Raw genomic sequence first — 57671 nt, 5'->3', positions numbered from 1 at the left:
CGCCTTGGCCGACATGGCCTTCGACGCCACGGGAGACGATCCCCAGCAACTGTTTGAGGCCGCCACGCAGGCGCTCATCGAAAGCCTTGCCGATCCCTGTACAGTCCTCCCGCTCTGGCACGAATCCGTCACGTTGGAAGCAGCGGACCTCGCCGACCTCCTGTTTGACTGGCTCAATCAACTGGTGTACCTGAAGGATGCGCGCGCGGTCGTCTTCCGTGAGATACGCCTGTCCCTGGAACGACCGGAAACCGCTCACGTCTGGCGGCTACAGGCTCAGATTTCCGGCGCGCCGGTCGACGCGACGACGCAGGAGCTCCGCTCGGATGTGAAGGGCGTGACGAAACATCTCTACGCGGTCGTGCAGGAAGGCGGGGCCTGGAGAGCCCGCGTGGTGTTGGACGTATGAAACTCAATACCGGCATGAAGGTCGTCAAGATCGACGACCAGATTTGGGAAATCCCGCCGAGTGAAAAGGCCGGCATGCTCGTGCCGGCCCGGATCTATGCGACCGAGGGCATCCTGACCGCGATGGACAGCGGCGTGTTCGACCAGGTCACGAATGTCGCCTGTCTGCCCGGCATCAGGCGCTACGCGCTCTGCATGCCGGACGGCCATTGGGGCTATGGGTTTCCCATCGGCGGCGTCGCCGCGTTCGATCTCGAGGCCGGCGTGATCTCGCCGGGCGGGGTCGGGTATGACGTGAACTGCGGTATGCGGCTCATCCGCACGGATCTGACACTGCAGGACGTGCAGCCCAAGATCGAACCGCTGATGACGGAACTCTTCCACCGAGTCCCTGCGGGAGTGGGCTCGCGCGGCTTCGTCAACCTGTCGCGGCAAGAATTTCCCGAGGTGATGCGGCAGGGCGCCCGTTGGTGCGTCGCCAAGGGCTACGGGTGGCACGAAGACCTCGAACGCATCGAGCAGGGCGGTTGCTTGGAGGGTGCCGATCCGGCGTGCGTCAGCGACCACGCGATCGAGCGCGGCATCAATCAGCTGGGCACATTGGGATCGGGCAACCACTATCTGGAAGTGCAGGTCGTCTCGGATGATCGGATTTTCGATCGCGACACCGCCGCCGCCTTGGGGCTGTTCGGTCGCAACCAAATCGTGGTGATGGTCCATTGCGGATCGCGGGGGTTCGGGCATCAGGTGGCAAGCGACTACTTGAAGGTATTCGAGAAAGCCATGCGCCGGTACGGCATCACCGTGCCGGATCAACAGCTGGCCTGCGCGCCGTTTCGTTCTCCCGAAGGACGTGACTACTTCGCCGGCATGAATTGCGCGGCCAACACTGCCTTTGCCAATCGCCAGGTGATCACGCACCAGATTCGCGCGGCCTTCAGCGCCGTCTTCGGGCAATCGGCCGAAGCGCTCGGGATGCAGCTCGTCTACGACGTCGCGCATAACATCGCCAAGGTCGAGCGCTACCGGGACGGTGAGTTACTGGTGCATCGCAAAGGTTCGACGCGAGCCTTCGGTCCCGGCAGCCCGGAGTTGCCGGAACTCTACCGCCGTACCGGGCAACCTGTGATTTGCGGCGGCTCGATGGAGACAGGATCCTATCTGCTGGTGGGCACCGATCGGGCGATGCGCGACACATTCGGCTCCACCATGCACGGATCGGGACGCACGATGTCGCGCGCGCAGGCGAAGCGTGCCGTTCGCGGCGACCAACTCCTGAAAGATATGAAATCGCGCGGGATTCTCGTCAAGGCCGTCTCTATGTCGGGCCTCGCCGAAGAAGCGGGATTTGCCTACAAGAACATTTCCGAAGTGGTGGAAACCGTCGACCGCGCCGGAATCACAAAAAAAGTGGCGGAATTGCGACCGATCGGCAATATAAAGGGCTGACACAGACCCTGAATTGTTCCGGACGGTCATGGATCATCGCCGGCACCCTCGATTCGCTGTCCAATTCCGCAGTTCGTTCAGCTCAGCCAACCTGGTCGGCGGGGAGGGGAGTCTCCTCGACCTGTCCCTCCGTGGCTGCCGCATCTTCAGCACCACCGCGGTCCTGCCTGGAACCACGCTCCAACTTCAGGTGCACCTGTCTGAGAACGCGCCTCCGCTCACGATCGACCAAGGCATCGTCCGCTGGTGCCGGGACAAACACTTCGGTCTCGAATTCTCCACGCTCAAACCGGATGAATGGGCCCGGCTCCAGCAGACTGTGAAGGTGCTCGAGCAGCAACCCTATGAGCAGGGCGAGGAGACCTGACCCCGGTCGGAGCGCCGCGTTCTCCGTCGATCCAACACCCCCGAACAAAATCTCGAATCTGCTGTTGGGATCGGCATTTTCTGATACGCTGAACCGGTGACCTAGTACCGGCGAGGCTCGGTTTTCTAAGGAGGCATGGATATGGTGCGTGCCCGCAATCCGGCATCGAAATTCCCTCAGACATTTTTGCCGGCGCTCCTGATCAGCGTCGCGCTGTCCGTGTTGTGCTCCGGAGCCCTCTACTATCTGTTGGCTCGGCAAGACCTGGCCATTGTGACGACGCACAACGAGGCGCTGGATCGCGCCGCCGACGAGAAGGCCCGCGCCGTCACCCGCACCTTTGCCTGGTTCACCGAAATGCTCCTGGGCGAGAACCTGACCGATGTGCAACGCGCGATCGACATCCACTTGCGGGAAGTCGGCGTGCTCGATGCCGCCGTGATTGCCGAAAACAACGTCATTGTCGCCGCCAAATCTCCCGACGCAGTAGGACGGCGGCTTCAGGACAGCGCCTGGATGTCGGCCAGGACGACGCAAAGTGAAGTGGTCTCACGGGGAATCGAAGTGGGGCGTCCGGCCGTCGTCGTCGTCGAGCCCCTCCGTGACCGGGACCATGTCGTAGCCTGGGTGCGTGTGGTCTATGCGTTGCCGCAGGATTATGCCACGGTGCGTTCCGCAGACGACCTTGCGGCACAGGTGGCCATATACACGCTTCCGCTGTTGCTGCTCAGCACGCTGCTGCTCGTGTTGGCCATGCGGGGAATGCTCTCGCAGGTGCGGATGGCTATCGCGAAGGTCATCATGGAGGCCTTCGAATCCCACAAAATCGACAAGGCCGCCGATTCGCGCATGCCCCGCCTGGGATAGTGTGTGACGCTCGGGAATCCGCCACCTGATCACCCTGCCAGGGCATCTTCAGACCGCTGCCGGAAGCCGTTATTTTCTGGTCATTCCGCCGAACTTTGCTAGTCTAGTCGTGCAGACTCCCTCCAAGCCGCGGATCGCGCGTTCGCTCCGCGCCGGGGTGGGCACGAACTGAACGAAATCAACGACTACCAACACAGCATCAGAGACGGTTTTCGAATAACATGACCTTCACTCGACCTTCGATTCTCGTCGTCGACGACGATCCTACAGCTCGACTCTTCGTCCGGTCCGCACTGGAGCCGGCCGGGATGCATGTCACCGAAGCGGACAACGGGCGAGAGGCGATCAAGATCTTCGAGAAGTCTCCGCCGGACCTCATCGTGCTGGATCTGGTCATGCCCGAGATGGACGGCTTCATGACTTGCACCAAGATCCGGTCCCTTCCCGGCGGGAAACGCATTCCGATCCTGATCATGACGGGGCTGGAGGATGCCGCCTCGATCGCGCAAGCCTACGAACACGGTGCAACGGACTTCGTCAACAAACCCATCAATTCGATGATCCTCTGCCACCATATCCGGTACATGCTCAGGACCAGCAACGTGCTTCAGGCCCTCGTGAAGAGCGAGGCCCGGCTCGAGCTGGCCCAGCGCATCGCGCGCATCGGCAACTGGGACTGGACACCCGCCACCGGGCGCTTCAGCATGTCCAATGAACTGTGCCGGATCGTGGGCATCAGACCGCAGGATTTTGCCGGGACGTTGGAAGCGTTTCTCATGCTTGTGCATCCGGATGATCGGAGCGCCGTCAGAGACGCGCTGCAAAAAATCGTCAGCCACCATGCCCCCTGCGACATCGACCATCGGATCATCCTGCCGAACGGGGCGGACTTTTCGATTCATCTCCAGGCGGAAGGCGTGCGCGACGAGCAGACGCACGAGCTCACCGTCATCGGCACGGCCCAGGACATCACCGAGCGGAAGCAGGCCGAACGGGCCATTCATCGGTTGGCGTATTTCGACAGCCTGACGGGCCTGGCGAATCGCGTGCTTTTCAAGGATCGCCTCTCGACCGCCATTTCGAATGCCGAACGGTACGGGCAACATCTCGCCACGCTGTTCATCGACCTGGACCGTTTCAAGATGATCAATGATACGCTCGGCCACACGATCGGCGACCTGCTGCTCACGCAGGTGGCGGAACGGCTCAGCGAATCCGTCCGCCACAGCGACTCGGTCGGCCGGCATGGCGAGAATGAGCCGACCCACGCGCTTGCGCGTCTGGGCGGAGACGAATTCACGATTCTCATCACGAATCTCTCGCAACCGCAGGATGCCGGCAAAGTCGCGCGCCGGATCCTCGAGTCGCTGACCCAGCCCTTCAACATTGAAGGCCATGAAGTCTTCATCTCCGCCAGCATCGGCATCTCGATCTTCCCCAACGACGGCCGCACGGTCGACTCGCTCTTGAAGAACGCCGACACGGCCATGTACCACGCCAAGGAGCAGGGCCGGAACAACTGTCAGTACTATTCGTCCGGCTTGAACGCCGCCGCGGCGGAACGCCTCGATCTGGAAAGTGACTTGCGTCGCGCGCTGGAGCGCGAAGAATTCGTGGTCTACTATCAACCCAAGCTGAACATCCATACCCGAACGATTCTCGGGGCCGAAGCCCTGGTCCGCTGGCGCCATCCGAAACGAGGAATCCTCGCACCCGGCGTCTTCATGAGCGCCGCGGTGGACACGGGGCTGGTTCGCCCGATGGATGAGTGGGTCCTGCGCGAAGCCTGCCGGCAGGTGCGGGCCTGGGAACAATCGGGACTCTCGGCCATCACCGTATCGGTGAACGTGTCGAACTCCCTGTTTCACGGGCGCACGCTCATTTCCACGGCGTCCGATGCGCTCCAGAAGACCGGGATCTCTCCAGATCAACTCGAGCTGGAATTGACCGAATCCATCGCCATGCGCGATGTGGACGCCACAGTGACGATGCTCGAAGAACTGCGCTCGATGGGGCTGCGGCTGTCGATCGACGACTTCGGAACCGGCTATTCCTCGCTGAGCTATCTGCAGCGATTCCCGCTCAGCCGGCTGAAAATCGATCAATCGTTCGTGCGGGATCTCTTGACGAACGAGAACAACGTCAAGATCACCAAGGCCATCATCGCGATGGCGCACAGCATGAATCTGTCGGTGCTGGCTGAGGGAGTCGAGACGGAAGGGCAGCTGGAGAAGTTACGGGAAGAGGGCTGCGATGAGGTACAAGGCTATCTGTTCAGCCGGCCTGTTCCTGCGGCGGACTTCGAGAAGATGCTCAGGCACGGTGTCGATGCCCATAAAGCAGCGTGATATTGATCCGACGGTTGGTCAGTCCCTCCCTGAAGGCAATCTCGTCCGTTTCGTGAAACAGATCTGAATTGAACAACACGGCCCGGTTGGCCCGGTACGTGATCTTCACTTCCTGCGCCCCCTCCGACTTCAGCCACTCGTAGATCTTGCCTCTGTTCTGATCGCTGTTGTAGGCCCGGAAATTCCAGTCTCGTGGCGCTTCCTTGTCCCACACCACCAGCCCGCCGCTGTCTGGGTTCAGGTTCGCCTCGTCCGGCGTAATCCAGAAATTGACATTCACGGCCGCCGCGTCGGCGTGGATGTTCAACCCGCGTCTGGCGCTGTCATGCTTGAAGGCCCAGGCCTGTGTGAGCCGATGATTGCCGAAAATGCCTGGCAGACGTGCGCGCAACTCCTCGGCGATCTGGAGGAGGAGCGGGGAAGCGAACCCATCGCCCAAGAAGGCGCCGATGTAGCCGTTCTCATAGTCCTTCTTCCAAATCGTGGAATGCCAACAAAAGTCTCGAAGCCGATTCAAGGCTTCTTCGGTCAGGAGGCCGTCGATGAAGGTGACCTCCGGCTGGCGGGCATGGTACCGCGCTTCAATGGCGGCACAGTCCAGCGCGGGATTCAGTGCGCCATCGGGCAACTCGGGACAGGGCCCCACGTAGAGCAGGCGGTTGAAGGACGGCGCAATGGTCTGCAGATCCGCGGTGGCAATAGGCATCCGGTTGGCGGTCGAGGTGCCGACCGCCGCCTCGGCCCGATTGCGCAGGTCGGTCAAGGCGTTTAGGTAGGGACGCCATCCTTCCACGATACGGCCTTGCTCGAGTAATAACTGAACCTGCTCCGCATCGTGTTTGAGACGCGAGCGGTAGACGAACGGTTCCTTCGGCGGGCGACCGTGATTGTGCTTCGCATCCGCGGTCCGGGCAAAACATTCGAGAGCTGCGGGAATGTTTCCATCCCAAATGTGGGCAATGCCGAGGTTGTAGAGCGCCGTGAGGTACTCGGGCTGAATGCGCAACGCGCTCTGAAACGACTCGATCGCTTGCGTAGTCCGTCCTGCCTCGAGCAACGCCAGCCCGAGATTGTTGTGGGCCTCGGCATGTGCCGGCTTGATGGCGATCGCGCGGCGGTACGCGTCCTCAGCTCGCTCCAGGAAGCCTTGCTCCTTCAGCGCGACGCCGAGATTGTTGAACCCATCGGCCGAGTCAGGCCGCAGCGCCAAGGCCTGTTCGTAGGCCGCCACCGCTTCAGCCAGCCGGCCGGATTCCTTGAAGGCATTCCCCAGATTGGACTGGGCTTCGACATAGCGAGGGTTCTCGCGAAGCGCCTGCTGATACGCCATGATGGCCTCGTCTAGCCGACCGGCCCGCTGCAGCACCACACCATGATTGAAGTGGAACATCGGATTGTGGGAGTTGCGCGCGCAGGCTTGAGAGAGGAATTGCGCCGCCTGGGCCACATCGCCGCGGCGGTAGGCAAGCAGGCCGAGTCCATGGAGCGCATCCGGTTGCCCCGGCATCGCATCCAACACAAGCAGGTAGGCCCGCTCCGCCTTGTCCAATCGCCCGGCCTGGTGATGGGCGGCGCCCTCGCCGAGCAATGCGCGAGTGGTCATGGCGTCGGCGTGGCCGCCACCGCGCGATGCCAACTTCTCCTGACGCCGGCGTTCCTCCCGATTCATCGTACAGTCCCCCGCCTTGAGGATACGATCAGGACAGCAGGGTACCGTAGACCGGGGGTACGGGTCAAAAAGAACTATAGCGAGGGGAGGGGAAAGGAGAAGCGCGGGCTACGCGGCGTCGGACAGGTCTTGCTGCTTTCGGCGTTGCCCGAGGATATCGAGCGCCGCCACGCGGTAGCATTCGGCAAAGGTCGGAAAGTTGAAAATGGTGTCGATGAAGCGATCGATGGTGGCGCCGGATTGCAGGGCCATCTGGCCGAGGTGGATCAGTTCGGTGGCATCCTCACCGACGATTTGGACACCCAACAACCGTTCGCCCGCGGGATCGGCGACGAGCTTGAGCAAACCGTTGCAGGCCCCGGTAATCTGCCCTTTGGCAATTTCATCGAACCGAGCGCGACCGATCAAGGGGCCACGGAAGCGGGCTTGCGCTTGGGCCTCATCGAGCCCGATCGAGGCGATTTCGGGGATCGTATAGATGCCCAGCGGCATCTGATTCGCAGACTCGCCGACCACCAACCCCAGGGCGTGACTCACCGCACGGCGCCCTTCCTCCATCGCCCGCGAGGCGAGCGCGCCTTGTCCCGCCATATCGCCGGCCGCATAAATGTGGGGCACCATGGTCTGACCGTATTCGTTGATCGTCAGCCGGCCCTTTTCATTCAATTGCAACCCTACCGCAGGCAGGTTCAGCTCTTCGACGTTGGGCTGTCGCCCGATCGCCACGAGCATCTTTTCGCTCTTCACAGCCATACCGTTTTCCAGCGTCGCCACTACGGAGGAGACGCCGTCCCACGCCACATCCATGACCGTATGGCGAGAATAGAAACGGCCTCCGTTGCGCTCGAAGTTGCGCTGGAAGATTTCGACGATCTCCGCATCCAGGAACTCCAGCGGACGGTCGGCCTTGTCGATTATCGTGACTTCGACGCCAAGAAGCGAAAACATCGAGGCATATTCGCAGGCGATCACGCCGCCGCCCACCACCGTCAAGGAGCGAGGGAGATAGATCATCGACAGGATGGAGTCGCTGTCCAGCACATACTCATGATCGATTTCGATATTGGGCGAGGACTTCGGCCGCGATCCGGCCGCGAGCACGAACAGGTCGGCCGTCAGGACCTGCCGCATGCCGTCGACCGACTCCAGCTCGATCGCATGGTCCGTCACGAAGCGCGCACAGCCGTGCAGATAGATCACGTTGTTGCGCTGCAATTGATTGGTCATGAAGGTTTCGTGGGCCTTGATGACCTCCTGCAACCGATGCAACAACGAAGGCACCGAGACGTCAGTACGCAGCCGCCCTTCGAACGCTTCGCTCGAGCGTTTCAGCCGTTCATGCTGAAGGGCGCTTTCGCGCAGCGTCTTGCTGGGAATTGTCCCACGGTACACACAGTTGCCGCCGATTCCCTGTTCCTTTTCGATCAGGGCCACGCGCTTGCCAGCCTTGGCGGCCTGGATGGCGGCTTTCTGCCCGGCCGGCCCGCTGCCGACCACGATGATGTCGTAGTGCATCGCGTTGCTCACAAGGGCATCGCCTCCACAGCCTTCGAGACCTTTTCCTTCATGCCCAGGAGGGCGTCGACGTCCTTCGCATAGAGATTCAAATCGGCCAACACCGGCAGTTCTCGCAGGGTAGGCTCGTCCAAGGATTCGGGATCCAGGTGGTGCTGCGCGAGCCGATCGGCCAGATGGGTGATCATGCACTCTTGTTTGGCGTTCGTCGATTGATCGTAATGCTCAAAGAAGGCAATCACCTCTGCGACCTGTTTCGGAAGTCCCCACTTCTCGGCAACCAACTGACCGACCTGCGTCTGATACCCGCCGAGGAGTTGCTTCAGGAGCGTGCGCTCGAGCGTGACCTTGAGTTCCTTGGCCAAGGTGGCGACCGTCTGCAAGACCACAGGCTGGCCGATGCCGTGCAGCAGCCCGCAGAGATAGGCGCTTTCCACGTTGCACCGTCGGAGTCTGGCGATTTCCTTTGCGTAGGCCCCGCTGGCCAACGACTGTTGCCACAGCCGCTTCACATCGTCCTCGAATCCGGGGACTTTGAACACGCTGCTCTTCAAGGACGCCGTAAACGCGATTTCAGACATCAAATTCATGCCCAGCATGGTCACGGCATGTTGCAGCGAAACCACGGGATTTCTGGTCATATAGGCTGGCGAATTGGCGATTCGGATCACGTGGGCGGCCAAGGCCTGGTCTTGATGGATGAGGGCGGCAAGTTTGGCGGATTCGGCGTTGGGGTCATAGACCATCCCCAGAATCTGGGCTGCCACCTGCGGCAGCAACGGCAACTCGATCGCACCCTTTTGGATGCGACTCAGGAGGAGCTGTTCCAAGGGTTCCGTCGGGGTCGCTTTGGTGGATTGGCTGACGTCAACGCTCATAGGGTGCTCTCAGGTGTGTGGGGTGCCCAAATGGTGTTGTTGTAGAGTCTTGTCGGCTAATTCCGCATGAAACCTTAACCAGATGTCCGTCCGTGCTGATTGGTGCAGCCTGGCCGGGGATGGTATACTGCGCGATCCGCTCTGCGCCGCACCTGGAGAACCTATAACTATGCCAATCTTCAAGAATTGCATCGCTTGCCTCTTCCTGCTTATCCTGGTTGGCTTTTCGGCCTTGCCCGGCCATGGAGGCGAGGCACCACCCCCAGGCCCGGATGCGCAGGATGTCCTGCGGGAGACGAAAGAAGCGGTGGAGACCACCAAGCAATACACCATTCAACAAAAAGAGGCCTTCAGCAAGAAAGTTCAACAAGAACTCAAAGAAATGCAGAGCAAGATTTCAGAGTTGCAGCGCAAGGCAGAAGCGGCCTCAGCGGAGGCCAGGGTAGAGTTCGATCGGACAATCAAAGATTTGGAGAAAAAGAAGGAAGAGGCTCGGAAGAAGCTCGATGAGGTCAATGAGACGACCAGTTCGACGTTCACCAAGCTGCGGGACGGGGTGGCATCAGCCATCGATGACTTAAAGAAAAGCTATAACGATGCGGTTTCCAAGCTCCCCTGATCGATCGCCGTGAGACCTCTGCTGTTCATGATGCGCTGACGGCACCCTTCGAGCCCCAGGCCGGAAGGTTAGAGCCGAACAGGGCTGTCAATTGCCCCGCCGCATCAGGTATCTTACCTTCCATAGTTCATAGCCCAGACCTTCCATGCCGCTACGCTTTGCCCTCTATACAGGCTGCGCCGCCAAGGGCGCAACACCGGAACTCTACCAGTCGACGATGGCGATTATCGGTCGTCTGGGCATCGAGGTCGTCGAACTCGGCGCAGCTTCTTGTTGCGGCGCCGGGGTCGTGGCCGAAGCAGACCCCGACGTAGCCTTGGCCCTGAACGCGCGGACCTTTGCCCAAGCCGAGCGGCTTGGCCTCGACATCATGACTATCTGCGGCACCTGCCAAGGTGTCATGAGCGCCGCGAACCGCCGCTTCAAACAAGAGCCGGGGACGCTGGAACGGATCAATACGCTATTGGCCCAGGACGGCATCGCCTACCAGGGACGAGTACAGGTCAAACATCTGCTGTGGATCGCCGTGCGGGACATCGGTCTCACGCGCCTGGCGGACACCGTGCGCAATCCGCTTGCGAACCTCCGCGTTGCTCCGTTTTACGGCTGCTACATGCTGAGGCCGTCGTGGGATTTGGGCTTCGACGATCCCGAGAATCCCTCGTCGTTGGAACGGGTCATTCGCGCGGTCGGCGGTGAGCCGGTCAGCTACGCGGGGCGGACCAAATGTTGCGGTTTTCCGATCATCCTCGAGAAGGAAGCCATCGCGGTCGCCATGTCGGGAACCAACATGAAAGACGCCCGCGACCATGGGGCGGAGGTGATGGTCACGCCATGCCCGCTTTGCCACATGAGCTTGGACATCTACCAGGAACGGGCCGGTCGCGCCGTCGGATCGACGCTGAACCTGCCGATTCTCCATCTGCCGCAGTTGCTCGGACTGGCCATGGGGATTCCGGCGAAGGAACTGGGCCTGTCGCGCCACCTGATTTCCCTCGACAGCATCGTGAAACGTATTGAGTCAACCGAGAACTTGTCATCACCGTCACCGGAGCCTATGAGATGAACGTCATCACCCTGTCCGATCACCAGCAGTTCAGTGCCGAGAAGATGAAGAAGAATAATCTCTTTCAGACGGAGCGCTTCTTTTGCGATGTTTATTGTTTCGAGCCCGGCCAGGAACAGAAGGGTCATATCCACGGCGAGCAGGACAAGGTGTACATCGTCCTGGAAGGGCAGGGCACGTTTCAGGTCGGCGCGAGCAAGCAGGTGCTGAAGGCCGGGCAGGGGACCATGGCGCCGGCCGGAGAAGAGCACGGCGTGAGAAACGATAGCGACCACCGCCTCAAGGTACTCGTCTTCGTGGCCCCCAATCCCTGACGGGGAACCGTGATCCGGTAACACGCCGACGTCGTGACTTGGGAGGTCGGCTGCCTGCCGGCGTCACCGTCCGGTTAAGGGCGCGGTCACGGTGATCGCGCCGGCCAAATCGCCTTCTCGGTGCCCTTCTTTCGGATAGCCCGAGATGTCGAGTTCGCCCTTCGGCTCGCCGTGGCAAGCCAGACAGGGTTTCGCGTAGTAGATCGGCATGACCACGCGAAGCATTTTCCCTTCTTCCGTCAATTCACTCACATAAGCTTCGGCTCTGGGCCTGCCAGACAGCCACTTGAGGACAGATGCTTCATATTCGTCCGGCTCGTTCTTGGGATTTCTCGGCGTCAACGTCGTCTGCTTCAGCCGCACCTGCGAGGTCTTGGAAAAGCGAGCCGAGGCCTGACTCCCATAGGTGGCGGGAATGAAGTTCTTGTACGCAATCCCACGCTGGTTGATCACGACCTGAGCCGCGGCAACCACGTCCTTGCTGGCCACGACCAGCGCCGGCAACAATTCTTTCGCCAGGGCAGGCAAGAGCGGCGACGGAGGCTGCTTCGCTAGGGTCGCCAGATCGATCCCGGTTCTCCCGCGAAACTCCGTGACCAGTTGCTGCTCGAACGACTCCGGGGTGAACCCCTTGTCGCCCTTGTGCGGGTCGTCGATCAAGGTCTGATTGCGCTCGATGACCGCTCGTCCCGACTCGAGGAGCTTCGCCAGAAGCCGAGCCGTTTCTTCCGCCTCTGGACGTTCAGCCGCTACGCCTAAGAGGGGACAGCACAGGCAGCCCAGCACTCCCATCGCGAGGCCCAATCGAAACCGATTCCGCATCACTCCACCTCCGTTGTCCCGTCTCAGGGAGGAGACTCCTCCCGACAGGTCCCTTGCATATAGTGGGTCACCATTTTCTCGACATCGAAGGTCAGCCCCTCCGTCGAGGCGCGACGGGGAAAGGCATAGTCCTCCTCGAGCCAGCGCCGCCGCATCTGTGCGAGACGGCCGGCTTCATCCAACTGGAAGAGCACGTCGTTGACCAGCCACCGGAGATGATAGCTTTCCTCCGCCATGGCCACGGCATACTGGTCCCTGGTCAACCGCCATACGCGTCCGTCCTCCGAGGCCAGCAGACTCCAATCTTTCCGCACATGCGAAACAATATGGTCAAGTACGGGCTGGGCACCCAGGATGACGTCGATCGGCCGGTCTGCCGCCGCATCGGCATATTCGAACGCCGCCGGCAACGAATCACAGACGATGAGCCGATTCGCCGTCAGATTCGCCACCGCATAGTGGTGCGCGGCCGTGTCGTTTTGCACGGCGATGGTCAGGTCGTGGAGCGCCGACACCGCCGAGGCAAACGGGAGTGTCGACGAAGCAGCCCGCATGGCCTGACTGACCTGCTGACGAACCTCTCCGCGCTTGGTGATGCCACTGATGCCGCCGTCATAGAAATAGGGGACGGAGTACGCGACTCCGGCCCGCGCGGGCGCGGGGGTATTGGCGACGACCGCTGAGACGAAGAGATCCAGCTGCGACTCGTTGAGCAACCGGAAGAGTTCCCGGAAACGGACGAGGTGCAAGACCGGGGTCACGGGGCGGCCGCAGCGTTGAGACAGTCCCTCGCTGAGCGCTTGGACAAGCTCCACGTCCAGCCCCGTCACCCGTGCGCCTTCGTCGGTCCAGATCGCGGGAAAGACGAAGGGGCGAAAGGGCTCGACCGCCAAACCCACCTGCACCCGTCCTCGCTCGCAGATCGTTTCGACTTCGTTCGCTGCAACGGGGATGACCCGCTCGACCGCATCGATGAGCAAGCCGCAGCCCGTTAGGGCCACGCAGAGAGCCCATAGGACCACTCCCTGCGACATCCGCCGGATCAGAATCGCACGCCGGTCAAGAATACCCATTGTTGTGCCTGTCCTGCTTCGCCCCGAAAATCCACGCCATACTGGGTGTACTGCATGCCCACGTCGACAGACAGACCCCGGGCAACCGGGAAGCGAACGCCCAATTGTCCGCCTATCAAATGTCCTGGCCCATTGTTGCCCGGCCCCGGCAAGACGCCTCCGGCCAACAATCCGATATACGGCACCGCCCGATCCTCGAGAGGGCCGAACAAGAGATGCCGTATCGTGCGGTTCAAGGGTTTGTGCTTGGGAAAATCCAAAATGTCGATGAAGTTGTTCCAGCGGGGATTGAGGAACAGCGAATGTTGGTCGGTCTGAAACTCTCGCGTGTGAATGCTGAAATATTGGTAGGTGGTGCGCACCTCGATCTGGCCGTAACGAAATGCGGTGACCCCGACCTGCACGCCGATTTCTCGATCATCCGGCGCAAACGTTTGCTGGCGGATTGCGATATCGACGTTGAAAGGACGCAGGGGAAAGATCTCCGGAATGGATTCCTGTGCCCACAAGGTTCCATTGGAGAGCAGGAATGCGAAGAAGAGCGCGACCCTATAGCCTACCGACCGCAGGAGACGGCGAGCGGCCGTCGCGCGACAATCGGACTGAAACGGCCAACGCGTGGGAGGACCGCGATCTCCGTCGCTGGGCCTGGGCGGAGGCCCGTCCGTCAACGGGTGAGGAACGCCGGGCTTGCGGTGATGCATGATGTCATGACCTCGACCTGACAGCCCTTCGTCTCTCCTAAACTCCGGAGGACGGCTTGTCGCAGCGACTCCGGCGCCACGCTCCCGGACTCGACATCGACCAGCACATGGTCGGGCACCGTGTCGAATTCGACGTGTCGCACTGACGGGAACTCCGACAGAACTGCGGCCATCCTGGCTCGCTGCACCGGACATCCGGCGCCTGTGAGCATCAGGGCGACCCGTTCCCTCGAGTGATCCGTTTCAGCACCGGTCGCCACCGAAGCGGCGCACCAGATCACCGGCGTCAGAATCACGCAGCGCATCCATCGCCCTCTCGCCCCAAAGCTATCGCTCAGATGCCGCATAGAATCTCCTGGGGGAGCCGGCCGATCCGTTGGGACCGGCCGGCTGCAAGACCCGCCATTCTTCTTACTTCGCGGGCAACTCCCACGGCACCATCGGCATCAAGGGCGCCGCTTTCGCATCAGGACCGGCCAACAGCACGGCGATCGCACCCCGCAACGCGCCGGTGAGAGAGTGCGTCACAAGCGGATAGGCACCGGCGGACTCCACGACCACGTCGAATGTGGCCGCACTGCCTGGCCCGACCACATAGGTCTGCACGCCCTTCAGGTTGTTGGCCGGGTTGCCGCTCTCATAGACATTGTCCCAAATCTCGCCGATCGGGTGGAATGCGGAAAATTCGTTCGGTCCGGCATTGACGAAGTAGATCCGGACCCGCTCTCCCGGCTTGGCATCGAGCTTGCCGCCGCCGGTGACGAACGGGTGGTACTTAAAGATGCCGCCGTTGAACATCATGCCGTCGAACTTCCGATCGAACATGGCCTGCACGTCATCCGGGTTCTTGTAGTACTCGGACTGGATGAGGACATACTCACGATCGGCTTTCGGCCAGGCTTTGGGATTCTTGGGATCGACGATGACGGCGCCGAACATGCCTCGGGCGACATGCTGAATCATCGGGGGCGCGCCGCAGTGGTAGAAGAAGATGCCGGGCTTCTTGGCGACGAACGTGTAGGTGATCGTTTCGCCCGCGTTGATGGCCTTGTAGTTTTTCAGGAAGTCGATTTCCGCCGCATGGAAATCCATCGCGTGCGGATGTTTGTTCGTGGCCGGATTCGTCAGGGTGAACTTGATCGTGTCGCCTTCAGTGACCCGCACCACCGGTCCGGGGAACTGGCCGTTGAAGGTCCAGGCCGCGTATTTCTCCCCTCCGCCGTCGATGACGATATCCGTCTCGACCGCGGTCATGTTGATCTCGTGAGTTTTGGCCTCAGCGACGCCGGCGACCAAGCCGAGCGCCAAGCCCATTGCGGCGCCGACCCGACCCCATCGACTCGCTGCATCCAGTCCTGTACGTATCCGATTCATTGCGACCTCCTGTGGTGAAAGCACGGTGGACTGCGGTCTGTCTTGCCGATCCCGGTCCTGCAGACCAGGGATCAGGCACGCGCAGACTCTACGACAGGGAGTGCATGCGACAATATGACTATTGTCATATTTTGAAGATATTTCGGAAAGAACCTAAGAAACTAGGCTGAGGCGAGAATTTTGAGCTTCTGCAGGTCGCGTATGACTAACCGGGCTGCTGTCCCGGAAACCAGGCGATCCTTCTTGAACTTGGCCATGATGCGGATCGCGGTTTCCGTCGTCACCCCAACCATATTGGCCATGTCCTGGCGTGTCAGGCGCACCGCCAACCGAAGGCCGCTTGGTTCTTGAATTCCGCCACGTTCCGCCAGGTTCACGAGCAGGGAGGCGAGACGCTGATCGGCCCGGTCCAAGGCCAACACCTTGGCTTTCTCCTGGGCCTCGTTCAATCGGTTGCCGAGGTACTTGATGACCTCGAGGGCCGCGTCGGGACTCCGTCGCAGCATCTCGAAGTAGGCCTTCTTGCTCATACGAAGGACACTGACCTCGCCGATCGGCTTGGCCGTGCCGGGATGGTAGGCTCCGTCGAAGGCCGCCGCGTCACAACAAAAGAGGTCGCCCGGCATGAGGACCTTCAACGTGCATTCCTTGCCGTCCGGCGAAGACTTGACGCACTTGACCGATCCCTCTTTCACGATGTGGAAATACTCGGTGGGATCGCCCTCGCGAAAGATAAATTGGTCTTTGCCGAACCGTGTTTCGGTGAGTTCGCGCAGGACCTGTTCTCGATCCTGCGCGCTCAAAATGTTCAGGAGAGGAATCTGCTTGAGCGGACCGGGGATTTCCGCATCGGTCCGCTTATCCGACGATGTCTTTGGCCGCTTCGACAATGGAGCGTACTCCGATTCCAAAATGGTCCACGAGCTCGTCCGGCTTTCCGCTATGAGGGACGGCCCGGACGGCCAATTTACGCACCCGCACCCCTTCGGATGCAAGGGCGTCGAGGACCGTATCCCCGAGGCCGCCGTGCGCATAGTGATCCTCAACCGTCAGGAACCGCCCGCCCGTCGCCCGGGCGCACTCGACCAGCGTCGCCCGATCCACCGGAACGATGCTGTACAAGTCCACGACTCGCGTCGCAATGCCCGCCGCCTTCAGTTGGTCGTGGGCCTTTAAGGCCTCGAACAAGGTGACGCCCGCCGCCACGATCGTCAGTTTGTCCGCAGCGCTCTGGCGCACCACCTTCGAGCCGCCGATGCGGAAGGTCTCTTCCGGTCCATAGATGACGGGGTTCTTCGGTCGCCCGGCTCTCAGATACACCATGCCCTTGTGGGCCGCGGCCGTTTCGACCAGCTTGTACATCGCGGTCGCGTCGGATGGGTAGAGGACCGTGACACCCGGCTGCACCGCCATCATCGCAAGATCCTCGAGGCCCATTTGCGAGGGGCCGTCTTCTCCGATGCTCACCCCGACGTGCGTCCCCACCAGCTTGATGTTCGAACCGCTGATCGCCGCCATACGAATGAAATCATAGGCGCGTGTGAGGAAGCAGGCGAAGGTCGCGGCAAAAGGAATCTTTCCGCAGGCGGCAAGGCCCGCTGCCGCGCCGACCATGTTTTGCTCGGCGATGAAGTTCTCAAGGAATCGGTGCGGAAAGCGCTTGCCGAACTTGTCCGTATAGGTTGAATTCTTCACGTCGGCATCCAAAGCGACGACGTGGGGATTCGCTTCTCCCAAGGCCAAGAGTGCCGTACCGAACGCTTCGCGCGTCGCAGCCGAGTCTCCCACTTTGAAGGGAGAAGGAGCCATCGGAGAAGCGCCGGGGGCAGCCGCAGGCGCGGCATTCGGTTTCTTCACCTGCACGGGTGCGATTTGGCCCTTCATCTGCTTCGCCAACTCATCGAGAGCCTTTTGGCTTTCCTCGCCCTTCTTGAGCGGTTTTCCATGCCAGTCCGGAGAGTTTTCGACGAACGAAATCCCACGGCCTTTGAAAGTCTTGGCGAGGAGGACGGTTGGGCGCCCTTTCGTGCGAGCGGCTTCATCGAACGCCGCCAACAAAGCGGGAATATCATGGCCGTCGACGACGATGGCATGCCAGCCGAACCCGGCCCAACGGGAGCGGTAGGCTTCCATGTCATGCTGCAACATAGTTGGGTCGCTTTGCCCCAGGCGATTGATGTCGACGATGGCGCACAGGTTATCGAGGCCGGCCTGCCGCGCGACTTCCACCGCTTCCCACACCGATCCTTCGACGGACTCGCCGTCACCCATGAGCACGTATGTCCGGTAGTCGCCTTTGTCGAGCGACTTGGCATTGACCGCCAGGCCCACACCGGCCGACAAGCCCTGGCCGAGCGAGCCGGTCGCCATGTCCACGAAGGGCAACCGCGGCGTGGGGTGACCTTCCAGATCCGAAGTCAGGGTGCGGAGCTTGAGCAGTTCGGAAGCGGGAAACAATCCGGCTTCGGCCCAGGCGGCATAGAGCAGCGGAGCCGCGTGCCCCTTGGAAAGCACGAATCGGTCGCTGTTCGGGAGCTTCGGATTCTTCGGGTCGTAGCGCATGACGGAGAAAAACAACACGGACACGATATCCGCGGCGGAACAGCAACTCGACGGATGGCCGCTGCCGGCCTCGGTCGTGGATTTGACGCTGTCGATGCGGAGCTGCGTCGCTTTATTGTGCAGAGCGGTAACAAGATCTGGCGTTGCGGCAATCGATGCACTCATGACGGATCCTTTCACGATCGTAGCTTGAGTTCTGATTCGGCACGGGGTGGCGGACACACGAATGCGGCACGAGGCTAACAAATGGCATTCGGGGAGTCAATGAAGGCAACTGCGTACAGTGAAAGGCGGACTAGGTCCGAATGGGCCCCTTGCGAGGCCGTTTCGCCTTCTGTTACAGAACAACATTGTCAATCCAGTATACGTACTCGCGCTGGACGGACTCATTTATTTCACTTAATCATCATTGAGGGGGTGCCGATGAAGCGTTCCTATCTGGGCCACAGAATCGTACTGATCGTATGTCTTGCGCTTGCGCCGCTTGCCTGGTCGACCGCGCGGGCGGAGGAGCCTCGCGGTGATGACGGCTCCAAAATCGTCATCACGAGCCCGGCGGAAGGGGCGGTCGTGAACGGCGAGAGTGTGGATCTCAAGTACGAATTGACCAAAGGCGGGAAGGCTCACCACGCGCACGTGTACTTGGACGGGCAATACCAGAAGGGCTTCAAGGGGACCTTTACGAATTTGCCGGCCGGCAGACACGAGATCAAGGTGGTGGCCGCCACCGATGACCACAAGGGCTTGGCGGCCGAATCCGCGGTCACCATCGAAGTGAAGTATTAGCGCCGTCGCAGGGTCTGCATGGCATCCGTCTCTCCGGATCGCCGGCTCTACGGAGTCAGCGGTCCGGAGCTTGGCGCACCGGGCGCGGTGGATGGCAACGCCGGCATCCCTTCCTGCGGGAGGAACCGGAAGTGCGTCACGGCGAACGACACGGTGCGACCCTCCTCGAAGCGGTGCCGCCGAAATTCTTCCTTATTCATCCGTGACCGAAGAATCAGCCCGTCGGACGTTTCAATTTCCAACCGGTAGGCGACTCCCAAGAAATAGATGTGGCGCAGCTTCGCTTGCAGGCGATAGTGCGCCGGGTCCTCCGCAACCTTGACATAGTACGGCCGGAATCCCACCCGCAGCGCGAGGCCGTCGGTGAAGCCGGGAGCGGGAAACTCCATGGCACCGACCTGCACCTGTTCTTTGCGGACGGTCCCTTCCAGAATATTCATTGAACCGATGAACCGCGCCACGAACTCCGTCGCGGGTTCCTCGTAGACCTCGGCGGGCGTACCGGCCTGTTCCAAATGCCCCTTCGAGAACACGATGATTCGCCCGGACACTTCCATCGCTTCTTCCTGATCATGGGTCACGAACAGGCTCGTCACGTTGAGGTCCGTGTGCAGGCGGATCAGCCATTCGCGCAATTCCTGACGGACTTTGGCATCCACGGCGCCGAACGGCTCGTCCAGCAATAAGACGCTGGGCTTGGGCGCCAGCGCCCGCGCGATCGCGACTCGTTGCCGTTGGCCTCCGGACAATTGGTGCGGATAGCGGCCGCCAAGCCCCTGCAGGCTCATAAGCGCCAGCAGGTCGTGCACGCGCCGTTCGATGTCTCCGCGGTTCCATTTTTTGATCTTGAGTCCGAAGGCGATGTTGTCGAAGACCGGCAGATGCTTGAAGAGGGCATAGTGCTGAAACACGAACCCGATATTGCGCTCCTGCACCGCGACATCGTTGACGCGTTTGCCGTCGATGAAAATGTCGCCCGAGGACGGCGTCTCCAATCCCGCGATCATGCGCAACACGGTCGTTTTGCCGCTGCCGCTGGGGCCGAGCAGGCCGAGCAATTCTCCTTCGCGGACGTCGAACGACACGTCTTCGACCGCGAGCGCGGCGCCGAACATTTTGGTCAGATTGCGGACTTCGATCTTCATCGCTATCGGGCTCCCGCTTCCGCCACGGCCCCTTCCGCCCTCGCCTTGGCAATCTCCAACAGCACCAGAATCAAGAATGAGACGGCCAAGAGTGTCAGGGCGACGGCATTCGCCGCAACGTAATTAAAGTCGACATAACTTTGATAGATGTGGAGGGTCGCGGTCTGCGTCAGCAGGAGGATGTTACCGGACACGACCAGGACTGCGCCGAACTCGCCGATGGCGCGGGCCACCGTCAGAGTGGCTCCATACACCAATCCCCACCGAAGCGCGGGGAGGGTCACTTTGACGAACACCTGCCATTCGCTGGCGCCGAGCGTGCGCGCAGCTTCCTCCTCTTCGGTGCCGATCGTCTGCAAGAGCGGCAACAGCTCCCGGACCATGAACGGGAACGTCACAAAGAGCGTGGCCAGAATCATCGCCGGAAGCGCGAACAAGACTTTGACTCCCGCCTCTCCGAACAGCGTACCCAGCAGCGTCTCGGGGCCGAACATAAGAATCAGCATAAAGCCGGCGATGACGGGCGACACCGCAAACGGAAGGTCGATGACTCCGCTGACCAAGGTGCGCCCCCAGAACTGCTGGCGCGCCAGCACGAGAGCCGTCGCAGTCCCGAAGACGAGGTTCACTACCAAAACGAGCAGGGTGATCTCGGTCGTCAGCCAGAACCCATGCAAGGCCTCGGGTCGCGTGACTTCCCGCCAGAAGGCCTCGAACCCCTCGCCGAAGCTTTGGCTCACGAGATAGAGCATCGGCCCCATCAAGAGCACGAGAAAGTACAGCCATGTCGTGCCGATCATCAGGCGACGCATGCCCCAAACCTTCTTACCTTCGCCGCGACCACTTGCCGCCTCACGAGGGCACCGTGGGTTGCGCCAGTTCCGATTGCAGGGACGACCGGTTGCCGAACGAACGCAGCCGACTTGGGAGCCGTTCGCCTGGCCGACGAGTCAGACGCTCCAGCAGCAGCAACGCCAGGAAGGAGAGCAACAGAATCAACACCGACACGGACGTGGCGGCTTGCGGGTTATAACTTTCGATTTCACCGTACACATAGACAGACGCAACCTGCGTCTTCATCGGAATGTTGCCCGCCACGATCACGATCGACCCGAACTCGCCGAGCGCCCGCACGAAGGTGAGAAAGACTCCGGTCAGGAGTCCCGGGAGCACCGACGGCACGGTGACTTTCCAAAACGTCGTCCAGGCGCCGGCCCCAAGCGTGAAGGCTGCCTCCTCCTGATCCCGATCGAGTCCCATCAGGACGGGCTGCAGCGAACGGATCGTAAAGGGCATGGTCACGAACAGCATGGCGAGGATGATCCCCGGCTTGTTGTACAAAACGGCCATGCCCCCCTGTTGCAGCCAGGTGCCGATCACGCTGTTGGGTCCATAGATCGCGGCGATCATCAGGCCGGCCACCAGAGTCGGAATCGCGAAGGGCAAATCGACCAACGCGTTGAGCAGCCACCGACCCGGAAATTCATACCGCACCAAGACGATGGCGGAGAGGGTTCCGAAGACCGCGTTGATGACCGTAGCCACTGCGGCGGTTTCAAGCGTCAGCCACAGCGCCGCTGTGGCCTGAGGTGTGGTGAGATCCTGGATGAACCGATCCAGCCCTGCCTCGATGGACTTTTGTGCCAGGGCTGCCAGCGGCAGGAAAATCAGCGCGAGCACATAGCCGACCGTGGCGGAGCGAAGGGCGAGGCTGACGAGTCCGTGGGGCGTCACGACGCAACCTCGTTCACCGGCGAGCCAAATCCTCGACGACCTTCGTCCAGACGCCGGTCGTGCCGAATAACTTGTTGCTGATCTGATCCCAGCCCCCGAGCTCGGACACGGTGAAGAGCCGCGCCGGTTGGGGGAAGGAGGTCGCTTGTTTCGCGTCGTTCCTGTCCAACGGGCGGAAACCTAACTCCAAGAAGGCAGCCTGAGCTTCCGGGCCATGGAGGAACGCCACGAAAGCCTCTGCCAGGTCCCGCACTTTGTGACGATCCGCATAGCGGTCTACGACCGCCGCCGGATTCTCGATCCAGACCGTTTCATTCGGAACGATGATTTCATAGGGCCGCTGGCTCTTCACGCGGGGCAGCAGTTCGTTTTCATAGGTGATGATCACGTCGCCCACGCCGCGCTCGAAGGTCGTCACCGATTCACGGCCGCTCTTGTCCATGACGCGCACGTTCTTTTGAATGCCTTTCAACAGATCCACGGCATGCGCATCGGCGGCACCGGGCGCCAGCGGTTTTCCCGCCGTGCGCTGTTCGGCAAGCTTCAACCCCGCGCCGTAGATCGCGATCACGTCCCACATCGCCCCGCCGGAGGTTTTCGGATTCGGGTAGAGCACCTCGACGCCGGGCTTCGCCAAGTCTTCCCACCCCTTCACGCCCTTGGGATTGCCTTTCCGCACGCCCAGCGCCACGACCGACGCGGAGATCATGCCGCCGTGCAGGCCCTTTCTCCAATCGTGCGTAATCAGTCCGCCCTTGGCGATTTGATCCACGTCGCCTTCGAGCGACAGCACCGCGACGTCGGCATCGAAGCCGCCGAGGATTGCGCGAGCCTGTGCACCCGAGGCGCCGTAGGAGCTGCGCACCTTGATATCCTGTCCGGTCTTCTGTTTCCACGACCGTTGAAACGCGGGGATGATCAACCGTTCGTAAGCTTCCTTCGGCACGCTGTAGGCGGCCAAGATCAGCTCCCTCGTCTCGGCCGCGTCCGCGCTGCGATCAGAGAGCGACAGCGAGAAGAGGGCAAGGAGCAAAACCGAGCAGGCGGTGAGGCTACGTCCGATCTGTGCGCGCATGCGGTCTCTCCTTCTTTCCGTTAGGATGAGCAAACTGGCTCAACGTGTAATGATCGAGAATATCGGCAATCGCGTCTCGCACTTCGCCCATCGCATGTTGCAGGGGACAGAAGTCTTTCTGGGAGTAGGGGCAGTCGGCACATTTCTGATACGCGGTCTTGCTGACACAGGCGATGGGGGCCAACGGCCCGTCGAGGATGCGAATGACCTGTCCCAGAGTAATTTCATCCGGCGGCTTGATGAGCTGATAGCCTCCCCTGAGGCCGCGACGGCTTGCCAACAGACCCGCTCGCTTGAGCGCCAGGAGAATCTGTTCCAGGAATTCGACAGGGATGTTTTGCCGTTCGGCGATCTCCTGTCGCTGCAGGACACGTCCACCATAGGTGTCATACAGTTCCAGCAACGCGCGAAGCCCGTATTCGCTCTTTTTGGAAAATTTCATGCGGTGATGTTCGCGGACACCGGTTCTCTAGTGAGTTAATCAACAATGCGGACAATACTCCAATTTTGCGGTTCGGTTCAAGGCAAGAACGCACCGTTCAACCGCCATATCGGGCTCGTATAGACAGACCGACGTTGCAGGATCGCTCGTGCAAGCCCTTGAAATCGGACGGCCACTTTCTTGACACCCCGTGAGGATTCTTGCTAGCTTCAGCCCTGCCGATGCACGGCACGGCCTGACGCCTTCCACGACATGGACACTCGGTGACCTTCCAAGACCTCATCCTCACACTCAACCGATTCTGGGCAGACCGCGGCTGTGTCATTCACCAGCCCTATGACCTTGAGATGGGGGCCGGGACCTTTCACCCCGCCACCTTCTTGCGCTCGCTGGGTCCGGAACCCTGGCGTTCCGCCTATCCGCAGGCCTGCCGCAGGCCGACCGACGGACGGTACGGCGAAAATCCGAACCGCATGCAGCATTACTATCAGTACCAAGTCGTGCTGAAGCCGGCTCCGGCGGATATTCAACAGCTCTATCTCGACAGCTTGAAAGAATTGGGTATCGATCCCAAGCGGCACGATATCCGTTTCGTGCAGGACGACTGGGAGTCTCCGACGCTCGGCGCCTGGGGCCTGGGCTGGGAAGTCCGGCTCGACGGGATGGAAATCACTCAGTTCACGTACTTCCAGGAAATCGGCGGCATACCGCTCAACCCGATCACCGGCGAAATCACCTATGGCACCGAACGCATCGCCATGTACCTCCAACAGGTCGACAACGTCTTCGACCTGACCTGGACGAACGGGGTGACCTATGGCGACGTGCACCACCGGACGGAGGTAGAGTTTTCGCGCTACAACTTCGAGGAAGGCGACGTGGCCATGCTGATGGCGACGTTTCAATCCTTTGAGGCGGAATGCAAGCGGCTGCTGGATAAACAACTCACGCTGCCGGCCTACGACTACTGCATCAAGACCTCTCACATGTTCAACTTGCTGGATGCCCGGGGCGCCATCAGCGTGACCGAGCGCACCGCGTATATCGCCCGCGTCCGGGCCCTCGCGCGCCGTTGCGCCGAAGGTTACCTGGCCGATCGTGAAGCGATGGGACATCCGCTGATCAAGACACCCGGCGCCGCGAAATCTTCGGCCCGGTCGACCTCTCGGCGCTAACCGGAAATCAATTCACCATGGCACGGAAGCCGACAGCCCGTAGATCCGCACCGCCACGCAAGACTGCCGCCACCACGGAACTGCTGCTCGAGATCGGAACGGAGGAGTTGCCCTACCAGTTCGTCGCGCCGGCGCTGAACGCGCTGCAGCAATCGGCGGAAGCCATGCTGATCGACCATCGCCTGTCCTACGGTACGGCTCGCGCCCTCGGCACTCCTCGGCGTCTGGCCCTGCTCATTGACGGCCTCGCGACACAACAGGCCTCGGCAGTGAAGGAAGCCATGGGCCCCTCGAAAGCCGTCGCCTTCGGCCCGGACGGACAGCCGACCAAAGCTGCGATCGGGTTTGCGACAGGCCAGGGCGTGGCAGTGCAGGACCTGCAGATTCGGGCGACTCCGAAAGGAGAATATGTTTTCGCCGTCAAACAGGAAAGGGGACAGGCCGTCGCCACGGTACTGACCCAGCTCGTGCCGGCGCTGCTGGCCAAATTGTCGTTCCCGAAGGCCATGCATTGGAATGAGACCGGACTGCGTTTCGCACGGCCGATCCGTTGGCTCGTCGTCCTGTGCGGAGGCAAGATCCTTCCGATCACGTTCGCCTCGATCAAAGCCGGCAATCAAACGTACGGCCATCGCATCATGAGTCCCGCCGCCGCCAAGGGGCGCGGGTTCTCCGTGACCTCGATTGCGCAATACCTTAAGGACACGGAACGGCACGGCGTCATCGTCGATCAAGCACGACGGCGGGAGATGATCCTGGCGCAGCTTGCGGCCCTGGCGAAATCAGGCCGAGGGAGCCTGCATCACGACGAGGAGTTGATCGAGCAGGCGGTCTACATGGTCGAGTATCCGCATTCGATTCTCGGATCCTTCAAACCGCACTACCTGTCGCTGCCCAAAGAAATCCTGATGACCTCCATGAAGGAACATCAGGGATTCTTTGCCTTGATCGACCAGAAGGGCGGGCTCTTGCCGAACTTCCTGGCCGTCACCAACATGAAGCTGTCCAACATGCAACTTATCCGAGAGGGGAACGAGCGGGTGCTGGCTGCAAGACTCGCCGATGCGCGCTTCTTTTTCGATGAAGACCGCAAACAGCCGCTGTCCGCCCGGGTGGACAAACAACAGGCCGTCACGTTCCAGCAAAAGTTGGGCAGCTTACGGCAAAAAACCACGCGCGTGGTAGCCCTGGCCGCTGCCATCGCAGAAAGCCTCGGCGGTGGAGCGTTGGTCGAGGATGCGCACCGGGCGGCGGAACTCTGCAAGACCGACCTCCTCACCGGAATCGTCGGGGAGTTTCCGACGTTGCAGGGTATTATGGGCGGAGAATATGCCGCGCACGATGGCGAGCGACCTGCCGTCAGCCAAGCGATCCGCGAGCAATATATGCCCCGCGCGATGGAAGGGGATCTGCCGGAATCACTGGCCGGAAAGGTCTTATCGTTAGCCGATCGCTTCGATACGGTGACGGCCTTCTTCTACGTGGGCCTGGTACCCAGCGGCTCAGAGGATCCCTTTGCTCTCCGCCGTCACGCCACCGCAATCGTGCGGATCCTGATCGAAAGCAAGCTCAGGCTGGACCTGGCTCAGGTGATTGGCCTGGCCCAAGAGCAATTGGCGAAGCAATCGGTCGCGCCCGCCGCCTCCGGCGGGAAGGGTGGGGCGCCTGACACGGTGGGCTTCCTGTTCGAGCGTGTCCGGTATTACGGCAAGAGCGCCCAACAGTTACGGGACGACGTGATGGAGGCGGTGCTCCGTTCGGCGGACCGGCAACGGATCGATCTCGTGGATCTGTTCGAAAAGATGTCGGCCCTGCAGGCGATCACGACCAGGGCGGAATTCGATCCATTGATCGTCGGGTTCAAGCGGGCGCATCGCCTGACGGAAAAGGAACAATGGGACCGCCGGCCCGTGGACCATACGAAGTTTCAACAGGCGGCCGAGTCCGCGCTGGCGCAAGCCCTGGGGCAGGGCACCGAGCAGTTCCGTTCGTCCATGGACCGCGGAGACTACGCCGGCGCGCTCGATGCGCTCGTTCGCCTGAAAGCCCCCATCGACGACTTCTTCAACGCCGTGATGGTAAACACCGACGATCCGGCTGTGCGGAGTAACCGGCTCTCCCTGCTCAAGGCCGTGGACGATTTGTTCATGTCATTCGCTGATTTCTCCCAGATTATGGTACAAGGGACATAGCGAATGGAGGGCCTGTGGACCGCACTCCCACGACCATTCTCGAATCGGCGGCAGCCGACGAGGCCGCCGAGCTAAGGAACAAGAAAATTCGGCGGTTCGCCTCCGCGGTCAGCATCATGCTGATGGTGGTCTGCAACGCCGTCTTCCTGTTCGGTATTTGGGTTACCGGTGTCAACTTCGAACGACTGGTCCGTACCCCGGATATCTATGACTCCGCACACGACATCTGCCTGCGCCTGGCTTACCGCAACATCCCTGGCGCCCAAAACCCGGTGCAATTCTGTTCGGAGTGGATCAACCTCTCCGACTCCACCGGCAAGACCCATACATTCGAAAAAGACGCGCAGATCAAGCAAGGAGCCGACGGTAGGTTTTATTTCGACTACGGGCCGTTCGTGGACTACCGGTTGTTCGCGGTTGTCGCGTTCGTCGCGGCCATCATCTTGAGCGGCATGCGCGTGACCAGCCACGTCGTTAACCGCTATCGCATGCGACTGGAAGCCGCCGCCCGCCATTCGGTTCCGACTCATTGACCTCATAGCAGAAGGAGAGCGTCGCGTGGCCAAGAAATACGTCTATTACTTTGGAGATGGAAAAGCCGAAGGCACCGGCAACATGAAAGAGCTGCTCGGCGGCAAGGGCGCAGGACTGGCCGAGATGACGAATCTCAAGGTCTCGGTGCCGCCGGGGTTTACGATTTCGACGGAGGCCTGCGTGGAGTACTACAACCGCGGCAAGGCCTATCCGCCCGCCATGATGGACCAAGCTCTCCAGGCCCTCAAGCGCATCGAACGTTCCATGAACGCAGGCTTCGGCGATCCGAAGAATCCCCTGCTCGTCTCCGTGCGATCCGGCGCCCGCGCCTCCATGCCCGGCATGATGGACACGGTCCTCAACGTCGGCTTGACCACCAAGACCGTCGAGGGGTTGGCCGCCAAGACCCGCAACGAGCGTTTTGCTCAGGACAGCTATCGCCGCTTCATCGGCATGTTCGGTAGCATCGTCATGGGTGTGAGCCGCGAGCACTTCGAAGACATCCTCAAGCACAAGAAACAGGATCTCGGAGTCACGCAGGACACCCATCTCGACGCCAAGGCGCTGAGGGAACTCGTCGTCAGCTTCAAGGAACTGGTGAAGGAAGAAACCAAGCGGGATTTCCCCGATGATCCCCTCGATCAGCTCCGCATGGCGATCAACGCGGTGTTCTCCTCCTGGTACGGAGCCCGCGCGGTCACCTACCGACGGCTCTACAGCATCCCGGATTCCTGGGGCACGGCGGTCAACGTCGTGGCGATGGTATTCGGCAATATGGGCGAGACCAGCGGCACCGGCGTGGCGTTCACTCGCGATCCGGCCTCCGGTCAGAGGAAATTGTTCGGCGAATGTCTGATGAACGCGCAGGGCGAAGACGTCGTGGCCGGCATCCGCACGCCGCTGCCCGTGGCGCAATTGGAGAAGTTCGTCCCGCAAGCCTACAAGGAATTCGAAAACACCTATAAGCGCTTGGAGCGTCACTACCGCGACATGCTCGACCTGGAGTTCACCATCCAGGAAGGCAAGCTGTACATGCTGCAGACGCGGGTAGGCAAACGCACCGGCATCGCGGCCGTCCGCATCGCCGTCGACATGGTTAAGGAAGGCGTCATCAGCAAGAAGGAAGCGATCCAACGCATCGGACCGGATCAGTTGGCGCAATACCTTTATCCGATTTTCGACAGCAAACACGAATCGCAATGCACGGCGCTCGGCAAGGGCCTCCCGGCGGGACCCGGAGCCGCGGCCGGCAAAATCGCCTTGACGCCCGATCGCGCGGTCGAGATGAAGGCAGGCGGTGCGCGGGTGGTGCTGGTTCGGCAGGAAACCAGTCCGGACGACATCCACGGCATGAACGCGGCGCTCGGATTCCTGACGGCCCGCGGCGGCATGACGTCCCACGCGGCGGTGGTCGCCAGGCAAATGGGCAAGGTGTGCGTGGCGGGCTGCGATGCCGTCGAAGTGCTGGATGCCCAGACCGTCCGTATCGGCACCCAGACCTTCCGTGAAGGCGACTACCTTTCGATCAACGGGTCCACCGGCAACGTCTACGGCGGGGACATTCCCGTCGTCGAATCGGAAGTGATCCAGGTACTGCAGGGGAAGCTCGATGCATCCAAGTCGGAGAAGTACCAACTGTTTGAAACCGTCCTGAAGTGGGCCGACGACGTGCGCCACCTCAAGGTGCGGGCCAACGCGGATGTCCCGGACCAGGCACGGATTGCGCGCGGCTTCGGCGCCGAGGGCATCGGTCTCTGCCGTACCGAGCACATGTTCTTCGCGGAAGACCGTATCCCGATCATGCAGAAGATGATTCTGGCCAAGCAGCGGGAAGAGCGGGAAAAGTATCTCGACCAGCTCCTGCCGCTCCAGAAGCAGGACTTCATGGGGCTCTACCGCGAGATGAAAGGGTACCCCGTCACGATCCGGCTGCTCGATCCGCCGCTCCACGAATTCCTGCCGAAGCGGGAAGATTTGATGGTCGAGATCGCCCAGCTCGAACTGACCGGCGGCGAGTCGTCGGTACTCGAAGAAAAGAAGCGGCTCTTGGCCCGCGTCGAAGAATTGCACGAGTTCAATCCGATGCTCGGCCTACGCGGCTGCCGCTTGGGCATTACGATGCCGGAGATCACCCGCATGCAGGCGCGCGCCATCATCGAAGCGGCCTGCGAGTTGGCGAAGGAAGGCAAGAAGATCGTTCCCGAAATCATGATCCCGCTCGTCGGGATGGTATCGGAAATGAAGGCGCAGAAGGACTTGGTTCGCGAGGTGGCGGCCGAGACCATGAAGCGCTACAACACGAAGCTCTCGTACCTCGTCGGCACCATGATCGAGTTGCCGCGCGCTGCCGTGACCGCGGACCGCATCGCCGAGGAAGCGGAGTTTTTCTCGTTCGGCACGAACGATTTGACACAGACGACGTTCGGCTTCAGCCGCGACGACGCCGCCAAGTTCGTCGATTACTATAAGACGGTCAATATCCTCGAAACCGACCCGTTCGCAGTCCTGGACCGGGAAGGCGTCGGGTCGTTGATGCGGACGGCGATTGCGGCGGGCCGGAAAACGCGCAACGACATCAAGCTCGGCATTTGCGGAGAACACGGCGGCGATCCCAGCTCGGTCGAGTTCTGCCATCAGCTCGGCCTCGACTATGTGAGCTGTTCCCCCTATCGTGTAGCCATCGCCCGATTAGCCGCAGCGCAAGCCGCCATTGCGGAGGAAGACATGAAGAAAGCGAGCCCGGCGAAGAAGACTGCGAAAGCCAAGAAGGCCGCGAAACCGAAGAAAGCCGCGAAGGCGGCCAAACCCGCGGCCCGCACCAAGTCCAGGACAAAGCGTACGAAACGGTGAGTCAGTCACCGGCCGACCGGCGTTATATGACCCTGGCCCTTCGTCTTGCTGAGAGGGGCCGGGGCTCAACTAGCCCAAACCCGATGGTCGGGGCGGTGGTCGTCAACCGAGGCCGAATCGTCGGCCAAGGGGCTCACCGAAAAGTCGGCGGTCCCCATGCGGAAGTCATCGCCCTGAGCCAAGCCGGATCCCGCGCCAAGGGCGGCACCCTCTACGTCACCCTCGAACCCTGCAGCCACCTCAAAAAGCGCACGCCTCCCTGTGTGCCCCTCGTCGTCAAGTCCGGCGTACGCCGCATCGTCATTGCCATGGTCGATCCCAATCCCAAAGTGAAGGGGAGGGGGATCGCCCAATTGAAACGGGCGGGGCTCTCGGTGGAAGTCGGCTGCGGCCAGGCCGAGGCCGGACAACTCAACGAAACCTACATCCATTGGGTGCGAACCGGCCGGCCCTTTACCACCCTAAAAGCCGGAATGACGCTCGACGGGAAAATTGCGACGGCTGCCGGAGAGTCTCGCTGGATCACCGGCGACGAGGCGAGAGGCCATGCCCATCGACTTCGAGCCGAAGTCGACGCGATCCTCGTCGGGATCGGCACGGTTCTACACGACGATCCCTCGTTGACGGCGAGACCTCCTGTCTCCGACGCGCCGCGCGCATTGCGGCAGCCTCTTCGAATTGTCGTCGACAGCAGATTGCGGATTCCGCTTGGCGCGAAAGTCCTCCAGAGACAGGCGGAATCCCATACGCTGGTCGCAACCACCTCCGCCTCGTCGACGCGAAAACGTGATCGGCTTCGACGGCAAGGGATCGACGTCCTCATCCTGCCCACGCGCAAGAGACGGGTGGACTTGGCCGCCCTCTGGACCAGACTCGGACAACTCGGCATTACTCATCTGCTGATCGAAGGCGGCGGCGACATCAACGCCGCCGTCCTGCGAGCCGGACTCGCACAGCGCATTCACTTCTATGTCGCGCCGCTCCTCCTCGGCGGCCGGGACGCCACAGGCGTCCTCGGTGGCACATCGCCGGCCCATCTCGCACAGGCTCTCTCCGTTCAGAATCTCCGCACGGCGCCGCTGGGTCGTGATATTCTGATCACAGCCGATCTTTCCACCCACTGACAACCCGGTAGGAGACTCTATGGTGGACTTGCATCCCGCCGTCATGCGGGTAGTGGCATGCTGCTGGTGCCTCGTCATGTCGTGCGCTCTTTTCTCACACGCCGCGGAGTTCTCCCCAACGCAGGATTTGGCGGCGGCGGTGTGGCAATACCTCTACAACGAAAACGGCGAACAGGCTCGCACTGAACTCACGGCACTGCTCCAACGGCCCGATGCCACCGTCGACGCCGTGCAGCAGATCCTGCGCCGGGGTCCTGCCTATGCGGTACAGCCGGGCGGCAGCTTTCCCGATCAACAGCTCACGGTGCGCGGCCAACGATTCCAATACAGCCTGTACGTCCCGCAGAGCTACCAGCCGTCGAATAGCTACCCGCTCATCCTCTGCCTCCACGGCGCAGGGTTCACCGGCGAAGCATATCTCGAGCGATGGCAACCGAGGCTCGGCGAGCGCTATATCCTGGCCTGTCCAACCTATCCGGCCGGAGCCTGGTTTACACGGAAGGCGGAAGATCTGGTCCTCGCGGTAATCGATACGGTCCGCCAGCGTTACCACATCGACTCCGACCGCATCTTCCTCAGCGGCATGTCGAACGGTGGAATTGGAACCTGGCTGATCGGCATGCACCATGCGCCGCTGTTCGCAGGACTCGCACCGATGGCCAGCGGCATCGATGATGTCGTCTTTCCCTTTCTCGAGAACCTCCGTTCGACACCGACCTATATCATCCATGGAAAACATGACCAGGTCATGCCGGTCGACCTGAGCCGGAAGCTCGCGGCGGAATTGAAAAACCTGAATTACCCCTTCGTGTACCGCGAACATGATCGCACACACCCCATGGCCGGAGGCCATTTCTTTCCCCGAGAGGAACTGCCTGATCTGGTCGGTTGGTTCGATGGTCAGCGCCGAGTCGCAACCCCTAAAGCCGTGACCGTCGTGCGCGAGGCCAGCCGTTTGCTGCCGTTCAGCTGGGTGCGTATCGACGCGACCGACGAGATCGCGTCGTTCTCCGAGGACCTGGTGGACAAACGCGATGACGCCATTCGCCGCCGCATCTACGCTCGCCTGACGGCACAGGTCACGGAGGCGAACCGGATTGAAGTCCGTACGGACCATGTCCGCCAATTCACCCTGTTCCTCAATCAGGATCTGATCGACTTTTCCAAACCCGTCATCGTCGTGGCAAACGGTCATACCACTGATTTCGGAATCGTCACGCCGTCCGTTGAGACCTTATTGAAACAGGCCAGGATACGGCACGATCCGGGGCAACTATTCGCAGCGCAGCTGTCGCTCTCGGTTCCCGCACCAACACCATGACCCGTGGCTCCTATCACGCCGCCGCCATACGAACCAGCTGCCTTGCCGCCGGACTCTGGCTGGCGACGGCGGGAGAGCCGTCCATGGCGGAGGAGACCGCGTGCCGGCTGCCGTCGCTTCACGCCGGGGTGACCTTCTATCTGCCCGATCTCGATCCCTCCCATGCCTGCCTGCTCCTCCCCATCGTGGAAAACTACAGCACGGCGAACAAGATCGGCCCGCTGCGCACGCCGCTTCCACAATTTCTGTACGACTACTTGCTGGACCATCCGGTCATGGCAGCAGCCCTGGTCAACCGTCTGGATTTGGGTCTGCACAAGGCCGCGCGAGTCGATGGTGATCGCTATTGGGCCAGCGACGGGGAGGGCACTGAAGGCACCCTCCAGCTTCTTCACCGGGATCCCGTCACCCGTGTCTATTACGTCGAAGGACGGCATGATGGCACGTTTCTCCCTGCCGTCACGGGAAAGGCTCTCGTCCTGCTTCGAATGAAACCGGTGAAGAGCACCGATGGACGTGAAGAGATGGAAACCCTCATGATCGCGTATACGAAGTTGGACAACCGGCTGCTGTCGGGCCTCCTGTCCCTCGTGCGTCCCCTGGCGGGCAAGGTGATCACGAGACAAATCCTCAAGGGATTCGCCGCGGCCCAGCGGCTCGGCGAAGCGATCCGGCAGGACCCGCAACGAGTCTGGTTCGAAGCCACCGATCCTCCGCCGTTGGAGGAGCAAGACGTCGCCTTCTTGAAAAGCGCGCTCGCAAACCTGCACAATCCGGCCCAGGTATCCGAACCTATGGCCGCACCTCGATGACAGCCTCCCGCAGCTTCTTCTTCCTCTGCACGCTCGGCGTGTTTTGTTTTATCAGCTACAACCTCGTTCGTATGCCGGTGCTTTCGCTGTTCGCCGAGTCGCTCGGCGCAGGCCCCGAGCGAATCGGCCTCATCGTCTCCGTCTCCACGATCACCGGAGTTCTACTGAAACTACCGTCCGGCGCGCTCTCCGACATTTACGGCCGGAAAGTGCTGTTGCGTGTCGGCGTCCTGGCCTTCGGGTTGCCGCCGTTTGCCTATCCTTTCGTCACGGACCTCGACGTTCTGACGGGACTGCGATTTTTCCACGGATTGGCGACGGCGATTTTTGCGCCGAGCGCCCTCGCCACCGTCGCGGATCTGTACCGGGAACGACGCGGTGCGGCGATGGGAACGTATACGGCCTGCACCCAGTCCGGCTCGCTGCTGGGGCCGTTTCTCGGGGGATGGCTGGCGCATGAAGCCGGGTTTTCCGCCGCATTCGTCACCGCCGGCATCTTCGGGTGCATCGCAATCCTGATCTTCTTCAGCCTGCATCTGGACGAGCCTCCCCCGCGCGTGCGGGAACGAGGATTTCGGCCGGTCCTGACCGAGATGGCCAAGGGCTTCTCAGCCGTCGCCCGGAACCATCGCGTCTTGATCACGAGTTCCACCGACGCGGCCAAGATGATCGCCAACGGCGCGCTCATGGCCTTTCTGCCCCTCTATGGACTGTCGGTCGGCCTGAATGCCGGCGAGGTCGGCCTGCTGTTCAGTATCCAGGCCGTTACGTCATTCTTTTCAAAACCCATCATGGGCCGCATCTCCGACCGAGTCGGCCGACAGCCGCTGATTCTGATCGGCCTGCTCATCTGCGCCGCCACCTTCGTGAGCATGCCGCACATGAGCCGCTTCGGCCTGATGCTGTTCCTCTCGGCTGGGTTTGGGTTCGGGGAAGCCGTCGTCTCCTCATCCTCTGCCGCGCTGGTGGCGGACAGTTCCGAATTCAAACGGCTGGGAGCGGGGATGGGGATGCAGGGCACGATTATGGATATCGGACACGCGAGCGGCCCCCTGCTGGCGGGAATCCTGATAGCCCGCCTGAGCTACCAGGAAGCCTTTGTCGCCATCGCGGGGATTCAGCTGCTGGCGGCCGTCTCCTTCTGGGCCACGATGAGGAACAGGGCCCGATAGTGCTATAATGCCGCCGCGTTCGAGCTGATCAGGACAGAGTTATGAATGGGACGTACGAAGCCTCAGACATTATCATCGGCGTACTGGCGAGCATCGGCGTGGTGGGGCTCATGTACGTCTTCGTGTGGGTGTACCGCCAAGTCTTTCCAAAGGAAGAATAGCGCGATGGATACCGAGTTTCTGGAAAACGTGCAGAAAACGATCGCCGCGGTGGGAGCGATGGGCTTGATCGCCTTTTGCGTATACCTGGTTAAAACCAGGAACCGGGCCTAACCATGTTTAGCGGCATCGTTGAAGAAATGGGGGTTGTCGCCAACCTGACCAAGGGGTTGGGTGGGACCCGTTTGACCATCATGGCCTCGACGGTGCTGGAAGATATGACCATCGGCGCCAGCGTCAGCGTGAACGGCACCTGCCTCACGGTCGTCACAAAGAGCGAGAAGGATTTCTCCGTCGACGTCTCGCCCGAAACGCTTCAGGTGACGACGCTCGGCACACTCACCGCTGGATCTCCCGTCAACCTCGAACGCGCGATGAAATTGAACGAACGGATCGGTGGCCACTTGGTATCGGGCCACGTCGACGGCGTGGGCGCGATCCGCAACCGCCATCAAGACGGCAACGCCGTGATTTTAGAGTTCGAGGCGCAGCCGGAGCTCTTGCGCTACTGCGTGCCGAAGGGATCGATCACGGTGGACGGCATCAGCCTGACGATCAACGAGATCGGGGAACGGACCTTCACGGTCTGCATCATCCCGCACACGGCCAAGGTCACCACGCTTGGCCTCAAGCAAGTAGGGGATCAGGTGAATCTCGAACCGGATCTCATCGGCAAGTTCGTCGAGCGGCTCCTGCAAGAACGCGGCATCCTGCCGTCCAAACCGGCCCCTACCATCGATCGCGATTACCTGCGCAAGCGCGGCCTGCTGTCGTAGGCGTGTCCGCTCCCTGCTAAACAGTTTTTCTTCTGACCACTGCCTAATCTTCCAGCGTCGAGATGTCTCCCACGTCTTGGCCCAATTCCTTGGCCTTGAGCACCCGCCGCATGATTTTGCCCGATCGTGTTTTGGGCAGGGATGGCACGATGTCGATTTCCTGCGGGACGGCGATCTTGCCCAACTCTTTGAGGACGTGGTCTTTGAGGGATTGAATCAGTTCCTTCGAGTCCTGATAGCCCTGCTTGAGGATGACGAAGGCCTTGATGGCTTCGCCGGCGGTGCGGTGCGGTTTGCCGATGACCGCGGCTTCCGCGACGGCGGCATGGCCCACCAGCGCGCTCTCCACCTCCGCCGTGCCGATGCGGTTGCCTGCCACCTTGATGACGTCGTCCGCGCGCCCCATGAACCACAGGTAGCCGTCGCCGTCCTTTCGGCACACGTCGCCCGCCGTATAACAGTTCGGAATCGTATTCCAGTACACCTTGTATCGATCCGGGTCCTTGTAGATGGTCCGCATCATCGAAGGCCATGGCTTTCTGATCACGGCGAAGCCCCCGGAATTACCGGGCAGGCTGTTGCCTTCCTTGTCCACCACGTCGGCTTCGATCCCGAGGAACGGCCTTGTGGCGGACCCCGGCTTCAGCGGGACGCAGGGCAGAGGCGTGACCAAGATGGAGCCGGTCTCCGTTTGCCACCAGGTATCCATGATCGGTTTGTCGCTGCCGGTAACCCGGAAGAACCATTCCCACGCTTCCGGATTGATCGGCTCGCCGACGCTGCCGAGAATTCGCAGACTGGACAGGTCGTATTTCTTGGGCCAATCCTCGCCGTACTTCATGAGGAGACGGATGGCTGTCGGGGTCGTGTAGAAAATCGAGACGCCGTATCGTTCGATGAGATCCCACCAACGGCCGGGGTTGGGGTAATCCGGCTTTCCTTCCGCGGTCAGGATCGTCGCACCGTTCAAGAGCGGCCCGTAGACGATATAGCTGTGGCCTGTTACCCATCCTGGGTCTGCAACGCAGAAGTATACGTCTTCTTCCTTGAGATCGAAGACGTACTTGGTCGTGATATAGGTGCCGACCATATAGCCGCCATGCACATGGACTACGCCCTTCGGCTTCCCCGTTGTCCCTGAGGTGTAGAGAATATAGAGCGGCGATTCGGCGTCGAGTTGTTCGGCCTCGCACACTGCTTTTTGATCCTTCAGCCAGTCATTCCAATCGATTTCCTTGGGAGCCGAAAGGGCAATGCCCATCTTCTCCCGGCGAACCACCACGACCTTCTCGACGGAAGGGCAGGTCTGCACGGCATCATCCACGACGCCTTTGAGGTTGATGGTCTTGCCCCGGTCGTACCCGACGTCGGCCGTAATCACGAGCCGCGCTTCCGCATCCTGGATGCGGCTGGATAGAGCGGGCGCGCTGAAGCCGGAATACACTACGCTGTGAATGAGTCCGAGCCTGGCGCAGGCCAGCATGGCCACGATCTGCTCTGGGATCTTCGGCAGATAGATTGTGACCCGATCGCCCTTCTTGAGCCCGAGCCCCTTGAGCGCATTCGCGCAGCGGTTCACCTGTCGATAGAGCTCGCCATAGGTGAAGACCCGCTCTTCGCCGTTTTCACCGACCCAAATGACCGCCACTTTGTTGCGGCGCCAAGTTTTGACATGCCGATCCAGGCAGTTGTAGGCGATGTTGCAGGTTGCGCCGACGAACCACTTGGCCCAAGGATAGTTCCACTCCAGCACGCGATGCCAGGGCGTGAACCAGTCGAGTTCCTGCGCTACCCCGCTCCAAAACTTTTCTGGATCTGCAATGGATGCCCGGTAGGCTGCCTCGTAATCTTGAATATGGGCCGCCGACTTCGTTTTGGCGGTCGGGGTAATGACGCGGCCTTCTTTCAGCAAGGTATCGATCTTTTCGTCCATGTCTCCAAAGCCTCCCGTCGTCGAGACGTTTCGTTTCGTGAGCCAGGGGCATTATGTGCAAAGGATCAAGGAACTGCAACCCTTGCCGATGCGGGTATCGCCCCTAACACCGCGCGATACAAGGATGAATCGTGTTTCGCTTCCTTGACAGTCAGGAGGAAACGAGGGTAGGCTGATTCGGTCGCACATCGGATCCCAACTCTATGCGCTCCCACGTCACAGGCCGGTTCCTCCGTTCGATTTCAGCCGCACTCGCTCTTTCTGTTCTCAGCTCCTTTACCCTTCTCCCGACCGTCCATGCGCAGGTAGGCAAGCCCGAAGGCTTGTATTACAAATCCTGGGCCGTGGTCATCGGGATCGAAAATTATCTCGTGGCGCCCAAGGCTCCCGGCGCGATCGAAGGGGCGAAGGCTGTGGCGACGTCGCTGCGAGAATTGGGATTCGACGAAGTCATCGAGCTCTACGACAAGGACGCCAGTTCCAAACGGCTGATGCAAATTCTGTCCGACTATCTGCCGCGCAAGGTCGGACGCCAAGACCGCGTGGTGATTTTCTTCTCCGGCCACGGCGTGACCACCCAGGATGCTCAAGCCAAGGAGCTCGGGTACCTTGTCCCATGGGATGCACAGGTCAACAACGCCACGAAGGCCGTGACCTTCGACCATATCAAGGAGTTCACACGCCGATCCGCCTCGAAGCACCTGCTTCTCTTGTTGGACGCCGGCCTACAGGGATGGGAAGTGACGGCGCCCCAACAGTTGTCGCTCGAAGGCCGGTTATCGCCTGAAGATGAGACGGAGAAGCGCGCGGTCCAGGTCCTGACGGCCGCCGGCAAAGACGAGCCGATCGATCGCACGGCCGGCGCTGACCCCTTCGTGCAGGCATTGGTTTCCGGCATGAAGGGTTCGGCCGACCTCAACAAGAACGGCTGGATCATGGCCAGCGAGTTGGGTGCCTTTGTAAAGCAGCAATTAGAAGGGACGAAGTCGAAACAGCATCCGCAGTTTGCCCAGCTGGAAGGCGATGGAGACGTGATCCTGGTGGAGGGGAAGAAGGCCTCCTTCCAGATGGGACAGGAACCGACCAGCCAAGCCGATCGAGCCAAGGCAGCCCGTACGCAATATGAAGAGGCGTTCGCGCTCCTGCAAAACCAGAAATCAGCCGAGGAAGCGCTGGAGCGGCTCAATCGCGCCATCGCTTACGACCCGTCCTTCGGCGATGCCTATGTATTGAAGAGCTATGTGCGGTTGGAAATCCTTCCGAACGTTGAAGAAGCCCTGGTGGCCGCGAGAGCCGCCGTGCAATATGCGCCGCAGAATCCCGATTCCCATTACACGCTCGGGCTAGTGTTCGAAAAGCAGGGGCAATTCAAGGAGGCCGAACGGGCCATGCAGCAGGCGCTCGTCGTCAACCCTGCCTATACGGACGTGTATTTCTCCCTCGGCACCCTCTACGCTGATCACCTCAATGAACCGGTGAAATCGGTCGACGCGTTCCGCCGCTATCTGGAACTTGGCGGACAGAGCGAGCGTGCGCAGCGCGCGGTCCGGCCGCAGGCTCCTCCTGCGGCGAGTCCGTAAGAGCAGACTCAACGCCAGGACGGAACCAGATATCGGTTGAATCGCTCCTCGCCGGGCAGTGCGCTTTGATCTCGCTTAGTCCTTCCCCCCGCCCTTGAGATATCCCAATCCGATTTTCAATGCGCGCCTGGTGATTTCCGGCCATCGGACCTGCGGATATTCGGCCAATACAGCCGCCGCCTTGGGGTCCTGAATGTCGAGCTCCGCAATCCGAATGATCCCATCTTGAATCTGAACGTCCGCCACAGAGGCCTCCTTACCTATGAAATGTCCGACCGTCTGAATATTCGTATCGAGTTCCGTCAACCAACTCCCGCGCCATGCGTTGACTCTCTCGGAGGTGCATGTTAGCATAACCCCGTGACTTTTCGGGCAATTATGTCTTCACACAGACTGAGCCTCGAACACCTCAATGTTTCTCGCCACCCGCATTCCACCGCCGACAGCTCTGACGTGCATTACACCAAGGAGGACTCGTATGAGTAGAGTAGTGGGGGCTCTTTCGAAAATCAGCGGCAGCGCATTGGCGCTCGTGCTCGTGATCGGTCTCGCGGCGTGCGGCGGCCCCCCGAATTGGGTACAGAAGGGCTCAGGCGCGTACAATGAAAAGAACGACAAATCCTTTTACGGTGTCGGCTCGGTCGTTGGAGTGCGGAACGAACCGCTCGCCTGGGATACGGCCGAAAATCGTAGCCGCGCCGAGATCGCCAAGACCTTCGAGACCTACACGGCTTACCTGATGCGCGACTATGCGGCCTCCACCACGGCCGGCGATTTCTCCCGAAACAGCGAAGAACAGAATATCGAACGAGCCGTGAAGACCTTCTCTGCCGTCACGCTCAACGGCGTGAAGCCGATCGACCGCTATAAGGACGAGAAGTCCGGCACCTATTATGTCCTTACCAAGCTCAGCTTGGAAGACATGAAGAACAACCTAGACCAGGCAAAGGAATTGAACAGCCAAGTGCGGGACTTTGTCCGAAAAAACGCGGACCGGTTGTTCGATCGGCTGGAAAAGGAAGAAGACAAGCGGGCCACGAAGTAGCGAGGCAGAACCCATCCGCCGCATCCAGGAGGAGATTGGCATGATCGAGTGGTCGAGTCGTTCAATCGGACGGGCGATGGCCGCCTTGGCTGTAATCGGGACGACATCGTTCTTGAGCGGTTGTGGGCACGAAAACAAAGTAACGCGCGTCGACACCGGCACCGTCACGGACCTGAGCGGGCGCTGGAACGACACGGACTCACGGATGGTGGCGGAGACCATGGTGAAAGAAGCCGTGGGAAGCCCTTGGCTCGACAATTTCACCAAAGCCAAGTCGCGCCAGCCGGTTGTGATCGTCGGCACGGTCATCAACAAGAGTCATGAACACATCAATGTGCAAACCTTCGTCAGCGACCTGGAACGAGAGCTGACGAATTCCCAACGGGTGATGTTCGTCGCCGGCAAGGGCGAACGTGAGGAAGTGCGCGAGGAGCGGCGGGAGCAGGCCGTCCACGCGCGCGAGGACACGCAGAAAGCGCCGGGAAAGGAACTCGGCGCGGACTACATGATGCGGGGCAGCATTTCGACGATCCTGGACGAACAGGACGGCACCAAGGCGGTTTTTTATCAGATCGACTTGGAAATGGTGGACCTCGAAAACAACATCAAATCGTGGTTCGGCCAGAAGAAGATCAAGAAAGTCATCGAAAAGAAACGCACGATTTTTTAGTTTCGACGGCATCCGTTGAGACGACCAATCCCATCGACCGCGGCCTCCCTGCAGGGAGGCCGCTTTCGGTTCACTCTCCCTACGTTGCTCGCTTGGAGCCTGCTCCTGCTGAGCGGCTGCAGCCTCTCCAGTAATCACTATCTCCTGATCGATCAGAGCCTTGCCGCCGGAGATCCCAAACGCGCGGACGCGATCATGGAAGAGGCTGAGTCCGATTACGGCTCACGCAACCGGCTCCTCTACAGCATGGAGCGCGGTATGACGCTCCATCTGGCCGGCGAATACACGAAGAGCATCGGTTTTCTAGAGCGCGCCGACCAGGAAGTCGAACGGCTGTACACCAAAACCATCAGGACCGAAACCACGGCCTTCCTCACCAACGACAACGTCCTGCCCTACGAAGGCGCCCCCTACGAGCACGTGATGATCAACGTCATCAAAGCGCTCGACTATGCGGTGCTCGGCCAGATCAACGAGTCCCTCGTCGAGGCCAGGCAAATCGATCACCGACTGAATGTGCTCTCGGACAAGGTCACGGACAAGGCGGCCTATCGGGAAGATGCCTTCGCGCGCTACCTCACCGGCGTGCTCTATGAGGCGGCCGGGGATATCAACAATGCCTTCGTGGCCTACCGAAAAGCCTACGACATTTTTGAGGAGACCCGCGGATGGGCAAAGACTCCGATGCCGCTCATGCTCAAGGCCGACCTGCTGCGTACGAGCGATGCCCTGCATTTGACGACCGAGTTGGATGAATACCGGCGCCAATTCCCGGACGTCCCCTGGGTTTCGCGCAACGATCACGCGGATCTCGCCCAGGTAGTCGTCATCAATTACAACGGTCGCGCCCCGCACAAGGAAGATAATTACCTCGACATTCCGATCAGCCTCGATGCGCTCCAACTGGTTCTACTGAACCGGGGCGTCGCGCATGCCTCCAACCGGAAAGAACGCCGGGCGGCGGACAGCCTGCTCTATGGGTTGAACGGCCGGGTCGTGCGAGTGGCGCTACCCAGGCTGGTTCCGCAGAAGACGCAGATACAGTACGAAGAAGTGACGCTGGTTCCGCGCGAGGGCGCTCCCATTTCCGAGAGTTCGCAACTCGTCTACAACGGCACGGCGCTGGCGGAGAAGTCGCTCTCGGAACGCATGGCCGGCATCACCACCAAGGCCTTAGCCCGAGCAGCCGTGAAATTCGCAGCAGCCGAAGCCGCGACGCGAGGCGCGCAACAGGCGGTCAACAAGGACGACGCGCCCTGGGTCGGCTTGGCCGTGGGCTTGTTGACGCACGGGCTGGCGATCGCGTCGGAAGAGGCGGACAAACGAAGCTGGAGGACATTGCCAGACGAAATTCAGATCAACCGGATCTGGGTGCCGGCCGGTGAATATGAAGCGCGGATTCGTTGCGTGGGTCGCGGAGGCGGCCCACTGCCCAGCCCTCGGGCACAATCGTTGACGCTTCGTCCCGGCGAAACCAAATTCCTCATCGAACGGGTGGTGCAATGACGGATTCCATCACACACAACAAACTGACCCTGGCGGTGATCTGCCTGATGGCCTCAACGCTGCTCCTGATAGGCTGCGGCGGCAAGCCGCGCCCAACGTGGGTGGATGGACAGAGCGCCGAATTCCCAAGCAGCCAGTATCTGATCGGCCTGGGCCAAGCAGATTCGCGTCAACAGGCCACGGAGCAGGCCTATGCCGCCGTCTCCCGGATCTTCAAAGCGGAAATCACCGCCCAAGCTAAAGACTGGGAATCCTACCTGGTGGTCGAACAGCGGGGACAGACCAGCACGGAACGACGGCTGACACTCGACAACGTCACGCAGGTCACGACGGACAAGGTCCTGGAAAATGTCCTGGTGCTCGACACCTGGTTTGACCAAAAGAAACGACAGTATTATGCTCTGGCCGGGATGAACCGCGCGCAAGCGGAAGCGTCGATGGTGGAACGGTTGAATGAGCTCGACCGGACCATCCAGACGGAGGTGACCGATGCACACCAAGCCCAGGACAAACTCACCCGTGTGCGAAATTTGAAACGGGCCACCAAGAATCTCGTGCTGCGTGAAGCCTATAACACCGATCTACGGGTGATTCGATCCAGCGGGCAGGGCACCCCCGCATCGTTTCGTGTGGCGGAACTGACCGGCGAGTTGGAACAGTTCCTGGCCTCCAATCTTCGTCTCGCGGTCGAGATGACCGGAGACCAGGCAGAACCCGTCGAACGCGCGCTCATCGAAGGACTGGCCCGCGAAGGCTTCTCGATGGTGGGACGCGACAATGCGGGCGCCCCGGAACTGCTCATAAAGGGAACCGTCCGGCTCTGGTCCCTCGATGTGAAAGATCCCCAATTCCGGTACGTCCGCTGGTGCACCGATGCCGTGATCGAGGACTTGCCGGCCCGGCGCCTGATCGGCGCCGTCTCCAAGGGCGGCAAAGAAGGCCACATTACGGAAAAGGAAGCACAGGCGAAGGCCGTACGCGTGATGCAGCAGGAGTTTTCGTCCGAGTTGGCACATGCCATTGCGGGCTACATCTACGGCGAGGCTGAGTTGCCGACATCTTCAGGCACACCTCCCGGATGCCCGAGAGACCAGGCCCCACCACACCCGATGCCCAACTAGGGCCCATCAACCCCAGGAGAGAGGAGAGCGGATGAGTAAGACAGGAACTCGCAAAGCTTCCGGACGTGACACGACGGCCGGCCCTCGTGTGTCGAGCCGCGTCATGAAAAAACGATTGCGCGATCGCCTGACCGCCGACACTCAACAGGTGCTCGGCAGCGGCATTCTCAGCACCTTCCGCAAACAAGGGTACTACGAGGAGCTGCCGCTGGACGAATTGCAGGATCGCCTGTCGAAGCTGCAGTCTCCGCTGGCCGACAGCCTCTTGAAGGGGAGGGCATAGGATGCCGTACTACTACTTCGATTCTACCGCGTTGGTGAAACGCTACAGCATGGAACGCGGAACCCGCGTCGTGAATAAACTGATGGTCAAGCGGGGAAAGGTCGCAATCCTCCCGATGTGGACTGTGACCGAGTTTTACTCGGCGCTCTCGGTACGGGCCCAACAGGGAGAAATCACCCGGGACGACTGCTATTCCGTCATGTACAAGTTTGAAATGGAATCGACCCAGGGGCTCTACCAATTTATCTCACCGACGATGCAGACGTACCTGGCCGCGAAGGAGTTGCTCCTGGACTACCCGGCGCTCCGCTCGATGCAGTTGCTGCACCTGGCGCTGGCCTTGGAATTGAAGCCGCTTCGCCTCACGGTCGTGAGTGCCGATAAGCAACTCTTGGCCGCCTGCCGGCCGACCGGACTCCACATCATCAATCCGGAAGACGATTGAGCAATTGTTCGGGTGACGGCCGAGGGCGAGGGTACATGCGCAGGCCCCCGGCCTCGGCCGTTCTACTGCACGCATTGATAGTCGGCCCGGATGGCCGCCAGGACCGTTCCCCATTCCTCCACACCCTGCTTGAGCGCCGCGACCTTCGCCGAAACAGGCTGGGAAGACTCCGGTACCACGCTCAGCTGTTCCAGCGACACCTTCGTATGTTGGAGTTCGAGCTCTCCCAACTGCACGCTGCCGCAGACGCCGGCGGAGGCGGGAAGGCTCCCACCGGCGCGACGAAATAAGGCCATCGCGCGGTAGCCGTGCTCCTGCGATCGGAACAAGTGTTCGAGTCCCTTGAACAGCGTGGCTCGTTCTGATCCGGATTCCTTTCGCGCCAGGTGTGCGGCCATCAACGCCGCCCGTCCCATGCTCATGGCCGCACCTTCCGCATCTTCGTTAGCCAAGGCGTCCTCCGCCTTCCCCTTAAGCCGGTCGAGTTCGGCCTCATCGCCCATCACCTGCGCCTGAGTCGGCCCGGCCTGGAGCCAGCAGCATAGTATCAACAACACCGCCCACGATCTGTGTTCATTCAGCATGGCTATCACGTCGGCCCGTCTCCGTTTAATTGATCTGATCAAACCCATCCAACTGTTTGAGGCTGTAGTTCGCCGCTTCCCAAAACTTGCCGGCCTGTGCCGACCCATCGCTGGTTCGCATATCGCACAGAGACTGCTGCAGTGCAGCGACGGTTCATGGGCCCGCCTGCGGGCAACAGCCCCAAGGCCCGGACCACTCTAAAGCGCCGTTCCGAATCGTTGCAAGGGCGGAAAGCCGGTCAGTATAATCCGCCGATGCTTCAGGACTGTCGTATCGGGTTTATCGGAGCGGGCCAAATGGCCGAAGCGATTATCTCCGGTCTGCTGGCGGCAGGCCTGGTCTCGCGAGACAGAATCACGGCTACTGATATCTCGCCCGCCCGCTGTGACATTGTACGCAAGGCCTACGGCATCGCCACCTCGACCGACAACAGGCAGGCCATCGAGCATTCCACCCTCATTTGCCTCTGCGTAGAACCGCAAGTGCTGGACGACGTGCTCACGCCTCTGGCTCATCGGTTCACGCCCCAACAACTGATCATATCCGTTGCGGCAGGCTATCCATTGGCCCGGCTCGCCCAATTCTTTGGCCAGCAAGCGAAGTTGGCCCGCGCGATGCCGAACACACCCTCCGGCATCAGAGCCGGCGTCACGGCGCTCTGCTGCTCCGACCATGTCGACACGCAGGGACAGGCGCAGGCCGTGGCGCTGTTCGAGTCCATTGGCAAGGTAAGTGTCGTCGAGGAACGGCTCATGGATGCCGTGACGGGCCTAAGCGGCAGCGGCCCCGCCTATGTCTTCATGATGATCGAAGCCTTGGCCGACGGGGGTGTCTTAATGGGGCTTTCCCGGCAGACCGCGTTACTGCTGGCCGCCCAAACGGTCGCCGGTGCGGCCCACATGGTGCTGGAGCGCGGCGACCATCCTGCGGTCCTCAAGGATCATGTGGCGTCCCCCGGAGGCACCACGATAGCCGGCTTGGCCACACTCGAAGCGGGCGCGCTCCGCGCCACGCTGATCAATGCCGTGGAGGCGGCAACGCGGCGATCACAGGAACTCGGCCGGCAGGGCAGTTCCAACCACTAACAAGGAGATGAGACCGTGCAATATTGGGTGAAAGTCGTGTTTGTCGACAATCAGGAACTGCTGGTAAAAGATGCGATTCGCCACACCATCAGCGACGACATGGAAGTCCTCGAGGTGGACTCGGCGAAGGAAGTCGTCATTATCCCGATGAAACAGATCAAGTACGTATCCTGCGACGCGACGGTGTTCGCCTCGAAAAAGCCGACCTCAGCGTGATGAAGGAGCAGGGAGAACCGGCCTCGCCTAGACAGTGGTCGTGATGGGACCGCCGGCCTCCGTACGGCTTCCGACCGGATCCCATTCGTAATCCCGCTCCACTGCGTCGATCAGACGGTCGAAGATGTCCGGGATGGCGCCGGTCACACGACTCCAATTGGAAATCATCGGCACCCCGAGGGGGTCTTCCAGGAAGCTCTCGGTCGCGAGCTTCATACCTTTCAAAAAGACCTCCACTGCGCTGCGTTCCTCGTGCCGGTCGAACTGCAGGCTGTTGATCGCCGCGTCGTTTTGATACCGAGTGATGGCCTCCTGCGCTGCTTGGAGGTAGGTGGCGCGCAAGGCCTTGAGCACCGCTTCCGACAATACTACGCCCTCACTGGCCAGGTTACGGAACAGGGACTTCGTAATGTCCACGCACATTTTCTGGAGGCCTTGGTCGGCGTTGTCCGGCGACAGAATCTGATGCTTGTGTTCGTAGGCATCGGCGATGTCCGCCTGACAAATCCGCCGGAGAGCACAGTTTCTGTAGACCTCCGAGAGCACACCGACTTCCAAACCCCAGTCACCCGGAATTCTGTTGATCCAAGCCAAATCGCGCACCATCGCGAATTCCCCCGCCAGCGGATAGCGGAAACTGTCGAGGAAGGTCAGGAGAGGATGGGCACCCGCCACTTGCTGGAGGCTACGAATCAGCGGGGTGAGATAGAGTCTCGTCACCCGGCCGTGCAGACGATCGGTGACTCGACTGTAATACCCTTTGCAAAACTCGTAGCCTAAGTTCGTGTTGACGATCGGGTAACAAAGTCGCGCGAGGTATTCGCGGTTGTAACTTAGGATGTCGCAGTCATGCAGGGCGATGACGTTGCTCTCGCCTCGCGCCAAGACATAGCCGAAGGCCATCCAGCAGCCGCGTCCCTTACCTTGCAGACCCGTGTCGATCTCACTCAGAGACAGCAGTTTCAGGATATTTTGGATCCGAGAGCCGTCATTCCAGACAATGCGGACACGCTGCGGCAAAACGGAGAAGAACTGCTTGGCCAGCCGAAACTCCAGCGCCGAAGCCCGGTCCAAGGAGACGACGATCTCGTTCACGTAGGTGATGTCTTTCAGGACTTGGACGATGTGCTTGAGCGCAGGATTCTCCAACTCCGAATAGAGGGAGGGGAGGACCAGTGCGATCGGATTGGCCGAGGCATGCCGCTCCAATTCCTTTTCCAAATGCTCGAGATTCGGCTTCCCGAGCCTGTGGAGCACGGTAACCAACCCGTTTTGATGAAAATCCGACATAGCCCCTCCTCTACTGTAACCGGGAAATAGAGCGCCAGCGGTGGTGTTCGATCGACCGGACGCCGCACCCACTTGGGCAGCGGGTAAACGCAGTAGCGGGCACGGACGCTGTGGCGAGAGGGGACGACCTCAGCTACTGGGCTGGAGGCATGACTTTGCTGGTCGCGACCGCCTTCACGATCTTTGCGCGCTTCACGGACTCCAGGAACCGATCCCGGGGTTCCGGCTGCGGCAAATTCACTTCCACGGAGTACCACCCTGACTTCGCGGGCCCCTTCTTGGTCCCATGAATCTCCTGGATCAATTCTTCGATGCTCCTGTCCGTCGTCCCATCCTCGAACGAGACCCAGAACATAAAGGCCTGAGGATCGGTATCGCGATGGGGCTCTGCATTCGAGACAGGGATAGCGGCCTCCTTAGGAGGTTCAGCACTGGCCACCACGGTCGGCTTGGAGGCTGCGGCGTTCGCTTTCGCCACTTCGAGCGAAGCCAGCGCCAAGCGCGCATGCAATTCCCGATTACGGCTTTCGAGCAACGCCACTTGCTTGATGAGGGTTTCATTCGCGGTTTTTACCGCATGAATGTCCTGCGTGACCTGGGCGCGATCCGCCTCCGCCTTGCTCGCAGCCGTACGCAAACCTTCCTGCAATTCCTGGCTCGTGACAGTCTTGGCCGTCTGCAGTTCGTCCTGGACGGTCACGACCTGGGCAGTGAGTTTCTGCTGCGCGTGGGCCAAACCGTCCACCAGACGGCTCAGCTGGGTCAACTGTTCCTGGCCTGTCCGAGAGGCCGCCAGGGCCGACGACTGGGCATCCGCCAATTGTGCAAGTTGTTGATGGAGTCGATCGATTTGCTGGTCGTTCAGCTCCCGAGCCGCCTGCTCTTCCTCGACCTGATGCAGCCGGTCATCCCATCCAAACCAGGCAGGAACCCGCTCGGCCAGCAGAGCCGTGATACCGATCGCCAACACCACCTGGGCAAACGCGCCCGCAATCGCAAAACCACGGTGCGCGCCGGCAGGTACGGTTGTGCTAGGAAACAACCCGGCTGTCATCTGCGTCCACCAGCGGGGAGCGGCCTCATATCGCAACTGCAACGTCCCTCCGTCGAAGCGATTCTGGATCTGGGCTTCGAGCGAATCCTTACCGATGGACACGCGTACGCGTTTGGAGCCGGCTTCGGGTGCGACACAGCCGCCGAGGAGAATCCCGGCTTCGCTCCGGATCTCGAGGTTTTGAATGCTGCGCTCGCGAGTCGTAAAGTTGAATGACGGATCGCCGCCGGCACAGTCCAACGTGCCGACCCGCTCGTGGTTGACGAGAACCTGCAGAAGACCCGGTCGCTCCCCGGCTACCCGACGCGGCTGGTCCTCCAGGGCATCAAGCAGATGTTCGCGATAGTCGTTGAGCTCGTGTGCTTCCATGATGCCGTCCTCCTCGATCCCCGCTGAAAAGCGCCAAGATGCCACCTTTCTTCAACGGGTGAATATGGAGATTGATTTGCGGCTTTGCCCCACCGTGCCACTCAGCTTGCCGGCGATCAGCGACTTCCAAGAAACAATCGCGGCAAAATGCCAAATGCCACACGCGGTAATCGTGGCCGTAATCATCCTCAAATAGCTGTCCCCACTTGTGGGCAGGGAGACAGGGATAGTTTTCCGGTTCACTCTTGCGATAGTGCGACTGCAGCACGGGAATCAGCCGGTTCACTTCATGATGCAGGTGATCGGGACGCACCCGCAGCTCTTCATCCAGCAACTGGAGGTCGGAACCGCTCAATCCCGACTCGTCCATGGTGCGCTGCCACCCGGTCTGCCGCCACCTTTCAAAGTTCTTATAGACCCGCTGGCTTTCCGCCTGCCCCAATCCCAAGAGCTTCACCACATGGGCCTGTCCAAGCCCGTAGAAATGGTAGAAGAGTGCGATCAGGGCGTCCCGGCTCACGACAGCCCGCGACGCCAACCCGTCCAGGAATCGCCCCACGGGGGAGAGCAATTCCTTGTGATAACAGAGCGGGTCAGGCTGGCTGAACGACTTCGCAATTAGGCTATCGAGCAGGAAGAACGGCCGGCAGGGAACTTCAGTCCGACCAAACACGACAAACCGCTCCACCAGTTCATAGCCCCAGCGCAATGCCAATTTTTCATGTGTGATGTCATCGACCCACTGACCAGTTTCCCGCAGAAACCGCTTTGTCTGACTTGTCGCCCGATCCAGCAATTCGGGCAAGGATTTGGTGACTAACTCGTCGAAGTCCCGCTCTGTGGAGACAACGCTATTCAATTGAGCAGACAACGATTGACCCTCTCGCGGCGTTTTTCCCTCGAGCGATTTTCCCTGTATCATGGCGACTCCGAAGGCAAATGACAATTCGACAAGTAGAGGTATAGAAGACCATATTTGTCTACGGAGGGTCAATGCCCCAAGGCAGGACAAGCCGCTCCTGTCGCAGGTTGCAACAAGTCGCGGCTGGCCCTAAACCAGGGTGTCGCAGGTGGGCGAAACGGGAGGTCGAGACCCTCTAAGGCCGGTCGGTGGAAAGTCGCTTCGCCAAGCGTTTGGCTAGTCTGGTCATGGCAGGGGAACGGTCGGCCGGGTCCAGTAACACATTGATGACATAGGGTTGGGTCGCATCCCCGAGGGCCTTCCCCAAGGCCTGGACGAATTCTCCTTGGGTGGCCACGCGGACCCCCTGGCCGCCGCCGACCAACTCGCACACACGCTCATACCGCCAATCGGGGATATCATTAAAAGGCCCTTCCATTATCTCGCGTTCCGTCGAATAGCCCCGATTATTCAGTACGATCACAACCGGAGCCTGCCGGTATCGCACAGCCGTAGACAGTTCGCTCCCGGTCATTTGGAATGCCCCGTCGCCGACAAGGACAATCGGACGGAGGCTGGCATCGGCAAATCCCGCCCCAATGGCAGCCGGCACTGCAAACCCCATGGAAGTGTAATAGGCGGGGGAAAGAAATTCGAATCGCCGATGTACGTGAAGATCGACCGAGGCGAACAAGGATTCGCCGACATCGGCAATGACCAGCGTATGCTCGTCCAGCACCGTATCCAGATGTCGAAACACCCCATTGAGGGTGACCGATGCCTGCGCAGGGGGAAGCGGTTCCTCCGGCTTGGATGGAGCAGGCAGGGACGGGGCGGGGAAGGATTTCAATGAAGCATTGGCCAGCCCCTTCACAAAGTCTTCAAATCGAATGGAATCGTAACGGTGGTGCTTGATGGCCACGCGATCTGCCGTGGCATGGATCGTATGGCCATCCGAGAACAGCGAGGAGTGCGCGTCCAGGTCTTCGACGTCGGACAGAATCGACCCAAGGATCAAGAGACAGTCGGTTTGATTCACAAACTCTTTGACTTCCTCGCGCGCCACCAACCCACTGTAGACCCCGACATACAACGGATGATCTTCGTGAATAATAGACTTGCCCAAGAGTGTTGACGCAATAGGCACGTTGAGTCGTTCGACCAAACGAATCAATTCATCGGTCAGGCCAAATCGACCGACCTCGGCGCCTGCAAGAATCACCGGACGTTTGGCACTCTCCAGCATGGTCCGCACCTCGGCAATCGCCTCCGCCAAGGCGGCGGGATCCGTCGGTTCGTCTTCCAGCCTTTTCGACGCCGTGTGGTCCGGCAGCGGCACGTGCACCATGTCTCGCGGGATCTCCAAATAGATGGGGCGGCGATACCGCAACAGGGCCGCAAAGGCTCGATCCATCTCCCGTTGCGCGGTGATGGGGTCTTCGAGACTGACCGCCGCAACGGTCATTTTTTCGAATACCTCGCGCTGGGTGGAGAACTCTCGCACCATATGATGCAGATAGGGATTGCGCGCGCGCTCCGAGAGTCCGGGCGATCCGGTAATGAGCACCACCGGCGACCGTTCCGCATAGGCGCAGGCGATCGCGTTGACCGTATTGAGCCCGCCGACGCAATAGGTGACGCACAGGGCTCCGATCCCGTTGATCCGCGCATAAGCATCCGCGGCAAAGCCCGCACAGTCTTCCCGGGTCGTGCCGATATGTTGAATGGGAGAGGATTCCAAGAGTTTATAGAAACCGAGGACATAGTCACCGGGGATTCCGAAGATGTGCCGTACCCCCAGTTGATGAAGCCGATCCAGAACAGCGGTCCCGATCGTGCGTGTGGTCATGACACCTCGAATGGTTAGGTCATCATTGCAAAACACCTGTTGAACGCAGTCACTGTCTGCAGGAAACCACAGGCGTCACGGAAGGTCAAGCCTGGACACAAACGATGCGGACGGGTTGCGTCGCGCCGGATTTTCAGGCACCCTCACGTCCCAAATCGCCCCGCAGCAGGCTAAGAGGAGATTCCCTTTGCAATCGACACCGACCGCTCGCATTCGTCTTTCCCCGCAACGCGACACATCGAAATATCATGGCCACCTGTGGGTCTTCGACGGACAGGTAGCGGAGGTATCGGGCTCACCAGCCGCCGGTGATGTCGTCGACGTGTTCTCCGCCCGAAAGCAGTTTCTCGGCCGTGGGTTCTACAACCCCAATTCGAAGATCCGCGTTCGCCTGTTGACCTTCCGCGAGGAGCCTCTGGATGAGGCCTTCTTTGCCGCCCGATTACAAACTGCGGTGGCCCTCCGCCGGATCGTGGCCCCCGGGACGACGGCCTGCCGCCTGGTCTATGGAGAAAGCGATTTGTTGCCGGGACTCGTGGTGGATCGCTTCGGTAACACGGCCGTCATGCAGGTGCTCGGGTACGGCATGGATCTACGGAAGGAACTGCTGGGTGATCTCCTGCTGCAAGAAGGCGGGGTCGAGCACGTCTACCTGCGCAACGACGCAAAGAGCCGAACCCTTGAAGGGCTCCCTCTTGGAAAAGGGTTCTTGCGCGGCTCATGCGACACTACAATCAAAATCCGGGAGGGTTCGGCCAGGTTCTTGGTCGATATCGCAGAAGGGCAGAAAACGGGGTGGTTCTGTGACCAGCGCGACAACCGAATCGCCGCCGCCGCCCTTGCCCATGACCGGACCGTACTTGAGGTCTTCAGCCATACCGGCGCATTCGGTATCCAGGCCGCGCTTGCCGGCGCCCGATCCGTCGAGGGACTCGACGTCAGCGCTGCCGCTGTGGGACTGGCTGCTCGACACGCGGCCCTCAATGGAGTCGAGGAACGGTGCCGCTACCGACAGGCGGATGCCTTCGAAGAACTCCGCCTGCTGGAGCGGAGCGAGACCCGCTACCAGATGCTCATTCTAGATCCACCCGCGTTCGCTCGGAGCAAACACGCGATTCCCCACGCATTGGCCGGCTATAAGGAAGTAAACCTGCGTGGATTGAAGCTGCTCGAGCCGGGAGGTTTTCTCGTGAGTTGCTCGTGCTCACACCCGATCGACGATCAAGACTTTTGGACGATGCTCCAATCAGCCGCACGTGATGCGGGCCGGCAACTGCGCTTGATCGAGCAACGTGGCCAAGCGCCGGACCATCCGATTCTGGCCGGCATGCCCGAGACGCGCTACCTTAAATGCTACATCCTCCAGGTATTCTGAGGCACCGATGCCGGATGCGAAGGCTGTGACCGACCCACCGGACCGCCCGGCGAACCGCCCCGTGGTTTCCGCCTCCGAGCACCTGCCTGAAATCACGCCCAAAGCCGTAATCCTATCCGTAATCCTGGCGGCCGTGCTCGCCGGCGCGAATGCCTATTTGGGACTGTTTGCCGGTATGACCGTATCTGCCTCGATCCCGGCGGCCGTAGTTTCCATGGCCGTACTCCGCCTCTTTCGGCAATCGAATATTCTAGAGAACAACATCGTCCAAACCGCAGCTTCCTCCGGCGAGGCCCTAGCCGCCGGCGTCATTTTTACCGTCCCAGCCCTGGTGCTCGTGGGCCATTGGACGACGTTTGATTATTGGCAGACAACGATGGTCTCGCTGGTCGGTGGGGTGCTAGGCGTGCTCTTCACGATTCCATTGCGACGCGCCTTGATCGTGCACGCCCGGCTACAGTTTCCGGAAGGGGTTGCCACCGCCGAGGTGCTCAAAGTCGGCGCCAAGACCGATACCGGTAGTGACAGCCGAGTCCGTACCCTCGCGGTCGCAGCGGGACTCGCAGGGTTGTTTAAGTTCGCGGAAGGCGGGCTCAAACTTTGGAGCGACTCGCTCGAAGGCGTGGTCCAACTCGGCCGTTCGACCTGGTATGGAGGATTGAACCTATCTCCCGCGCTCCTCGCGGTCGGATACATTGTCGGTCTCAATACAGCCCTAGTCGTATTCCTCGGTGGGGTGCTCGGCTGGCTTCTGATCCTGCCATTCTATCAACTGGTTGCGCCTCCTCCGGACACAATGACAGGAATCGCTTCGGCACGAGCGACGTGGAGCGGACAGATTCGCTATGTTGGGATCGGGGCGATGCTCGTAGGCGGGATCTGGACCCTCATCCAAGTCCGCAGCCCAGTCATGGAAAGCTTAAGGAGCTTGGCCGGACTGTACCGCAGGGCCAATTCAAGCGGTTTCCAGGAACCAGATCTCCGAACCGAACGGGATGCCGGTGCCGGCTGGATCGCAACCTTGACCGTTCTTTCTGTTCTGCCGCTCATCTGGCTCTACAGCCACATCCTCGGGAATCTTTGGGGCGGACTCGGGCTGGCACTCGTGATGGCAGTGGCGGCATTTCTTTTTTCGTCGGTCGCCGGCTACATGGCTGGCTTGGTCGGCAGCTCGAGCAATCCGGTCTCCGGGGTCACGATTGCCACGATCATGCTGGCCTCGCTGTTTCTTTTGTTGTTCCTGGGACAAGGCAATCCCATGGGACCGCCGGCAGCCCTCCTAGTAGGGGCGGTCGTGTGTTGCGCCGCGGCGATGGGCGGAGACAATCTTCAAGACCTCAAGACCGGCCATCTGGTCGGCGCCACACCTTGGAAACAACAGATTATGCAAGTGATTGGGGTGGCCACCGGAGCGGTGGTGATTGTTCCAGTCCTTTCATTGCTTCAAGCGAAATACGGCATCGGAGACGTCACCGATGCACACCCGCACCCGCTCAGCGCCCCCCAGGCCACATTAATGGCGAATCTGGCACGAGGGGTCTTTGGTGGCTCCGTCCCGTGGCACCTGGTCGGTTTCGGAGCCGTGGTCGGCATTCTGGTGATTACAGTGGATCTGCGCTTGCAGGGACAGGAAAGCCGGTTTCGCCTGCCGGTACTGGCCGTCGCGCTTGGAATGTACCTACCGTTCAAGCTATCCGTCACTATCGTCCTCGGTGGCCTCATTTCAGAATACCGAACACGTCGAGCTATACGAGAAGAGGAACGGGAGGAGGCAGACCTTGGCTTGCTCGCTGCTGCGGGGCTGGTGACAGGGGAGGCGTTGGTCGGTATTCTCCTGGCCCTTCCTATTGCTCTAGCTGGTATTTGGCCCGCACTCTCGGGTGACCCATTCCAGATCTTTCGTGAGCCGCCCTTGAGCGGATGGCCCGGCTTGCTGGCCATGCTGCTGATCGCGGGTTGGCTGATTAGAACTGCCCTGGAGAATACTCGAACCACTGACCGTGGATGAGTCGGGGGAGGAGTATGGTTGGTTAGTCGCTGGGCGGTTCGAAATGTCCCGGTGGACGCGACTGCCATGGGACGGTCGCCTGCTTGGCCTGTTTGACGAGGCTTCGCAAACTGACTTCGGCCGCACGCAGCAACTTGGGATCGCCACTCTGCAGCAGCGCTGTGACGAGAACGAACAGCGTGCGCTCATGGCCGGCGGCACGAAGCATGCGGTCGATCACAGGGTCCGCCCCTTCAAGCATCCCCAAAAATTCCGCATCATCCTCGTCATCCTTACATAACAACTCGATTTGAGAGGGATGAATGAATAGCCAGGAAAGCGGTATGCCAAGGCCGTCCGCCACCGCTTGTAGAAGCGAATGGGGCGGATCGATCTGTTCGCCCTCGATCTCTTCTAGAAGAGGAAGAGGCATGCCAGCACGGATCGCCAGAGCGGATTCCGCACAGTTGCGGGAGGTACGCCAGGCTCGAATCAACGGTCCAATGTGCGACATGGGGCGCATCTTACTGTATCGCCCCTAGTGCTGCAACAGGCTTCCCTGCCGCCAATTACACATTCACGTCGTGAATTCAATAGGTTAGAATCACTCCGTCTATCTAGTACAAACCGACATGAATCAGGTAGAATGACCCCGTACCTTCGGGAACGTAAGAAGCGAGGAGGACCATCCGATGTTAGGAACCGATATTCGCGGCATCATGGCCGAGGAAGAGGAAGTCCAACGGCGGCAGGAAGCCCTACGTTCGCTGATGTCCATGCGCGAGAGACTCTTACGCGAATCACTCGAGGCAAGAATCAAGCGTGCCCGAACCACTGGAGATTGGACCAATCTTTCCCGAGCGGAATGCGCCAACATCTACAAACAGGAACGTGTCCATCTTCGCGCGCAGCTCGAACAATTGCGCGTCGAACAAGACCGAACCAGAGGTAAGCTCTCAGCCCTCAAGCGGGCGAAGGCACGTGCTCAGCGGATCAGGGCTGCCGAAGCGGCATCCGGGAAAAAGCGCAAATAAGCAATTTCGGATAACCCTACACCGCGCCTCTGCTCTGACCCATCCTCCGTTCCCTGGAAAAACCCTTGTCGGACCTGCGCCCCATCCCACGTACCCAAGCTTCCTACATTCTTGAGCTCCTGAAGGTCAGGCGCACTCGGGACCGTGAGCGGGTCTTCGTCTTGGAAGGTGCCAAGCCGATTCTCGAACTGGTCGAACATGTTCCTCAGAAAATTGTCACACTCGTTCTCTCACCCACCTTCCTCGAGCGCCAGTCTCCAGCCATGCAAGATCGCTTGCTGAGCGGCCCATATCAGACATATATGAGCCCAGACACACGCTTTGCGCAGTTGTCCGATGTGGAGTCCCCGGCAGGTATCCTAGCCATCGTGCGGCAGCCTCACTGGGACGAGGCTGCAATTCTCAGCCGCAAAACGATTCTAGGACTGTATGGGGACCGCTTACAGGACCCCACCAATCTGGGAACGATTGTTCGAACAGCAGCTGGTTTGGGGCTGGATGCCCTCTGGCTGTCACCGAATTCCGTCGATGTCTTCAATCCGAAAGTCGTTCGGGCTACGGCGGGTACGTTGTTTCACCTTCCCATTTTTCAACGAACGGAACTCGGAGCGCTTCTGTCCGATGGCATGACAGTCGTTACCGCCGATAGTCAAACCACTGGCAGCAAGCCAATCCGAAACTGGAGAAGCAGACATGCCAAGACGTTGCTAGCCATTGGAAGCGAAAGCGAAGGCCTCTCACCCACAGTCCGTTCCCATGCCCACCTGAGCATCACGATTCCACTGAACAAATGGGTCGAGTCGCTGAACGTGGCAGCAGCAGCAGCGATCGTGCTGTATCACGCGTCAAGCCTTCCGATTGAAGAATAGACTGTCCCAGCAAGGGATGGGCGTTAGGATTTGCTCTCGATCAGCGGAGGATTGGCGGAAATTATGTGGTGCCGAGGGACAGAATCGAACTGTCGACACCAGCCTTTTCAGGATTGAAAGAAAGCGAGCAAGATCAAATAGATACGACGAAAACGCAGTGCAAAAAGTGACATTTCATGTCATGTAAAATCAATGAGTTACAGGAGCAGGTGCCAGTACTGGCACCTGCATTTTGCTTGTCTCCAATTAGCATTGGATCCCTATGTAATAGGATTTCAATGGAGTGTGTCAGGACAATGTCTTGATACAATCAATTCATTGAGATAGCCTCACTGCCACTAGGAGGTACGAGGCTGCCAGCCCGGTCAGTTCGTAGGGAAAAGCTGGATCTTCGATTGAGTCCGGCAGATAAGCGGATCTTGGAAGCCGCTGCCTCTTTGTCCAATCGTTCCGTGAATGAGTTTGTCCGGGAGAGTGCCTTGTCTCGTACTCATGAAATGCTGGCCGATCGTCGTACGTTCCTCTTGAGTCAGTCCAAGTGGGCTGAGTTTCAAGCCGCTCTGGATGCTCCCACTCGCCACAACCCCCGTATACAGCGTCTCTTGACCGAGCCGGGATTCTTTGACGCTGATCCTTCTTCTGCAATGGCAGAGAAACATTGACTTGGACTATCGAAAAACATCGGCGGCATCACACCGTTGAGGCGTTCGATCAAGAAATATCATTGATCTTCAGCAATAGACGGCGGTACCATATCCTCATGAGTATACTGGCGCGTATTACTGTCAATCCGGCCCAGTGCGGTGGTCGTCCCTGTATTCGTGGGATGCGGATTCGCGTGAAAGACATCCTCGACCTTCTTGCAGCTGGGGTGTCAACGGAGACCATCCTGGAGGACTACCCCTATCTTGAGAAAGAGGATATTCAGGCGGCCCTTGAATTTGCGGCGGCCCAATCCGATCACGTCATGCTCCGGGCCGGATGAACTTCCTGATTGACGCTCAGCTCCCTCCAGCATTATCTCGTCTTATCATATCTCTCGGCCATGGAGCCGTTCACGTCGAAGAAATAGGCATACTCCTCGCAACGGACCAGACGATCTGGAACTACGCCGTTTCCAATGCCCAGGTCATTGTCACAAA

Annotated in this window: 57 protein-coding genes (1 of these 57 running past the window's edge); 34 read left to right on the top strand and 23 right to left on the bottom strand. The window is 60.3% G+C overall.

From position 1 onward, the window contains the following. The 5 genes from KF814_18070 to KF814_18050 form a co-directional block, all read left to right on the top strand. Positions 1-409: the 3' portion of an archease gene (locus KF814_18070; GenBank protein MBX3238057.1), read on the top strand. Its footprint begins 32 nt before the window's first position; only the last 409 of its 441 coding nucleotides appear in the window; the start codon falls outside the window, past its left edge; the stop codon is at positions 407-409. Beyond that, positions 406-1857: an RtcB family protein gene (locus KF814_18065; GenBank protein MBX3238056.1), complete on the top strand. Its 1452-nt coding sequence runs from the start codon at positions 406-408 to the stop codon at positions 1855-1857. Before KF814_18070 ends, KF814_18065 begins: the two co-directional genes overlap by 4 nt. 28 nt (positions 1858-1885) lie before the next feature. After that, entirely contained in the window at positions 1886-2224 is a 339-nt protein-coding gene (locus tag KF814_18060; protein MBX3238055.1) for a PilZ domain-containing protein, read from the top strand. A gap of 141 nt (positions 2225-2365) precedes the next feature. After that, positions 2366-3091, top strand: a complete 726-nt coding sequence (locus KF814_18055; GenBank protein ID MBX3238054.1) for a hypothetical protein — start codon at positions 2366-2368, stop codon at positions 3089-3091. 221 nt (positions 3092-3312) lie between these two features. Then, positions 3313-5439: an EAL domain-containing protein gene (locus KF814_18050; protein MBX3238053.1), complete on the top strand. Its 2127-nt coding sequence runs from the start codon at positions 3313-3315 to the stop codon at positions 5437-5439. Here KF814_18050 and KF814_18045 read toward each other — a convergent pair. The 3 genes from KF814_18045 to KF814_18035 all read right to left on the bottom strand — a co-directional run bounded on the left by KF814_18045 (position 5405) and on the right by KF814_18035 (position 9501). Next, positions 5405-7108 carry a tetratricopeptide repeat protein gene (locus tag KF814_18045; protein ID MBX3238052.1) on the bottom strand — a complete coding sequence of 568 codons (1704 nt, stop codon included), beginning with the start codon at positions 7106-7108 and terminating at the stop codon, positions 5405-5407. The genes KF814_18050 and KF814_18045 overlap by 35 nt on opposite strands. A gap of 108 nt (positions 7109-7216) precedes the next feature. After that, entirely contained in the window at positions 7217-8623 is a 1407-nt protein-coding gene (gene sthA / locus KF814_18040; GenBank protein ID MBX3238051.1) for a Si-specific NAD(P)(+) transhydrogenase, read from the bottom strand. An 8-nt stretch (positions 8624-8631) separates the two neighbouring features. After that, a complete protein-coding gene (locus tag KF814_18035; protein ID MBX3238050.1) occupies positions 8632-9501 on the bottom strand; it encodes an HDOD domain-containing protein in 870 nt (289 codons plus the stop codon). A gap of 169 nt (positions 9502-9670) precedes the next feature. Here KF814_18035 and KF814_18030 point away from each other — a divergent pair, with 169 nt between their 5' ends. The 3 genes from KF814_18030 to KF814_18020 all read left to right on the top strand — a co-directional run bounded on the left by KF814_18030 (position 9671) and on the right by KF814_18020 (position 11500). Beyond that, complete coding sequence (locus tag KF814_18030; GenBank protein MBX3238049.1) at positions 9671-10120, top strand: hypothetical protein; 450 nt, start codon at positions 9671-9673, stop codon at positions 10118-10120. A gap of 145 nt (positions 10121-10265) precedes the next feature. Then, entirely contained in the window at positions 10266-11186 is a 921-nt protein-coding gene (locus KF814_18025) for a CoB--CoM heterodisulfide reductase iron-sulfur subunit B family protein (protein ID MBX3238048.1), read from the top strand. Beyond that, positions 11183-11500: a cupin domain-containing protein gene (locus KF814_18020; GenBank protein MBX3238047.1), complete on the top strand. Its 318-nt coding sequence runs from the start codon at positions 11183-11185 to the stop codon at positions 11498-11500. Before KF814_18025 ends, KF814_18020 begins: the two co-directional genes overlap by 4 nt. A 63-nt stretch (positions 11501-11563) precedes the next feature. Here the strand turns inward: KF814_18020 and KF814_18015 are convergent, their stop codons facing one another. The 7 genes from KF814_18015 to KF814_17985 form a co-directional block, all read right to left on the bottom strand. Continuing rightward, entirely contained in the window at positions 11564-12322 is a 759-nt protein-coding gene (locus KF814_18015) for a DUF3365 domain-containing protein (protein MBX3238046.1), read from the bottom strand. 23 nt (positions 12323-12345) lie between these two features. Beyond that, complete coding sequence (locus KF814_18010; protein MBX3238045.1) at positions 12346-13395, bottom strand: ABC transporter substrate-binding protein; 1050 nt, start codon at positions 13393-13395, stop codon at positions 12346-12348. After that, positions 13365-14099 carry a hypothetical protein gene (locus tag KF814_18005; protein ID MBX3238044.1) on the bottom strand — a complete coding sequence of 245 codons (735 nt, stop codon included), beginning with the start codon at positions 14097-14099 and terminating at the stop codon, positions 13365-13367. Before KF814_18005 ends, KF814_18010 begins: the two co-directional genes overlap by 31 nt. Next, positions 14063-14446, bottom strand: coding sequence for a hypothetical protein (locus KF814_18000; protein ID MBX3238043.1), 384 nt, complete (start codon positions 14444-14446; stop codon positions 14063-14065). Before KF814_18000 ends, KF814_18005 begins: the two co-directional genes overlap by 37 nt. Before the next feature lie 64 nt (positions 14447-14510). After that, positions 14511-15473, bottom strand: a complete 963-nt coding sequence (locus KF814_17995; protein ID MBX3238042.1) for a multicopper oxidase domain-containing protein — start codon at positions 15471-15473, stop codon at positions 14511-14513. A gap of 161 nt (positions 15474-15634) precedes the next feature. Beyond that, on the bottom strand, positions 15635-16363 hold the full coding sequence (locus tag KF814_17990; GenBank protein MBX3238041.1) for a Crp/Fnr family transcriptional regulator: 729 nt from the start codon (positions 16361-16363) through the stop codon (positions 15635-15637). Continuing rightward, complete coding sequence (locus tag KF814_17985; GenBank protein MBX3238040.1) at positions 16332-18200, bottom strand: transketolase; 1869 nt, start codon at positions 18198-18200, stop codon at positions 16332-16334. Before KF814_17985 ends, KF814_17990 begins: the two co-directional genes overlap by 32 nt. Positions 18201-18458: 258 nt before the next feature. On the opposite strand from KF814_17985, the gene KF814_17980 reads away from it, so the two are divergent. After that, positions 18459-18821, top strand: a complete 363-nt coding sequence (locus KF814_17980) for a hypothetical protein (protein ID MBX3238039.1) — start codon at positions 18459-18461, stop codon at positions 18819-18821. Between the two features lie 47 nt (positions 18822-18868). Here the strand turns inward: KF814_17980 and KF814_17975 are convergent, their stop codons facing one another. Genes KF814_17975 through KF814_17955 form a run of 5 tightly spaced genes read right to left on the bottom strand, consistent with a single transcriptional unit; the run spans position 18869 to position 23217 of the window. Beyond that, positions 18869-19966, bottom strand: coding sequence for an ABC transporter ATP-binding protein (locus KF814_17975; protein MBX3238038.1), 1098 nt, complete (start codon positions 19964-19966; stop codon positions 18869-18871). 2 nt (positions 19967-19968) lie between these two features. Then, positions 19969-20778 (bottom strand): sulfate ABC transporter permease subunit, encoded by an 810-nt coding sequence (locus KF814_17970; GenBank protein MBX3238037.1) that lies wholly within the window; start codon positions 20776-20778, stop codon positions 19969-19971. A 40-nt stretch (positions 20779-20818) separates the two neighbouring features. Beyond that, on the bottom strand, positions 20819-21700 hold the full coding sequence (cysT, locus tag KF814_17965) for a sulfate ABC transporter permease subunit CysT (protein MBX3238036.1): 882 nt from the start codon (positions 21698-21700) through the stop codon (positions 20819-20821). A gap of 13 nt (positions 21701-21713) precedes the next feature. After that, complete coding sequence (locus KF814_17960) at positions 21714-22775, bottom strand: sulfate ABC transporter substrate-binding protein (GenBank protein MBX3238035.1); 1062 nt, start codon at positions 22773-22775, stop codon at positions 21714-21716. After that, on the bottom strand, positions 22753-23217 hold the full coding sequence (locus KF814_17955; protein ID MBX3238034.1) for an Rrf2 family transcriptional regulator: 465 nt from the start codon (positions 23215-23217) through the stop codon (positions 22753-22755). The genes KF814_17960 and KF814_17955 overlap by 23 nt, the downstream gene beginning before the upstream one ends. Positions 23218-23480: 263 nt before the next feature. Between KF814_17955 and KF814_17950 the strand changes: the two genes are divergently transcribed. The 9 genes from KF814_17950 (at position 23481) to KF814_17910 (ending at position 35332) form a co-directional block, all read left to right on the top strand. Further along, positions 23481-24392 carry a glycine--tRNA ligase subunit alpha gene (locus KF814_17950; GenBank protein ID MBX3238033.1) on the top strand — a complete coding sequence of 304 codons (912 nt, stop codon included), beginning with the start codon at positions 23481-23483 and terminating at the stop codon, positions 24390-24392. Positions 24393-24409: 17 nt separating this feature from the next. Beyond that, positions 24410-26584: a glycine--tRNA ligase subunit beta gene (glyS, locus tag KF814_17945; protein ID MBX3238032.1), complete on the top strand. Its 2175-nt coding sequence runs from the start codon at positions 24410-24412 to the stop codon at positions 26582-26584. A 14-nt stretch (positions 26585-26598) separates the two neighbouring features. Further along, positions 26599-27117 carry a hypothetical protein gene (locus KF814_17940; protein MBX3238031.1) on the top strand — a complete coding sequence of 173 codons (519 nt, stop codon included), beginning with the start codon at positions 26599-26601 and terminating at the stop codon, positions 27115-27117. A gap of 25 nt (positions 27118-27142) precedes the next feature. Beyond that, on the top strand, positions 27143-29968 hold the full coding sequence (gene ppdK / locus KF814_17935; protein MBX3238030.1) for a pyruvate, phosphate dikinase: 2826 nt from the start codon (positions 27143-27145) through the stop codon (positions 29966-29968). Positions 29969-29994: 26 nt separating this feature from the next. Next, positions 29995-31092, top strand: a complete 1098-nt coding sequence (gene ribD, locus KF814_17930) for a bifunctional diaminohydroxyphosphoribosylaminopyrimidine deaminase/5-amino-6-(5-phosphoribosylamino)uracil reductase RibD (protein ID MBX3238029.1) — start codon at positions 29995-29997, stop codon at positions 31090-31092. Positions 31093-31111: 19 nt separating this feature from the next. Further along, a complete protein-coding gene (locus KF814_17925) occupies positions 31112-32413 on the top strand; it encodes a hypothetical protein (GenBank protein ID MBX3238028.1) in 1302 nt (433 codons plus the stop codon). A gap of 83 nt (positions 32414-32496) precedes the next feature. Then, entirely contained in the window at positions 32497-33225 is a 729-nt protein-coding gene (locus tag KF814_17920) for a hypothetical protein (protein ID MBX3238027.1), read from the top strand. Then, positions 33222-34397: an MFS transporter gene (locus KF814_17915; GenBank protein ID MBX3238026.1), complete on the top strand. Its 1176-nt coding sequence runs from the start codon at positions 33222-33224 to the stop codon at positions 34395-34397. Before KF814_17920 ends, KF814_17915 begins: the two co-directional genes overlap by 4 nt. Positions 34398-34672: 275 nt before the next feature. Further along, the gene (locus KF814_17910) at positions 34673-35332 is read left to right on the top strand and encodes a riboflavin synthase (GenBank protein ID MBX3238025.1); all 660 of its coding nucleotides are present in this window, start codon (positions 34673-34675) and stop codon (positions 35330-35332) included. A gap of 43 nt (positions 35333-35375) precedes the next feature. On the opposite strand, the gene acs is transcribed toward KF814_17910, so the two are convergent. Further along, positions 35376-37265: an acetate--CoA ligase gene (gene acs / locus KF814_17905; GenBank protein MBX3238024.1), complete on the bottom strand. Its 1890-nt coding sequence runs from the start codon at positions 37263-37265 to the stop codon at positions 35376-35378. Between the two features lie 203 nt (positions 37266-37468). Here acs and KF814_17900 point away from each other — a divergent pair, with 203 nt between their 5' ends. Beyond that, positions 37469-38845, top strand: coding sequence for a tetratricopeptide repeat protein (locus tag KF814_17900; GenBank protein ID MBX3238023.1), 1377 nt, complete (start codon positions 37469-37471; stop codon positions 38843-38845). A 75-nt stretch (positions 38846-38920) separates the two neighbouring features. Here the strand turns inward: KF814_17900 and KF814_17895 are convergent, their stop codons facing one another. Further along, the gene (locus KF814_17895) at positions 38921-39091 is read right to left on the bottom strand and encodes a hypothetical protein (protein ID MBX3238022.1); all 171 of its coding nucleotides are present in this window, start codon (positions 39089-39091) and stop codon (positions 38921-38923) included. Between the two features lie 232 nt (positions 39092-39323). On the opposite strand from KF814_17895, the gene KF814_17890 reads away from it, so the two are divergent. From KF814_17890 to KF814_17865, 6 genes are read left to right on the top strand one after another with little or no spacing between them, the layout of a single operon-like run. Next, positions 39324-39890: an LPP20 family lipoprotein gene (locus KF814_17890; GenBank protein MBX3238021.1), complete on the top strand. Its 567-nt coding sequence runs from the start codon at positions 39324-39326 to the stop codon at positions 39888-39890. 40 nt (positions 39891-39930) lie between these two features. Next, positions 39931-40560 carry a penicillin-binding protein activator LpoB gene (locus KF814_17885; GenBank protein MBX3238020.1) on the top strand — a complete coding sequence of 210 codons (630 nt, stop codon included), beginning with the start codon at positions 39931-39933 and terminating at the stop codon, positions 40558-40560. 15 nt (positions 40561-40575) lie between these two features. Further along, on the top strand, positions 40576-42066 hold the full coding sequence (locus tag KF814_17880; protein ID MBX3238019.1) for a hypothetical protein: 1491 nt from the start codon (positions 40576-40578) through the stop codon (positions 42064-42066). After that, positions 42063-43187: an LPP20 family lipoprotein gene (locus KF814_17875; GenBank protein MBX3238018.1), complete on the top strand. Its 1125-nt coding sequence runs from the start codon at positions 42063-42065 to the stop codon at positions 43185-43187. The genes KF814_17880 and KF814_17875 overlap by 4 nt, the downstream gene beginning before the upstream one ends. Before the next feature lie 31 nt (positions 43188-43218). Next, entirely contained in the window at positions 43219-43470 is a 252-nt protein-coding gene (locus KF814_17870) for a hypothetical protein (protein ID MBX3238017.1), read from the top strand. A gap of 1 nt (position 43471) precedes the next feature. Then, positions 43472-43915 (top strand): type II toxin-antitoxin system VapC family toxin, encoded by a 444-nt coding sequence (locus KF814_17865; GenBank protein MBX3238016.1) that lies wholly within the window; start codon positions 43472-43474, stop codon positions 43913-43915. Between the two features lie 62 nt (positions 43916-43977). Here KF814_17865 and KF814_17860 read toward each other — a convergent pair whose 3' ends face one another. Then, the gene (locus tag KF814_17860; GenBank protein ID MBX3238015.1) at positions 43978-44499 is read right to left on the bottom strand and encodes a hypothetical protein; all 522 of its coding nucleotides are present in this window, start codon (positions 44497-44499) and stop codon (positions 43978-43980) included. Between the two features lie 255 nt (positions 44500-44754). On the opposite strand from KF814_17860, the gene proC reads away from it, so the two are divergent. After that, the gene (proC, locus tag KF814_17855; GenBank protein MBX3238014.1) at positions 44755-45585 is read left to right on the top strand and encodes a pyrroline-5-carboxylate reductase; all 831 of its coding nucleotides are present in this window, start codon (positions 44755-44757) and stop codon (positions 45583-45585) included. 15 nt (positions 45586-45600) lie between these two features. After that, positions 45601-45801 carry a hypothetical protein gene (locus KF814_17850; protein ID MBX3238013.1) on the top strand — a complete coding sequence of 67 codons (201 nt, stop codon included), beginning with the start codon at positions 45601-45603 and terminating at the stop codon, positions 45799-45801. 27 nt (positions 45802-45828) lie between these two features. Here KF814_17850 and KF814_17845 read toward each other — a convergent pair whose 3' ends face one another. The 4 genes from KF814_17845 to KF814_17830 form a co-directional block, all read right to left on the bottom strand. Beyond that, positions 45829-47091, bottom strand: coding sequence for a glycosyl transferase (locus KF814_17845; protein MBX3238012.1), 1263 nt, complete (start codon positions 47089-47091; stop codon positions 45829-45831). A 133-nt stretch (positions 47092-47224) separates the two neighbouring features. Then, a complete protein-coding gene (locus KF814_17840) occupies positions 47225-48514 on the bottom strand; it encodes a hypothetical protein (protein ID MBX3238011.1) in 1290 nt (429 codons plus the stop codon). Continuing rightward, complete coding sequence (locus KF814_17835; protein MBX3238010.1) at positions 48471-49436, bottom strand: hypothetical protein; 966 nt, start codon at positions 49434-49436, stop codon at positions 48471-48473. Before KF814_17835 ends, KF814_17840 begins: the two co-directional genes overlap by 44 nt. A 175-nt stretch (positions 49437-49611) precedes the next feature. Further along, positions 49612-51264, bottom strand: a complete 1653-nt coding sequence (locus tag KF814_17830) for an alpha-keto acid decarboxylase family protein (GenBank protein ID MBX3238009.1) — start codon at positions 51262-51264, stop codon at positions 49612-49614. 187 nt (positions 51265-51451) lie between these two features. Here KF814_17830 and KF814_17825 point away from each other — a divergent pair, with 187 nt between their 5' ends. Further along, the gene (locus KF814_17825; GenBank protein MBX3238008.1) at positions 51452-52639 is read left to right on the top strand and encodes a class I SAM-dependent rRNA methyltransferase; all 1188 of its coding nucleotides are present in this window, start codon (positions 51452-51454) and stop codon (positions 52637-52639) included. A 7-nt stretch (positions 52640-52646) separates the two neighbouring features. Next, positions 52647-54647, top strand: a complete 2001-nt coding sequence (locus KF814_17820) for an oligopeptide transporter, OPT family (protein MBX3238007.1) — start codon at positions 52647-52649, stop codon at positions 54645-54647. A 22-nt stretch (positions 54648-54669) separates the two neighbouring features. Here KF814_17820 and KF814_17815 read toward each other — a convergent pair whose 3' ends face one another. Beyond that, on the bottom strand, positions 54670-55140 hold the full coding sequence (locus KF814_17815; protein ID MBX3238006.1) for a helix-turn-helix transcriptional regulator: 471 nt from the start codon (positions 55138-55140) through the stop codon (positions 54670-54672). Between the two features lie 178 nt (positions 55141-55318). On the opposite strand from KF814_17815, the gene KF814_17810 reads away from it, so the two are divergent. From KF814_17810 to KF814_17790, 5 genes are all read left to right on the top strand, one after another. Next, positions 55319-55660, top strand: coding sequence for a hypothetical protein (locus tag KF814_17810; GenBank protein MBX3238005.1), 342 nt, complete (start codon positions 55319-55321; stop codon positions 55658-55660). A gap of 65 nt (positions 55661-55725) precedes the next feature. Then, positions 55726-56529 carry an RNA methyltransferase gene (locus tag KF814_17805; GenBank protein ID MBX3238004.1) on the top strand — a complete coding sequence of 268 codons (804 nt, stop codon included), beginning with the start codon at positions 55726-55728 and terminating at the stop codon, positions 56527-56529. A gap of 419 nt (positions 56530-56948) precedes the next feature. Further along, the gene (locus KF814_17800) at positions 56949-57191 is read left to right on the top strand and encodes a DUF1778 domain-containing protein (GenBank protein ID MBX3238003.1); all 243 of its coding nucleotides are present in this window, start codon (positions 56949-56951) and stop codon (positions 57189-57191) included. Between the two features lie 98 nt (positions 57192-57289). Then, a complete protein-coding gene (locus KF814_17795; GenBank protein ID MBX3238002.1) occupies positions 57290-57514 on the top strand; it encodes a DUF433 domain-containing protein in 225 nt (74 codons plus the stop codon). Next, the coding region (locus KF814_17790) for a DUF5615 family PIN-like protein (protein ID MBX3238001.1) at positions 57511-57671 on the top strand (161 nt) is incomplete at its 3' end. The genes KF814_17795 and KF814_17790, both read left to right, overlap by 4 nt.

The sequence above is a fragment of the Nitrospiraceae bacterium genome (genome assembly GCA_019637075.1).
Taxonomy (GTDB): domain Bacteria; phylum Nitrospirota; class Nitrospiria; order Nitrospirales; family Nitrospiraceae; genus JAHBWI01.
This window is presented reverse-complemented; position numbering and strand designations above follow the sequence as displayed.

Excerpts from the sequence above, each read along its gene's own strand:
- KF814_17835 (MBX3238010.1), bottom strand. The coding sequence starts at position 49,436 with ATGATACAGGGAAAATCGCTCGAGGGAAAAACGCCGCGAGAGGGTCAA.
- KF814_18045 (MBX3238052.1), bottom strand. The coding sequence starts at position 7,108 with ATGAATCGGGAGGAACGCCGGCGTCAGGAGAAGTTGGCATCGCGCGGT.
- KF814_17820 (MBX3238007.1), top strand. The coding sequence starts at position 52,647 with ATGCCGGATGCGAAGGCTGTGACCGACCCACCGGACCGCCCGGCGAAC.
- KF814_17955 (MBX3238034.1), bottom strand. The coding sequence starts at position 23,217 with ATGAAATTTTCCAAAAAGAGCGAATACGGGCTTCGCGCGTTGCTGGAA.
- KF814_17915 (MBX3238026.1), top strand. The coding sequence starts at position 33,222 with ATGACAGCCTCCCGCAGCTTCTTCTTCCTCTGCACGCTCGGCGTGTTT.
- glyS (MBX3238032.1), top strand. The coding sequence starts at position 24,410 with ATGGCACGGAAGCCGACAGCCCGTAGATCCGCACCGCCACGCAAGACT.
- proC (MBX3238014.1), top strand. The coding sequence starts at position 44,755 with ATGCTTCAGGACTGTCGTATCGGGTTTATCGGAGCGGGCCAAATGGCC.
- KF814_17890 (MBX3238021.1), top strand. The coding sequence starts at position 39,324 with ATGAGTAGAGTAGTGGGGGCTCTTTCGAAAATCAGCGGCAGCGCATTG.
- acs (MBX3238024.1), bottom strand. The coding sequence starts at position 37,265 with ATGGACGAAAAGATCGATACCTTGCTGAAAGAAGGCCGCGTCATTACC.
- KF814_17845 (MBX3238012.1), bottom strand. The coding sequence starts at position 47,091 with ATGTCGGATTTTCATCAAAACGGGTTGGTTACCGTGCTCCACAGGCTC.
- KF814_18060 (MBX3238055.1), top strand. The coding sequence starts at position 1,886 with ATGGATCATCGCCGGCACCCTCGATTCGCTGTCCAATTCCGCAGTTCG.
- KF814_17900 (MBX3238023.1), top strand. The coding sequence starts at position 37,469 with ATGCGCTCCCACGTCACAGGCCGGTTCCTCCGTTCGATTTCAGCCGCA.
- KF814_17985 (MBX3238040.1), bottom strand. The coding sequence starts at position 18,200 with ATGAGTGCATCGATTGCCGCAACGCCAGATCTTGTTACCGCTCTGCAC.
- sthA (MBX3238051.1), bottom strand. The coding sequence starts at position 8,623 with ATGCACTACGACATCATCGTGGTCGGCAGCGGGCCGGCCGGGCAGAAA.
- ribD (MBX3238029.1), top strand. The coding sequence starts at position 29,995 with ATGACCCTGGCCCTTCGTCTTGCTGAGAGGGGCCGGGGCTCAACTAGC.
- KF814_17870 (MBX3238017.1), top strand. The coding sequence starts at position 43,219 with ATGAGTAAGACAGGAACTCGCAAAGCTTCCGGACGTGACACGACGGCC.
- KF814_17795 (MBX3238002.1), top strand. The coding sequence starts at position 57,290 with ATGAGTATACTGGCGCGTATTACTGTCAATCCGGCCCAGTGCGGTGGT.
- KF814_18010 (MBX3238045.1), bottom strand. The coding sequence starts at position 13,395 with ATGGGTATTCTTGACCGGCGTGCGATTCTGATCCGGCGGATGTCGCAG.
- KF814_18015 (MBX3238046.1), bottom strand. The coding sequence starts at position 12,322 with ATGCGGAATCGGTTTCGATTGGGCCTCGCGATGGGAGTGCTGGGCTGC.
- KF814_18055 (MBX3238054.1), top strand. The coding sequence starts at position 2,366 with ATGGTGCGTGCCCGCAATCCGGCATCGAAATTCCCTCAGACATTTTTG.
- KF814_18035 (MBX3238050.1), bottom strand. The coding sequence starts at position 9,501 with ATGAGCGTTGACGTCAGCCAATCCACCAAAGCGACCCCGACGGAACCC.
- KF814_17980 (MBX3238039.1), top strand. The coding sequence starts at position 18,459 with ATGAAGCGTTCCTATCTGGGCCACAGAATCGTACTGATCGTATGTCTT.
- KF814_17995 (MBX3238042.1), bottom strand. The coding sequence starts at position 15,473 with ATGAATCGGATACGTACAGGACTGGATGCAGCGAGTCGATGGGGTCGG.
- KF814_17830 (MBX3238009.1), bottom strand. The coding sequence starts at position 51,264 with ATGACCACACGCACGATCGGGACCGCTGTTCTGGATCGGCTTCATCAA.
- KF814_17970 (MBX3238037.1), bottom strand. The coding sequence starts at position 20,778 with ATGCGTCGCCTGATGATCGGCACGACATGGCTGTACTTTCTCGTGCTC.
- KF814_18020 (MBX3238047.1), top strand. The coding sequence starts at position 11,183 with ATGAACGTCATCACCCTGTCCGATCACCAGCAGTTCAGTGCCGAGAAG.
- KF814_17885 (MBX3238020.1), top strand. The coding sequence starts at position 39,931 with ATGATCGAGTGGTCGAGTCGTTCAATCGGACGGGCGATGGCCGCCTTG.
- KF814_17865 (MBX3238016.1), top strand. The coding sequence starts at position 43,472 with ATGCCGTACTACTACTTCGATTCTACCGCGTTGGTGAAACGCTACAGC.
- KF814_18050 (MBX3238053.1), top strand. The coding sequence starts at position 3,313 with ATGACCTTCACTCGACCTTCGATTCTCGTCGTCGACGACGATCCTACA.
- KF814_17925 (MBX3238028.1), top strand. The coding sequence starts at position 31,112 with ATGGTGGACTTGCATCCCGCCGTCATGCGGGTAGTGGCATGCTGCTGG.
- KF814_18025 (MBX3238048.1), top strand. The coding sequence starts at position 10,266 with ATGCCGCTACGCTTTGCCCTCTATACAGGCTGCGCCGCCAAGGGCGCA.
- KF814_17960 (MBX3238035.1), bottom strand. The coding sequence starts at position 22,775 with ATGCGCGCACAGATCGGACGTAGCCTCACCGCCTGCTCGGTTTTGCTC.
- KF814_17920 (MBX3238027.1), top strand. The coding sequence starts at position 32,497 with ATGGCGGAGGAGACCGCGTGCCGGCTGCCGTCGCTTCACGCCGGGGTG.
- KF814_17815 (MBX3238006.1), bottom strand. The coding sequence starts at position 55,140 with ATGTCGCACATTGGACCGTTGATTCGAGCCTGGCGTACCTCCCGCAAC.
- KF814_17875 (MBX3238018.1), top strand. The coding sequence starts at position 42,063 with ATGACGGATTCCATCACACACAACAAACTGACCCTGGCGGTGATCTGC.
- KF814_17840 (MBX3238011.1), bottom strand. The coding sequence starts at position 48,514 with ATGGAAGCACACGAGCTCAACGACTATCGCGAACATCTGCTTGATGCC.
- KF814_18005 (MBX3238044.1), bottom strand. The coding sequence starts at position 14,099 with ATGCATCACCGCAAGCCCGGCGTTCCTCACCCGTTGACGGACGGGCCT.
- KF814_18065 (MBX3238056.1), top strand. The coding sequence starts at position 406 with ATGAAACTCAATACCGGCATGAAGGTCGTCAAGATCGACGACCAGATT.
- KF814_17975 (MBX3238038.1), bottom strand. The coding sequence starts at position 19,966 with ATGAAGATCGAAGTCCGCAATCTGACCAAAATGTTCGGCGCCGCGCTC.
- KF814_18030 (MBX3238049.1), top strand. The coding sequence starts at position 9,671 with ATGCCAATCTTCAAGAATTGCATCGCTTGCCTCTTCCTGCTTATCCTG.
- KF814_17810 (MBX3238005.1), top strand. The coding sequence starts at position 55,319 with ATGTTAGGAACCGATATTCGCGGCATCATGGCCGAGGAAGAGGAAGTC.
- KF814_17910 (MBX3238025.1), top strand. The coding sequence starts at position 34,673 with ATGTTTAGCGGCATCGTTGAAGAAATGGGGGTTGTCGCCAACCTGACC.
- KF814_17860 (MBX3238015.1), bottom strand. The coding sequence starts at position 44,499 with ATGCTGAATGAACACAGATCGTGGGCGGTGTTGTTGATACTATGCTGC.
- KF814_18000 (MBX3238043.1), bottom strand. The coding sequence starts at position 14,446 with ATGCGGCATCTGAGCGATAGCTTTGGGGCGAGAGGGCGATGGATGCGC.